Origin of the sequence: Rhodobacter flavimaris, assembly GCF_021378075.1 — a bacterium.
GTDB classification, from domain to species: domain Bacteria; phylum Pseudomonadota; class Alphaproteobacteria; order Rhodobacterales; family Rhodobacteraceae; genus Rhodobacter; species Rhodobacter flavimaris.
On the sequence record NZ_JAJUOS010000003.1, the window covers coordinates 56,541 to 110,802 of the forward strand.

General features: G+C 65.5%; 59 protein-coding genes (2 of these 59 only partly in view). 35 read left to right on the forward strand and 24 right to left on the reverse strand.

Annotation, left to right across the window (positions count from 1 at the left end):
* On the forward strand, nt 1-541 hold the 3' portion of the coding sequence (locus tag LZA78_RS04980) for a YeiH family protein (RefSeq protein ID WP_233675835.1). The gene continues 464 nt to the left of window position 1, outside the view; the window shows 541 of its 1,005 coding nt (coding positions 465-1,005); its start codon lies beyond the left edge, outside the window; it ends in the stop codon at nt 539-541.
* On the opposite strand, the gene LZA78_RS04985 is transcribed toward LZA78_RS04980, so the two are convergent.
* From LZA78_RS04985 to LZA78_RS04995, 3 genes are all read right to left on the reverse strand, one after another.
* Nucleotides 538-1,518: a GAF domain-containing protein gene (locus tag LZA78_RS04985; protein WP_233675836.1), complete on the reverse strand. Its 981-nt coding sequence runs from the start codon at nt 1,516-1,518 to the stop codon at nt 538-540. The two genes, LZA78_RS04980 and LZA78_RS04985, sit on opposite strands and share 4 nt — an antisense overlap.
* A gap of 97 nt (nt 1,519-1,615) precedes the next feature.
* The gene (locus LZA78_RS04990; protein WP_233675837.1) at nt 1,616-2,377 is read right to left on the reverse strand and encodes an RlmE family RNA methyltransferase; all 762 of its coding nucleotides are present in this window, start codon (nt 2,375-2,377) and stop codon (nt 1,616-1,618) included.
* Complete coding sequence (locus LZA78_RS04995; protein WP_233675838.1) at nt 2,374-3,492, reverse strand: Ppx/GppA phosphatase family protein; 1,119 nt, start codon at nt 3,490-3,492, stop codon at nt 2,374-2,376. Before LZA78_RS04995 ends, LZA78_RS04990 begins: the two co-directional genes overlap by 4 nt.
* Nucleotides 3,493-3,756: 264 nt before the next feature.
* Here LZA78_RS04995 and LZA78_RS05000 point away from each other — a divergent pair, with 264 nt between their 5' ends.
* The 11 genes from LZA78_RS05000 (at nt 3,757) to LZA78_RS05050 (ending at nt 13,226) form a co-directional block, all read left to right on the forward strand.
* Nucleotides 3,757-4,068 (forward strand): virulence factor, encoded by a 312-nt coding sequence (locus LZA78_RS05000; RefSeq protein WP_233675839.1) that lies wholly within the window; start codon nt 3,757-3,759, stop codon nt 4,066-4,068.
* 11 nt (nt 4,069-4,079) lie between these two features.
* Nucleotides 4,080-4,970, forward strand: a complete 891-nt coding sequence (locus LZA78_RS05005; RefSeq protein ID WP_233675840.1) for a methylenetetrahydrofolate reductase — start codon at nt 4,080-4,082, stop codon at nt 4,968-4,970.
* Nucleotides 4,971-4,972: 2 nt separating this feature from the next.
* Nucleotides 4,973-5,950: a methyltetrahydrofolate cobalamin methyltransferase gene (locus LZA78_RS05010; protein WP_233675841.1), complete on the forward strand. Its 978-nt coding sequence runs from the start codon at nt 4,973-4,975 to the stop codon at nt 5,948-5,950.
* 229 nt (nt 5,951-6,179) lie between these two features.
* Nucleotides 6,180-7,574, forward strand: coding sequence for a DUF2927 domain-containing protein (locus LZA78_RS05015; protein WP_233675842.1), 1,395 nt, complete (start codon nt 6,180-6,182; stop codon nt 7,572-7,574).
* A gap of 29 nt (nt 7,575-7,603) precedes the next feature.
* Complete coding sequence (locus LZA78_RS05020) at nt 7,604-7,768, forward strand: hypothetical protein (protein ID WP_233675843.1); 165 nt, start codon at nt 7,604-7,606, stop codon at nt 7,766-7,768.
* A 1-nt stretch (nt 7,769) separates the two neighbouring features.
* The gene (locus LZA78_RS05025; protein ID WP_233675844.1) at nt 7,770-8,951 is read left to right on the forward strand and encodes a vWA domain-containing protein; all 1,182 of its coding nucleotides are present in this window, start codon (nt 7,770-7,772) and stop codon (nt 8,949-8,951) included.
* Nucleotides 8,948-9,307: a hypothetical protein gene (locus LZA78_RS05030; protein ID WP_233675845.1), complete on the forward strand. Its 360-nt coding sequence runs from the start codon at nt 8,948-8,950 to the stop codon at nt 9,305-9,307. The genes LZA78_RS05025 and LZA78_RS05030 overlap by 4 nt, the downstream gene beginning before the upstream one ends.
* The gene (locus LZA78_RS05035; protein WP_233675846.1) at nt 9,304-9,891 is read left to right on the forward strand and encodes a DedA family protein; all 588 of its coding nucleotides are present in this window, start codon (nt 9,304-9,306) and stop codon (nt 9,889-9,891) included. The genes LZA78_RS05030 and LZA78_RS05035 overlap by 4 nt, the downstream gene beginning before the upstream one ends.
* Nucleotides 9,892-9,922: 31 nt before the next feature.
* Nucleotides 9,923-10,609, forward strand: a complete 687-nt coding sequence (locus tag LZA78_RS05040) for a M48 family metalloprotease (RefSeq protein WP_233675847.1) — start codon at nt 9,923-9,925, stop codon at nt 10,607-10,609.
* 41 nt (nt 10,610-10,650) lie between these two features.
* A complete protein-coding gene (locus tag LZA78_RS05045) occupies nt 10,651-11,853 on the forward strand; it encodes a hypothetical protein (protein ID WP_233675848.1) in 1,203 nt (400 codons plus the stop codon).
* Nucleotides 11,850-13,226: a cytochrome P450 gene (locus LZA78_RS05050; protein ID WP_233675849.1), complete on the forward strand. Its 1,377-nt coding sequence runs from the start codon at nt 11,850-11,852 to the stop codon at nt 13,224-13,226. The genes LZA78_RS05045 and LZA78_RS05050 overlap by 4 nt, the downstream gene beginning before the upstream one ends.
* On the opposite strand, the gene LZA78_RS05055 is transcribed toward LZA78_RS05050, so the two are convergent.
* The 4 genes from LZA78_RS05055 to LZA78_RS05070 form a co-directional block, all read right to left on the reverse strand.
* Nucleotides 13,214-14,683: a carboxypeptidase M32 gene (locus LZA78_RS05055; protein WP_233675850.1), complete on the reverse strand. Its 1,470-nt coding sequence runs from the start codon at nt 14,681-14,683 to the stop codon at nt 13,214-13,216. The two genes, LZA78_RS05050 and LZA78_RS05055, sit on opposite strands and share 13 nt — an antisense overlap.
* Nucleotides 14,680-15,822 carry a heme A synthase gene (ctaA, locus tag LZA78_RS05060; protein ID WP_233675851.1) on the reverse strand — a complete coding sequence of 381 codons (1,143 nt, stop codon included), beginning with the start codon at nt 15,820-15,822 and terminating at the stop codon, nt 14,680-14,682. Before ctaA ends, LZA78_RS05055 begins: the two co-directional genes overlap by 4 nt.
* A gap of 77 nt (nt 15,823-15,899) precedes the next feature.
* Entirely contained in the window at nt 15,900-16,610 is a 711-nt protein-coding gene (locus tag LZA78_RS05065; protein ID WP_233675852.1) for a hypothetical protein, read from the reverse strand.
* 38 nt (nt 16,611-16,648) lie between these two features.
* The gene (locus LZA78_RS05070; RefSeq protein WP_233675853.1) at nt 16,649-17,380 is read right to left on the reverse strand and encodes an RNA methyltransferase; all 732 of its coding nucleotides are present in this window, start codon (nt 17,378-17,380) and stop codon (nt 16,649-16,651) included.
* Nucleotides 17,381-17,500: 120 nt separating this feature from the next.
* Here LZA78_RS05070 and LZA78_RS05075 point away from each other — a divergent pair, with 120 nt between their 5' ends.
* Nucleotides 17,501-18,121, forward strand: coding sequence for a thiamine phosphate synthase (locus tag LZA78_RS05075; RefSeq protein ID WP_233675854.1), 621 nt, complete (start codon nt 17,501-17,503; stop codon nt 18,119-18,121).
* Nucleotides 18,121-18,807, forward strand: coding sequence for an AAA family ATPase (locus LZA78_RS05080; RefSeq protein ID WP_233675855.1), 687 nt, complete (start codon nt 18,121-18,123; stop codon nt 18,805-18,807). Before LZA78_RS05075 ends, LZA78_RS05080 begins: the two co-directional genes overlap by 1 nt.
* A 6-nt stretch (nt 18,808-18,813) precedes the next feature.
* Here LZA78_RS05080 and tgt read toward each other — a convergent pair whose 3' ends face one another.
* The 3 genes from tgt to LZA78_RS05095 all read right to left on the reverse strand — a co-directional run bounded on the left by tgt (nt 18,814) and on the right by LZA78_RS05095 (nt 21,968).
* Nucleotides 18,814-19,944: a tRNA guanosine(34) transglycosylase Tgt gene (tgt, locus tag LZA78_RS05085; protein ID WP_233675856.1), complete on the reverse strand. Its 1,131-nt coding sequence runs from the start codon at nt 19,942-19,944 to the stop codon at nt 18,814-18,816.
* A gap of 79 nt (nt 19,945-20,023) precedes the next feature.
* Nucleotides 20,024-20,476 carry a DNA polymerase III subunit chi gene (locus tag LZA78_RS05090; RefSeq protein WP_368861012.1) on the reverse strand — a complete coding sequence of 151 codons (453 nt, stop codon included), beginning with the start codon at nt 20,474-20,476 and terminating at the stop codon, nt 20,024-20,026.
* A gap of 4 nt (nt 20,477-20,480) precedes the next feature.
* Entirely contained in the window at nt 20,481-21,968 is a 1,488-nt protein-coding gene (locus LZA78_RS05095; RefSeq protein ID WP_233675858.1) for a leucyl aminopeptidase, read from the reverse strand.
* Nucleotides 21,969-22,126: 158 nt separating this feature from the next.
* Here LZA78_RS05095 and lptF point away from each other — a divergent pair, with 158 nt between their 5' ends.
* From lptF to rsmA, 6 genes are all read left to right on the forward strand, one after another.
* Complete coding sequence (gene lptF / locus LZA78_RS05100) at nt 22,127-23,266, forward strand: LPS export ABC transporter permease LptF (protein ID WP_233675859.1); 1,140 nt, start codon at nt 22,127-22,129, stop codon at nt 23,264-23,266.
* Complete coding sequence (gene lptG, locus LZA78_RS05105) at nt 23,263-24,369, forward strand: LPS export ABC transporter permease LptG (RefSeq protein WP_233675860.1); 1,107 nt, start codon at nt 23,263-23,265, stop codon at nt 24,367-24,369. The genes lptF and lptG overlap by 4 nt, the downstream gene beginning before the upstream one ends.
* The gene (locus LZA78_RS05110) at nt 24,369-26,573 is read left to right on the forward strand and encodes an LPS-assembly protein LptD (protein WP_233675861.1); all 2,205 of its coding nucleotides are present in this window, start codon (nt 24,369-24,371) and stop codon (nt 26,571-26,573) included. Before lptG ends, LZA78_RS05110 begins: the two co-directional genes overlap by 1 nt.
* 96 nt (nt 26,574-26,669) lie before the next feature.
* Nucleotides 26,670-27,857 (forward strand): peptidylprolyl isomerase, encoded by a 1,188-nt coding sequence (locus LZA78_RS05115; RefSeq protein WP_233675862.1) that lies wholly within the window; start codon nt 26,670-26,672, stop codon nt 27,855-27,857.
* Nucleotides 27,854-28,828, forward strand: a complete 975-nt coding sequence (gene pdxA / locus LZA78_RS05120) for a 4-hydroxythreonine-4-phosphate dehydrogenase PdxA (RefSeq protein WP_233675863.1) — start codon at nt 27,854-27,856, stop codon at nt 28,826-28,828. The genes LZA78_RS05115 and pdxA overlap by 4 nt, the downstream gene beginning before the upstream one ends.
* Before the next feature lie 111 nt (nt 28,829-28,939).
* On the forward strand, nt 28,940-29,788 hold the full coding sequence (rsmA, locus tag LZA78_RS05125) for a 16S rRNA (adenine(1518)-N(6)/adenine(1519)-N(6))-dimethyltransferase RsmA (RefSeq protein WP_233675864.1): 849 nt from the start codon (nt 28,940-28,942) through the stop codon (nt 29,786-29,788).
* Between the two features lie 37 nt (nt 29,789-29,825).
* Here the strand turns inward: rsmA and LZA78_RS05130 are convergent, their stop codons facing one another.
* The 3 genes from LZA78_RS05130 to prfA form a co-directional block, all read right to left on the reverse strand.
* Complete coding sequence (locus tag LZA78_RS05130; protein WP_233675865.1) at nt 29,826-30,419, reverse strand: DUF4167 domain-containing protein; 594 nt, start codon at nt 30,417-30,419, stop codon at nt 29,826-29,828.
* 286 nt (nt 30,420-30,705) lie between these two features.
* Nucleotides 30,706-31,563 (reverse strand): peptide chain release factor N(5)-glutamine methyltransferase, encoded by an 858-nt coding sequence (prmC, locus tag LZA78_RS05135; protein WP_233675866.1) that lies wholly within the window; start codon nt 31,561-31,563, stop codon nt 30,706-30,708.
* Nucleotides 31,560-32,615 carry a peptide chain release factor 1 gene (prfA, locus tag LZA78_RS05140; RefSeq protein ID WP_233675867.1) on the reverse strand — a complete coding sequence of 352 codons (1,056 nt, stop codon included), beginning with the start codon at nt 32,613-32,615 and terminating at the stop codon, nt 31,560-31,562. Before prfA ends, prmC begins: the two co-directional genes overlap by 4 nt.
* 116 nt (nt 32,616-32,731) lie before the next feature.
* Here prfA and LZA78_RS05145 point away from each other — a divergent pair, with 116 nt between their 5' ends.
* The 3 genes from LZA78_RS05145 (at nt 32,732) to tpiA (ending at nt 34,342) form a co-directional block, all read left to right on the forward strand.
* Entirely contained in the window at nt 32,732-33,097 is a 366-nt protein-coding gene (locus LZA78_RS05145) for an SUF system Fe-S cluster assembly protein (protein WP_233675868.1), read from the forward strand.
* Between the two features lie 73 nt (nt 33,098-33,170).
* Nucleotides 33,171-33,533, forward strand: coding sequence for a HesB/IscA family protein (locus LZA78_RS05150; protein WP_233675869.1), 363 nt, complete (start codon nt 33,171-33,173; stop codon nt 33,531-33,533).
* Nucleotides 33,534-33,598: 65 nt separating this feature from the next.
* Nucleotides 33,599-34,342, forward strand: a complete 744-nt coding sequence (gene tpiA, locus LZA78_RS05155; protein ID WP_233675870.1) for a triose-phosphate isomerase — start codon at nt 33,599-33,601, stop codon at nt 34,340-34,342.
* A 122-nt stretch (nt 34,343-34,464) separates the two neighbouring features.
* Here the strand turns inward: tpiA and LZA78_RS05160 are convergent, their stop codons facing one another.
* The 6 genes from LZA78_RS05160 to LZA78_RS05185 form a co-directional block, all read right to left on the reverse strand.
* On the reverse strand, nt 34,465-35,853 hold the full coding sequence (locus LZA78_RS05160; RefSeq protein WP_233675871.1) for a TRAP transporter large permease: 1,389 nt from the start codon (nt 35,851-35,853) through the stop codon (nt 34,465-34,467).
* 3 nt (nt 35,854-35,856) lie between these two features.
* On the reverse strand, nt 35,857-36,537 hold the full coding sequence (locus LZA78_RS05165) for a TRAP transporter small permease (protein ID WP_233675872.1): 681 nt from the start codon (nt 36,535-36,537) through the stop codon (nt 35,857-35,859).
* Nucleotides 36,538-36,612: 75 nt separating this feature from the next.
* Nucleotides 36,613-37,614 carry a TRAP transporter substrate-binding protein gene (locus LZA78_RS05170; protein ID WP_233675873.1) on the reverse strand — a complete coding sequence of 334 codons (1,002 nt, stop codon included), beginning with the start codon at nt 37,612-37,614 and terminating at the stop codon, nt 36,613-36,615.
* Between the two features lie 231 nt (nt 37,615-37,845).
* Nucleotides 37,846-39,075, reverse strand: a complete 1,230-nt coding sequence (locus LZA78_RS05175; RefSeq protein ID WP_233675874.1) for a sigma-54-dependent transcriptional regulator — start codon at nt 39,073-39,075, stop codon at nt 37,846-37,848.
* Nucleotides 39,072-40,850 carry a sensor histidine kinase gene (locus LZA78_RS05180; protein WP_233675875.1) on the reverse strand — a complete coding sequence of 593 codons (1,779 nt, stop codon included), beginning with the start codon at nt 40,848-40,850 and terminating at the stop codon, nt 39,072-39,074. Before LZA78_RS05180 ends, LZA78_RS05175 begins: the two co-directional genes overlap by 4 nt.
* Nucleotides 40,834-41,277, reverse strand: a complete 444-nt coding sequence (locus LZA78_RS05185) for a GNAT family N-acetyltransferase (RefSeq protein WP_233675876.1) — start codon at nt 41,275-41,277, stop codon at nt 40,834-40,836. The genes LZA78_RS05180 and LZA78_RS05185 overlap by 17 nt, the downstream gene beginning before the upstream one ends.
* 110 nt (nt 41,278-41,387) lie before the next feature.
* Between LZA78_RS05185 and LZA78_RS05190 the strand changes: the two genes are divergently transcribed.
* Nucleotides 41,388-42,569, forward strand: a complete 1,182-nt coding sequence (locus LZA78_RS05190) for a cytochrome P450 (protein ID WP_233675877.1) — start codon at nt 41,388-41,390, stop codon at nt 42,567-42,569.
* A 5-nt stretch (nt 42,570-42,574) separates the two neighbouring features.
* Here LZA78_RS05190 and LZA78_RS05195 read toward each other — a convergent pair whose 3' ends face one another.
* Nucleotides 42,575-43,036, reverse strand: a complete 462-nt coding sequence (locus LZA78_RS05195) for an Lrp/AsnC family transcriptional regulator (RefSeq protein ID WP_218629762.1) — start codon at nt 43,034-43,036, stop codon at nt 42,575-42,577.
* A gap of 141 nt (nt 43,037-43,177) precedes the next feature.
* Here LZA78_RS05195 and LZA78_RS05200 point away from each other — a divergent pair, with 141 nt between their 5' ends.
* From LZA78_RS05200 to LZA78_RS05220, 5 genes are all read left to right on the forward strand, one after another.
* Nucleotides 43,178-43,483 carry a DUF2849 domain-containing protein gene (locus LZA78_RS05200; protein WP_233675878.1) on the forward strand — a complete coding sequence of 102 codons (306 nt, stop codon included), beginning with the start codon at nt 43,178-43,180 and terminating at the stop codon, nt 43,481-43,483.
* A complete protein-coding gene (locus LZA78_RS05205) occupies nt 43,476-45,137 on the forward strand; it encodes a nitrite/sulfite reductase (RefSeq protein WP_233675879.1) in 1,662 nt (553 codons plus the stop codon). Before LZA78_RS05200 ends, LZA78_RS05205 begins: the two co-directional genes overlap by 8 nt.
* Nucleotides 45,112-45,876: a phosphoadenylyl-sulfate reductase gene (locus LZA78_RS05210; RefSeq protein ID WP_438811058.1), complete on the forward strand. Its 765-nt coding sequence runs from the start codon at nt 45,112-45,114 to the stop codon at nt 45,874-45,876. The genes LZA78_RS05205 and LZA78_RS05210 overlap by 26 nt, the downstream gene beginning before the upstream one ends.
* Nucleotides 45,873-46,244 (forward strand): DUF934 domain-containing protein, encoded by a 372-nt coding sequence (locus LZA78_RS05215; protein WP_233675881.1) that lies wholly within the window; start codon nt 45,873-45,875, stop codon nt 46,242-46,244. The genes LZA78_RS05210 and LZA78_RS05215 overlap by 4 nt, the downstream gene beginning before the upstream one ends.
* 173 nt (nt 46,245-46,417) lie before the next feature.
* Nucleotides 46,418-47,230 (forward strand): ferredoxin--NADP reductase, encoded by an 813-nt coding sequence (locus LZA78_RS05220; RefSeq protein WP_368861013.1) that lies wholly within the window; start codon nt 46,418-46,420, stop codon nt 47,228-47,230.
* Between the two features lie 74 nt (nt 47,231-47,304).
* Here LZA78_RS05220 and LZA78_RS05225 read toward each other — a convergent pair whose 3' ends face one another.
* Complete coding sequence (locus LZA78_RS05225; protein WP_233675882.1) at nt 47,305-47,841, reverse strand: hypothetical protein; 537 nt, start codon at nt 47,839-47,841, stop codon at nt 47,305-47,307.
* Between the two features lie 214 nt (nt 47,842-48,055).
* On the opposite strand from LZA78_RS05225, the gene infC reads away from it, so the two are divergent.
* The 4 genes from infC to LZA78_RS05245 all read left to right on the forward strand — a co-directional run bounded on the left by infC (nt 48,056) and on the right by LZA78_RS05245 (nt 51,802).
* On the forward strand, nt 48,056-48,595 hold the full coding sequence (gene infC, locus LZA78_RS05230) for a translation initiation factor IF-3 (RefSeq protein WP_368861016.1): 540 nt from the start codon (nt 48,056-48,058) through the stop codon (nt 48,593-48,595).
* Between the two features lie 142 nt (nt 48,596-48,737).
* A complete protein-coding gene (locus LZA78_RS05235; protein WP_233675883.1) occupies nt 48,738-49,340 on the forward strand; it encodes a L,D-transpeptidase in 603 nt (200 codons plus the stop codon).
* Between the two features lie 300 nt (nt 49,341-49,640).
* Nucleotides 49,641-50,711, forward strand: coding sequence for a glycosyltransferase family 2 protein (locus LZA78_RS05240; RefSeq protein WP_233675884.1), 1,071 nt, complete (start codon nt 49,641-49,643; stop codon nt 50,709-50,711).
* Between the two features lie 155 nt (nt 50,712-50,866).
* Nucleotides 50,867-51,802, forward strand: coding sequence for an alpha/beta hydrolase fold domain-containing protein (locus LZA78_RS05245; RefSeq protein ID WP_233675885.1), 936 nt, complete (start codon nt 50,867-50,869; stop codon nt 51,800-51,802).
* Nucleotides 51,803-51,810: 8 nt separating this feature from the next.
* Here the strand turns inward: LZA78_RS05245 and LZA78_RS05250 are convergent, their stop codons facing one another.
* The 3 genes from LZA78_RS05250 to LZA78_RS05260 all read right to left on the reverse strand — a co-directional run bounded on the left by LZA78_RS05250 (nt 51,811) and on the right by LZA78_RS05260 (nt 52,899).
* Nucleotides 51,811-52,128, reverse strand: coding sequence for a hypothetical protein (locus LZA78_RS05250; RefSeq protein WP_233675886.1), 318 nt, complete (start codon nt 52,126-52,128; stop codon nt 51,811-51,813).
* Nucleotides 52,129-52,251: 123 nt separating this feature from the next.
* Nucleotides 52,252-52,476, reverse strand: coding sequence for a hypothetical protein (locus LZA78_RS05255; protein WP_233675887.1), 225 nt, complete (start codon nt 52,474-52,476; stop codon nt 52,252-52,254).
* A 120-nt stretch (nt 52,477-52,596) separates the two neighbouring features.
* On the reverse strand, nt 52,597-52,899 hold the full coding sequence (locus LZA78_RS05260) for a hypothetical protein (RefSeq protein WP_233675888.1): 303 nt from the start codon (nt 52,897-52,899) through the stop codon (nt 52,597-52,599).
* Nucleotides 52,900-53,025: 126 nt separating this feature from the next.
* On the opposite strand from LZA78_RS05260, the gene pyrC reads away from it, so the two are divergent.
* Both pyrC and LZA78_RS05270 read left to right on the forward strand, forming a co-directional pair.
* Entirely contained in the window at nt 53,026-54,066 is a 1,041-nt protein-coding gene (gene pyrC, locus LZA78_RS05265; protein WP_233675889.1) for a dihydroorotase, read from the forward strand.
* A 77-nt stretch (nt 54,067-54,143) separates the two neighbouring features.
* Nucleotides 54,144-54,262: the beginning of an orotate phosphoribosyltransferase gene (locus LZA78_RS05270; protein ID WP_233675890.1), read on the forward strand. 562 nt of this gene lie beyond the right edge of the window; only the first 119 of its 681 coding nucleotides appear in the window; the start codon lies at nt 54,144-54,146; its stop codon lies beyond the right edge, outside the window.

Sequence of the window (54,262 nt, forward strand, 5' to 3'; positions counted from 1 at the left end):
GGACGTGGCCTATGCCATCGCCTGCGTTACGGTTTTCGGCACGCTCTCGATGTTGGGCTTCCCGCTGCTCGCAGGCGTGTTGCATCTGGCCGCCGAACCCTATGGCCTCTGGGCGGGCGCCAGCATCCATGAGGTCGCGCAGGCCGTCGGCGCCGCCTTCGCGCAGGGCGAGGTGGCAGGTCAGGCAGGCACAGTCGCCAAGCTGAGCCGTGTGATGCTGCTTGCGCCCCTGATCCTCGGCCTTGGCGCGCTCGCGCGCCGCTCGGGGCGCAGTGAGGCCACGGGGCGCGCGCCAAAGCCGTGGTTTGTTCTGGGTTTCATCGCAGCGGTCGCGCTGAACTCCGCCACGATCCTGCCCGCCGCATGGCTTGGCCCGATCGCCACTGCCTCGGCCTTCCTGCTGACCACCGCGCTGGCCGCGATGGGGCTGGAGACCGACATCGGCAAACTTCGCCTCAAGGGCCTGCGGCCGCTGGTGCTGGGTGCACTGGCGTGGGTCTTCGTCTCGGTCACGGGCCTCGGGCTGGTGCTGGCGCTCTAGACCTCAAGCCCAAGCGCCTTGGCCTTGCGATAGAAGGTCGCGCGACCAATCCCCAGATCGCGCGCCGCGGCCGAGACATTGCCGCCGTTGCGCGCCAAGGCCCGCGCCATCGCGGCCCGCTGCGCCTCATCCAAGCCGCTTAGCGTCTCGCGCCGACCAAGGTCGAAAAGGTCATTCGCCGGAAGTCGCCCGATCTGGCCATCCTCGATCCCCAGATGGCGGCGCGCGGCACGGGTTGCTCCGATCACGAGATCGTCGCGGTCCAGCGCCAGCAGCATCACCCCCTGCGGCGCGCTTTCACCCGCGCCGGTCGAGAGGATACGCGCACCATCGTAAGAGGCGCGGAACAGATCCGCCTCGATGCGCTGCGCGGCGTCCTGCACCGTCAGCGCGACAAGGCGGGCATAGCCCTCGGTCATGTCCGCGCGGGCGGAGCTTACGTCGATCACCCCCGCCAGTTCCCCCGAGGCGCCGAAAACCGGTGCGCCCATGCAGGTCAGGCTTGTGTTGGTCGAGCGGAAATGCTGATCGCGCCAGACGACGACGGGCCGCGCCTCGGCCACGCAGGTGCCTATGCCATTCGTGCCCTCGACCCCCTCTGACCAATCTGATCCGGGCGCGAGGTTCGACGCATGGAAATGCCCGCGGTCGCCGTCGCGCACCCGCTCATCCAGCACCAACCCATCGGCATCCGACAGCAGCACCGCACAGCCCGCATCGCAGGCCGCGCGCGCCAGTCGATCCAGCACCGGCGCGGCGATTTGCACCAGCAGCCCCGACTCCTCGCGCCGCGCGCGCATCTCGGGCGCCGAGAGTCGCTCCAGCGGGCGGTGCTGACCGGGGTCAAGCTTGTGATGGATCAACGAACGGCGCCAGCTTGCCGCAAAGCCCGCGCGCCCGAGGGCGGCGGATGAGGCAACGACCGAGCGCACGATATCGACGTGATTGCGTGCCGTATTCCGAGCAAGCGACGTCATGGCGAAAAGCCTCCCCTCTTTCCGACGCGTCCTGCATCAGAGGATAGGCGGTTTCAGCCACGGCACAACGCCGCAGGGTCGTAGATCGTATTAGACCTTAGTCGTAGTCCGCCACGGCGCCGGGGACGCCTTCCTCGTGGCGCTTGCCGCGAAAACCCTGAGCAACCACGAATTTCTCCGAGCTATCCTTACGCGACGCCGGCGGCTTGACGTTGGCGACCTTGTCGAAGTTCTTCTTGAGAACGGTCAGCAATTCCTGCTCGGCCCCGCCTGCCAGAACCTTGGCAACGAAGGTGCCGCCCTCTTCCAGCACGTCGAAGGCGAAATAGGCTGCCGCCTCGCAAAGCGAGATGATGCGCAGGTGATCGACCTGCTGGTTGCCCGAGGCCGCCGCCGCCATGTCCGACATCACCACATCGGCCTTGCCGCCAAGCCAAGCCTTGACCTTCTCATCGGCACCATCTTCGAGGAAATCGAGCTGGTGAATCTCGGCCCCGGCGATCGGAGTGACCTCTTGCAGGTCGACCCCCAGCACGGTGCCCACCTTCTTGCCCGACTTCTCGCCCAGGGCATTCACGCGCTTGACCGCGACCTGGCACCAACCGCCCGGGGCACAGCCAAGGTCCACCACCCGCGCGCCGGGCACGAGGAAGCGGTATTTCTCGTCCAGCTCAAGAATCTTGTAGGCAGCGCGGCCGCGATAGCCCTCTTTCTTGGCGCGCACCACATAGGGGTCGTTCAGCTGGCGCTCCAGCCAGAGCGTCGAGCTGAGCTTGCGCCCCTTGGCGGTCTTGACGCGCACGCGCAGGTCGCGCTGGCCACGGCCCGAGGTATTCTTCCCGGTGGGGGTCTTGGTCATTTGATCGGTCCCAGTTCTTCGAGCACGCCATCGGCGGCCATTTGTGCGTAAAGCAGCCCCTCGCGCAATCCGCGGTCGGCCACCGACATCCGGTTGGTCGGCCAGACCCGCATCAGGGCTTGCAAGATTGCCGCGCCCGACATGATCAGCGTATGCCGGTCACGCCCGATGCGCGGGTCGGCCCGGCGCCCCTCGGGGCCGAGCGAAAGGAAGCTGCGGATCACGGTGTCGATCTGGTCCGAGGTCATCGTCAGACCATCGACCCGCGTGCGGTCGTAGCGTTTCAGTCCGAGATGGCAGGCTGCCACCGTGGTGACGGTGCCCGAGGTGCCGATGATCTGGAAGCCCTCATGCGGGCTGCCAAGGCTGTAGGGCGAGAAATCGGCAAGCTTCTCCTCGAAGAACCAGCTCATCAGAGCAAAGCGTGCGGCGTCGTCCTCGACATCGCCGAACTGGTCCTTGAGCGTCGCCACGCCAAGCGGAACCGAGATCCAGTCCACCACGCGGGCGGCGGGTTCGGGGCCCTCGGGTTGGTTGAACCCGCCCGACAGGCGCATGATAGCCCGCGCACGGTCGACGGGCGGCACATGCGAGATGTCGATCCACACCAGCTCGGTCGAGCCGCCTCCGATATCCACGACCAGAAGCTGTTCGGTGCGCGGATTGACCAGCGAGGCGCAGGAGATCACAGCCAGCCGCGCTTCTTCTTCGGGCGGGATGATTTCCAGCGGCAGGCTGGTTTCGCGCCGCACGAAGCGGATGAAGTCGCGCGCGTTTCCGGCACGGCGGCACGCCTCGGTCGCGACAAGACGCATCCGCTTGACGCCATGCGCCTCGATCTTGCGACGACAGATCTGCAGGGCCTGAACGGTGCGCGCCATCGAACTGCGCGAAAGCCGACCAGAGGCCTCAAGCCCCTGACCCAGCTGAACAGCCTTGGAAAAGCTGTCGATGACCTGAAACTGATTGCCCTTCGGTCGGGCAATCAGCATCCGGCAACTGTTGGTGCCAAGATCGAGCGCAGCGTAAAGCTCGCCCTTCTCGGCGGTTTGGGTCGCGGTCGGCTCTACCGTTTTCGGGAACGCGCCCGCGGACCGGGGACGCCTGGGCGCCATAATTCACGCCCTCCGATTTCAAGTTACCCCCAAGGTAGCGGCTTGCTCGTCACGGTTCAAGGTGTCGTATCCGTGACAGTGGAGTTACGCGGCATGAGGCACCCTCATCTTTATGATGTGAATTTTTCCGATCCCCCGCGGTGGCAAGAATGTCGCGCTTTGGCTAAGCAAATGCAGCGAGGTCGCCAACCCCTCGTCAAATGTCGAAAACCGTCACCGGGCGCGTCGCTTCCGGGCGTATCTGTATGGAAAGAGGGAATCATCATGGCAGAGATCACCATCGTCTTCTGGCGCGACATCCCGGCGCAGATCATCGCCGGGAAAGGGCGGCGCGGGGTCAAGAAGCCCCTGCCCGAGCGCTTTGAGCAGGCGATCGACCGCTGCGCCATGAAGGTGGGGGCGAAGGACAGCGACGCCTATCTCGCCGAATGGCGCAAGGTTGCGGTCGGGCTCCGCGATGGCTCGGACGAAGAGGCCGCCGAGGCCGAACTCGCCCGGATTCTTTTGGACTATGACACCAAGCGCATCGTTGCGCTGATCGACAACAATGGCTGGGAACACTCCCCGCCCGCCTGACGGAGACAGGAATGGCGCTTTTGAACTTCCGCCGCGACACCGCGATCCCCACCAATGGGGTCGTGACCGCCTTCCTCGATGACTTCTCGATCGAGGTGATGCCGCGCACCGCCTCCAAGATCGACGACTTCCGGCCGCTCCTGCCCAAGGGCACGCGGGTCTATATCGCGCATATCGAAGGCACGCCGATCGAAGAGATGGTCGCCACCGCCAAGCGCCTGCGCGAGGAAGGCTTTGAGCCGATGCCGCATTTCCCGGCGCGCATCATCAAGGACGAGGCCACGCTGAACGACTGGGTCACCCGTTACAAGGGTGAGGCTGGCGTTCATCAGGCGCTGCTTCTGGGCGGCGGCGTCAAGCATCCGGCGGGCGACTTCGACAACTCGATGCAGCTGATCGAAAGCCGCGCCTTCAACGGCTTCTCGCGCCTGCACATCGCTGGCCACCCCGAGGGCAACCGTGACATCGACGCCGATGGCGGCGATCGCGTGGTGATGGAGGCTCTGCGCTGGAAGCAGGCCTATTCCGAGCGCACCGATGCCGACATGGCGATCGTCACCCAGTTCGCCTTCGAGGCCAAGCCGATCATCGCCTGGGCCGACCACCTGGCCGCCAACGGCATCCACATGCCGATCCATATCGGCGTCGCGGGCCCGGCCAAGCTGCAAACGCTGCTCAAATTCGCCATCGCCTGCGGCGTAGGCCCCTCGCTGCGCGTGCTGCAAAAGCGCGCCAAGGACGTGACCAAGCTGCTCATGCCCTTCGAGCCGACCGAGCTGGTGGCCGAACTTGCCGCCCACAAGGCCGCCAATCCGAACTTCGGCATTGAAGCCGTGCATTTCTTCCCCCTCGGGGGTATCACGAGCAACGCGACCTGGATCGCGGACCACACGAAAGGCTGATCATGACCCGCACCGTAATCGAGTCCAAAACCAAGACCGTCGTGATCGGCTTTGACGAGCCCTTCTGCGTCATCGGTGAGCGGATCAACCCCACCGGCCGCAAGAAGCTGGCCGCAGAGCTGGAAATGGGCGACTTCTCGACCGTCGAGAAGGACGCGCTGGAACAGGTTGCCTGCGGCGCGACGGTGCTCGACATCAACTCGGGCGCTGTGTTCTCGAACAAGATGGCCGAAGACCCGCGCTATGCCGACAACAACTTTGTCGAGCCGCCGCTGATGGCCGAACTGATCGCCCGGGTGCAGGCCATCACCGATGTGCCGCTGTGCATTGACAGCTCGGTCCCCGCCGCGCTGGCCGCCGGCCTTGAGGCCGCTGAGGGCCGTCCGCTGCTGAACTCGGTCACCGGCGAGGAAGAGCGTCTGGAGCTGGTTCTGCCGCTGGTCAAAAAATACAACGTGCCGGTCGTGGCGATCTCGAACGACGACACGGGCATTTCGGAAGACCCCGACGTTCGCTTTGCCGTCGCCAAGAAGATCGTCGAGCGCGCCGCCGATTTTGGCATTCCCGCGCATGACATCGTGGTTGACCCGCTGGTCATGCCGGTCGGCGCAATGGCCACGGCGGGCCGTCAGGTCTTCACGCTCGTGCAGCGCCTGCGCACCGAACTGGGCGTGAACACCACCTGCGGCGCGTCGAACATCTCGTTCGGCCTGCCCAACCGTCACGGCATCAACGCGGCCTTCCTGCCCATGGCCATCGGCGCGGGCATGACCTCGGCCATCATGAATCCGGTCCGCAGCCAGGAGATGGAGGCCATCCGCGCCGCCAACCTGCTGATGGATCACGACGCGAACGGCACCGACTGGATCAAGCTGGCCAAGGTTCTTGAAGCCATGAAAGAAGGCGCGACCTTCGGCGAGGCCTCGGCCGCAGCAGCTGCCGCCGGTGGCGGGCGCGGGCGCCGTCGCGCACGCGGCTGATCCCACGCTAATTGCGTAATGAAACAAGACGTCCCGGGTCGATCGCCCGGGGCGTCTTGCTTTTGTGCGCGCCGATCCGATGTGTCAGGCTTGACGATGGCAATGCGATGGTGGGAGGATCAGGGCAAGGACACACTCTGACGTCAGCAGTCGTGTTTTATCAGGGCGTTACGGGCCATAATTAAACTGAAACTCAGATCCGGGCGGGATTGAATCGCATGGCAGGCCAGTGATCCAGCGCAGCTTACAACGGCTTTCGCAGCTTGCAGCGATTGCGATCACGCTTGCCGCCTGTGTTCCGCAGGGCGATTTGCAACCCTCAACCCGCGCCCGCCCGCCGCACCATACCATGCCCGAGATCGGGGCGGATCTGATGGCCGCGCCCGCCGCGCCGCCCGCGGCCATGCCGTCGAACGCGCAGATTGCGCGCGACTTCCTTGATCTGACGTTCGCGCTCGAAACCGGCCGCGATCTACAATACTTCAGCCGTTTTGAGGGACCGGTGTCGATCACCCTCGCCCCCGGCGCTCCGTCCGGCGCGCGCGAAGAACTCGAACGTCTGGTCGCCCGCCTGCGCAGCGAGGCCGGGCTGAGCGTGACCACCGCCCCCGGTCAGGCGAACCGCATCACGGTTGCCTTCGTTTCGGAGCGCCAACTGCAATCGAGCGTCCCGAACGCCGCCTGTTTCGTTGCGCCCAATGTCGATGGCTGGGACGATTTCCGCCGCAACCGGCGCGGCGGCACCACCGACTGGACGCAGGTCACGACGCGCCGCCTCGCCAGCGTGTTCATTCCCACGAACGCGGCCCAACAAGAGATCCGCGACTGCCTGCATGAAGAGCTCAGCCAGGCCCTCGGCCCGCTGAACGACCTCTATCGGCTGCCCTATTCGGTGTGGAACGACGACAATTTCCACACCGTGCTCACGCGCTTCGACATGCTGATCCTGCGCGCCTACAACGCCCCCGAGTTGCGCCCCGGCATGACCGAAGGCGCCGTAGCGGCGCAGCTTCCCACGGTTCTGTCCCGCCTCAACCCTGGCGGCGGTCCAGTTTTTGAGACCTACTCAAGCCCCACGCCGCGCGCCTTTATCAGCGCCATCGAGGCCGCCTTGGGTGCGCAGTCGAACCCGTCACGGCGCCTTGGCGCGGCGCAGGAGGCGCTCTCGATCGCGCGGGCCGAGGGCTGGCACGACACGCGCGCGGCCTTCGCCTGGTTCGCGCTTGGGCGCCTCGCGATGCGCGACGATCCGCAGGGGGCGGTGCAGGCACTGTCGAACGCCCGCGCGATCTACACCAATATCCCCGGCACCGCGATTCACATCGCCCATGTCGATGTGCAGCTGGCCGCCGTGGCGCTTGGCACGGGGCGCACCGAGCAGGCGCTGACGCTGGCAGACCGCGCGCTTCCGGCCGCGCAGGCCGCGCAGAATGGCGCGCTGATCGCCACGATCCAGCTGATCCGGGCCGAGGCGCTTGCGCGGCTTGGGCAAGCCGAGGCCGCGCGACAAGCGCGGCTCGACTCGACCAACTGGGCGCGCTATGGCTTTGGCTCGGATGCCGCGGCTCGTGCCCGGGCGACCGAAATCGCGCTGCTGGCCAAGGCCGGAGCGCAGGTGAATTGAGCGGCGCTTGGCGCCCGCTAGGAGGCGGAATGATTGTTATCGCAGCGGTTCTGGTCGGCGCGATCTGGGGCTACCGCAAGGCGGCCCGCGCGGGCGGAAACGGGTTCGACAAGGCGCAATATGCTGCCGTCCACGCGATTGCGCTTGGCGCTCTGGGCGTGATCGTCACGATCCTGATCGACCGGGCAATCTGAGATGTTCCTGCCGTTCTTTGATACGCTCAGACGCGCGGGGGTGCCGGTCTCCCTGCGCGAATATCTCAGCTTTCTCGAAGGGTTGGCAGCCGGTCTTTGCACCTATGACGTCGATGAGTTCTACTATTTCGCCCGCGCCGCGCTGGTCAAGGACGAGCGTTACCTCGACCGCTTTGACCGCGCCTTTTCCGAGGCATTCCAGGGCCTTGAAGCCATAAGCTCAGATGATGTTCTGAATGCCGTCGATCTGCCCGAAGACTGGCTGCGCAAACTGGTCGAGCGCCACATGACCGAAGAGGAAAAGGCGCAGATCGAGGCGCTTGGCGGTTTCGACAAACTGATGGAGACGCTCAAGCAGCGCCTCGAAGAGCAGAAGGGCCGCCATCAGGGCGGCAACAAGTGGATCGGCACGGCCGGAACCTCGCCCTTCGGCGCCTATGGCTACAACCCAGAAGGCGTCCGCATCGGGCAGCACGAGTCACGTCACAAGCGCGCCGTAAAGGTCTGGGACAAAAGAGAGTTCCGCGATTTTGACGACAATATCGAGCTGGGCACCCGCAACATCAAGGTCGCGCTCAAGCGGCTGCGGCAATGGGCGCGCCACGGCGCGGCGGAAGAGCTTGACCTGCCCGGCACGATCCGCGCCTCGGCCGAGGCGGGTTACATCGACGTCAAAACCCGCCCCGAGCGGCACAACGCCGTCAAGGTGGTGCTGTTTCTCGATGTCGGCGGCTCGATGGATGCCCATGTAAAGCTGGTCGAAGAGCTGTTCTCGGCGACCAAGGCCGAGTTCAAGCACCTCGAATACTGGTATTTCCACAACTGCCTTTACGAGGGCGTGTGGAAATCCAACCGTCGCCGTTGGGACGAGGTCACGCCCACCTGGGACGTGCTGCATCGCTATGGCCCCGATTACAAATGCATCTTCGTGGGCGATGCCTCGATGAGCCCGTATGAGATCACCCACGCAGGCGGCGCCAACGAGCACTGGAACCAGGAGGCAGGACAGCTCTGGCTGACCCGCGCGCGCGAGCAATGGCCCGACAATGTCTGGCTCAACCCCGAGCCGGAGCGGCTGTGGAACTACACCCAGTCCATCGGTCTCATCCGCGAGATCTTCGAGAACCGCATGTATCCGCTGACCCTTGAGGGGATCACGCGGGCGATGAAGGTACTGGGATGAGCCGCCTGCGCCGCCTCTGGCACGAACAGCGCCTTGTGCTGATCGCCTTTGCGGTTGCGGTCGGGCTGACGCTGTTCTTCGGCGGCCGGATGGTGGCCCGCGCGATCTACTGGGCCGACCCCGAGCATCGCCAGCAGCACCCCGAGGCCTGGATGACACCGGGCTACATTGCACGCAGCTGGCATTTGCATGTCGAGGAGGTCGACGCCGCCCTCGGCATCAGCAATGGCCCCGAGCTTGTCGGCTCGGGCCCGCCCACGCTGGAGCGGATCGCCGAGGTGCTGAACGTCCCCGTTTCCGCGCTGATCAACAAGCTCGACGCGGCCCTGCCCCAACTGGCGGCTCCGGGTCGATGACGGGCACGGTCGTGACCGATTGGCTGATGGCACAGCTGCCGGTCTATGGGCCATGGCTGCTTGGCATCACGACCTTCCTCAGCTGCCTCGCGATCCCGGTCCCATCCTCGCTGATGATGATCACCTCGGGGGCCTTCGTAGCCTCGGGCGATTTGCAGCTAGCGAGCGTCGCGGGGGCGGCCTATGTGGGCGCGGTTGTCGGCGATCAGACCGGCTTCTGGGTCGGGCGCCGCGCGCGGCGGGTGCTGCCGAGCCCCGAGACCAAGCGCGGCAAGCTGGTGGCCAGCGCGCTGAACCAGCTTGAAAAGAAAGGCGCCGTTGCGGTTTTCTTCACGCGCTGGATGTTCTCGGCGCTTGGGCCTTGGGTCAATCTGGCGGCCGGGGCCTCGGGCTATGCCCATCCGCGCTTCAGCCTTGCGGGTGCCCTAGGCGAGGCTGTCTGGGTCTCGCTCTATGTCGGGCTTGGGATCGTGTTCGGTGCCAATCTGGATGCGGCGGCGGATCTGGCGGCGAACGCGCTTGGTTTCCTTGCGGCGGGTGCGCTGGCTGTGGCGCTTGGCTGGTGGCTCTGGCGGCATCGTTGACCGCGTCGCCCCCGCGCCCCATATTCTGTCCATGCTCCGCTTTCTTCCTTTCATCCTGCTGATCCTCTACGGCCTCGCGCTGTGGCACTTCTCGGCCTGGTCGCTCAAGCGCCAGCTGGATCAGAACTCGCGCCGCCTGCGCGACACGCGGTTGCAACCCGTGCTGGATCGGCTGGCCGAGGCGCTTGGCGTGCCCGAGCTGCCCGTCCACGTCTTTCAGGTCGCCCCCGTGAACGGGCTTGCCGCGCCCGACGGGCGGATCTTCCTGACCGAGGGCTTCATGGAGAAATACCGCGCGGGCGAGGTCACCCCCGAAGAGATCGGCTCGGTCGTGGCGCATGAGTTGGGCCACGTCGCCCGCGGCCATGCGCGGCGGCGGATGATCGACTTCTCCGGCCAGAACGCCCTGCGCATCCTGCTGATGACGCTGCTTGGCCGCTTGCTGCCGTTCATTGGCATCTGGATCGCCAATGTTCTGACGACAGCCTTGGCCGCGCGGCTCAGCCAGCGCGACGAGTTCGAGGCGGACGAGTTCGCCTCTGCCCTGCTGATCAAGGCCGGGATCGGGGTCGAGCCGCAGATCTCGCTGTTCGAAAAGCTCGATGCGCTGACCAAGAACCCCGGTGAGGGTATTCCCGCCTGGCTGCTGACCCATCCCAAGACCCCACTGCGCGTCGCGGCGATCAAGGCCAATGCGCAGCGGTGGGGTGCCGCGTAACGTCTTACCTTCGCCGCGCGCTTCCGCTACGGTCAGCCGTCATGAGTGAAACCGCCCCCAAACGCGTGCGCCGGCGCCGGGTGTTCTACATCCCCGGCTACGACCCCTTTCCCCCGCGCCGCTACCGCGAGCTATACCGCAGCGAAAGCGCCCGGCAGGCCGCGATCTCGGGCTATCAGATCGCGCTTTCCCCCGTGCGCGATGCCGGATCGCATGGCTGGCGGGTGTATTCGACGCAAGACGGCAGCAGGGTCGAGACCGAATTCGAGGTGCTGCTGTGGTCCGATATCGTGCAGGGCTCGATGGGCGCTTCGATCCCCGCCACATATGGGCAATTGCTGCGCACGGCCTGGATCTACACCGCCAGCGGCTCGCTGTTTCGTCTGATGCGGCTGCGCAAGGGGCCGATCATCGCGGCGCTTTATCCAGTGGCGGTGCTGCTGGTGCAGGCCATCGTCGCCGTGGTGCTTGGCTGGGGGGTGGCGGCGCTGACGCGCGGGCTGCTCGGTGAGATCCCCGCCGCGCTTATTGGCCTTGCAGCTGCGGCGCTCAGCCTGCGCTGGTTCCGTGCGATGGATCGCCGCATTTTCGCCTATTACCTGATGCATGACTTCGCCTTCTCGGCGCGCTGGCGCGGGGCTTACCCGCCCGAGCTTGAGGCCCGGATGGCGCGTTTCCGCGATACCATCGCCCGCGCCCTGTGCGAGGGTTGGGACGAGGTGCTGGTCGTCGGCCACAGCTCGGGCGCGCATCTGGCCGTGTCGATCCTGTCCGACCTTCTGCGCGACAAGGGCCACGCGTCGGGCCTGTCGCTGCTGACACTCGGGCAGGTCGTGCCGATGATTTCGTTCCTGCCCGATGCGCAGCGTCTGCGGCGCGATCTGGCGTTCCTGTCGGCGCGCGAGGATATCGCATGGGTCGATGTGACCGCGCCGGGCGATGGCTGTGCCTTTGCGTTGTGTGACCCGGTCAAGGTGTCGGGGGTCTCGCCCGCAGATCAGCGCTGGCCGCTGATCCTTTCGGCGGCCTTCACACAAACCCTCGCACCCGAGACCTGGGCCCGCCTGCGCTGGCGCTTTTTCCGGCTGCATTTCCAATATCTTTGCGCTTTTGAGCAGCCGCGCGACTATGACTATTTCCGCATCACCGCTGGCCCCGAAACCCTCGGGGATCGTTTCGCCGGGCGCGCGCCCTCAAAAAGCCGGATCGAGCATCCCGTCAACCGCCATACGTCGCTTGCATGACCCTGCCGCCCAAACCCGCCGCCCGCCCCGATCGCGTCTCGCTCTGGCGCTACCTGCGGCTGTTTCGGCAAGACATCCTCTCGGCACAGCCCGCGCGGCTTTACCGGGCCTGGATGGCCGAGTTCCGCACACCATTCTTCCGCTCCTACCTGTGCAACGACCCCGAGCTTGTCTCGCGCGTTCTCAAGGATCGCCCGCAGGACTTCCCCAAATCGAACCGGATCCGTGAGGGGCTGCGCCCACTTCTGGGCAACAGCGTCTTCCTGACCAATGGCGAGACATGGGCGCGCCAGCGCCGCATCATCGACCCGGCCTTCGAGGGCGGCAAGCTGCGCAATAGCTTCCCCGCAATGTGGCAAGCAGGCGCAGCCAGCGTCGCGCGACTGCACCTTAAAAATGGCGTGCATCCGATTGATATCGAAGAGGAAACTTCCCACGCCGCGGCGGATGTGATCTTTCGCACCCTGTTCTCGATCCCGATCGAGGATAAGACCGCCTCTGCGGTCTTTCACGGCTTCCGCGCGCATCAGCGCACCGCGCCGGTGCTGAACCTCGGGGCCTTTTTACCGCTGCCCCGCTGGTTTCCGCGCTTTCATGCGCGCAAGACCAAGGCCACCGCGCGGCACATCCGCCGCCTCATCACCCGCCTGACCGCCGAACGCGCGCGGCAGATCGCCAAAGGGAGTGCCCCCGCGGATCTGGCCACCAAGATCATGACCACGCCAGACACCGAAACCGGGCGCGGCTTCGACACCGATGAGATGGTCGATCAGGTCGCAATCTTCTTTCTGGCGGGGCATGAGACCTCGGCCTCGGCGCTGGCCTGGGCGCTTTATTTGCTGGCGCTTTATCCGGAATGGCAGGAGCGCGTCGCCGATGAGGCAATCGCCCTCGACACCGCGCCCGGCGACTTCGCCGTCCTTGGCGCGCTGCGCCTAAGCCGCGCGGTGTTTCGCGAGGCGCTGCGCCTGTATCCACCCGTACCGATGCTCGTGCGCGAGGTCACCTGCCCCGAGACCTTCCGCGAACGCCCCATCCGCCCCGGCGACCAGATCGTCATCAGCCCCTGGCACCTGCACCGCCATGAACGCATCTGGGACGCGCCCGACGCCTTCGACCCCGCCCGGTGGGAGTCTGAGAACGCCCGAACCGCCGCACGCTGCGCCTATCTGCCGTTTTCCACCGGCCCGCGCGTCTGCCCCGGCGCAGGCTTTGCCATGGCCGAGGGGCCGCTGCTGCTGTCGATGATCGCGCGCGATTTCGTGCTGGAGCCGGTCGCGGGCCGCACCCCCGTCCCCGTCGCGCAACTTACGGTGCGTGGCAAGGACGGGATCTGGCTGCGGTTGACGCCGCGCCGTGCTCAGAGGCCGTAGATCGCGCCGAACTTCTCTTCGAGGTAATCCAGCAGTGGCTCTTCGCTCGGGGCGAAGCCGCAGGCGTGCTCGATCGTCTCGCGCGGCGGGCGCAGGCCGCCGAAACATTGCAGGTTTGCGCGCAGCCAGTCCGTGGCGGGCTTGGCCGAGCCCTCGGCCAGCGCCGCGTCGATCCCCTGAACCGCGTCGCGCATCGCCTTGTTAAGGCAACCGGCATAGACATTGCCAAGGCTGTAGGTCGGGAAGTAGCCGAACAGCCCCACCGACCAATGCACATCCTGCAAGAACCCGTGCGAGGGCCGGTCCACCTTGACGCCGAAATCGGCCTCGAACCGGGCGTTCCAGGCCTCTTCGAGATCCACGACCTCAAGCTTGCCCGCGATCAGGTCGCGTTCCAGATCGAAGCGCATCATGATGTGCAGGTTGTAATGCAGCTCATCCGCCTCGGTGCGGATATAGCCCGGATTGACCCGGTTAACGCAGGCGTAGAACGCGTCGGGGCTGTCGATGCCGAAATCACCAAAGGCATCGACCATACGGGTGTGCAGCCAGCCCGTAAACGCGGCCGAGCGACCCAACTGGTTCTCGTATATCCGGCTCTGGCTTTCGTGGACGCCCATCGACACCCCCCGCCCGAGCGGCGAGAACAGGTGCTGCTGGTCGATGCCCTGCTCGTAGCAGGCATGGCCGGTTTCGTGGATGGTCGAGTAGATGCAGTTGAACGGATCGCTCTCAACCACGCGGGTGGTGATGCGCACATCGTTGCCCGAGCCGGACGAGAACGGATGCACCGCCATATCCAGCCGCCCGCGCGTCCAGTCATAACCAAACGCCGCCGCCGCGATCCGCGCGATGCGCAGCTGCGTGGCCTCGGGGAAGACATGGTCAAGCTTGGCCACCTTGCGATCGGCGCCGAGCACCTTCTCGCGCAGGGCCACCAGACGCGGGCGCATCCGGTCGAACATCGCGCCAAGCTCGCGATAGGTCACGCCCGGCTCGTAATCATCGACCAGCGCGTCATAAAGATCGCCTTCGGAGAGGCAGGCCGCCTGCTCGCGCTTGAGCCGCACGACCTCTTCGAGCGTCGGCAGGAAGGCCGAGGGGTCTTCGGCGGCGCGGGCCTCGGCCCAGATTCCCTGGCTAAGCGAAGTCAGCCGCGCAAGTTCGCTGGCCAGCCGCGCGGGGATGCGCGTCTCGCGGTTGTAGCTGCGCGCAACAAGATCGATGAAGCGCGCCTCTTCGGGGGTTTTCGCCTCGGCGCGGGTCAGCCAGACCTCGATCCGCGGATTGGTGCGGCGCGCGTGCAGAACCGACTCAAGCGCGGCCATCTCATCTGCGCGCTGCTCGGCCGCGCCTCGCGGCATCATGGCTTCCTGATCCCAACCAAGCCGCTCAGCGATATGCGACAGCGCCTCGGTCTCGCGTTGATAGGCGATGAGTTCCTGAAAAGCTGTCATTTCGATCCCCGGATTGATTGCACGACGGGCGTGCGGGCAAGGTGTTGGGCGCGGATGGTCAGCACCCACAGGACGACCGCGCCGAATTGATGCGCCAGCCCCAGCCCCATCGGTGCTGCATGCATCACCGTGACGATGCCAAGGGCAACTTGCAACAAAAGCATCGCGCCGACCCAGGCGAAGGCGGTTTGCGTGACAGCATGAGCCGAGCGGCGCCCACGAAAGGCCACGAACAGCCCGAAGGCCAGCAGCAGATAGCCCACCATACGGTGAATGAACTGAACAAGCGCCGGATTCTCAAATAAATTCGTCCAGAGCGGCGTGTAGGCGAAAGCCTCTGACGGGAAGAACTCGCCCCCCATCAGAGGCCAGTCGATATAGCCCCGCCCGGCGTCGATCCCGGCGGTCAGCGCCCCTAGAAGGATCTGCACAAAGGCAAGATGCCGCACCCCGGTGGCAAGGCCGGCCAGTGCGGGCTCGCCCAAGCGGCGCGCTTGCATCAGGTCGGACTCGTTGCGCGCAAGCGTGAAGGCATAAGAGGCGATCAGCCCGAGGATGGCGAAGGCAAGCCCCAGATGGATCGCGAGGCGATAGGACGCGACCGAGGTCATCTTGCCCTCAAGCCCCGAGGCCACCATCCACCAGCCGATCGCACCTTGCAGCCCGCCCAGAAGCCCAAGCCCCAGCAGGCGCGGCGCCCACCCTTTGGGGATGCGTTTGGTCACCCAGAAGCCAATAAAGCCCACCGCCCAGACCAGACCGATCACGCGGCCAAGCTGACGATGGCCCCATTCCCACCAGTAGATGCCCTTGAACTCGGGCAGAGTCATATTCGGGTTTTGCAGGGCAAATTGCGGAATTTGCTGATATTTCTCGAATTCCGCCTGCCAGTCAGCCTCGGACATGGGCGGCAGCGCGCCGGTCACGGGCTTCCATTCGGTAATCGACAGCCCGGCATCCGACAGCCGCGTGGCCCCGCCAACGCCGATCATCACCACCACCAGCGCGAACAGCACGAAGAGCCACAGCCGGATCGCCGCGCGCGCGCCCTTGGGTCGCTGGTCGATCATGCCGCCGCGTGGCGCGGGCGCGGCACCGGCCTGCCCCACCTCTTCGAAAATGCTGCGCTTCTGGCTCATCCGTGCCTCCCTCTGGCTCAGGCCGAACCTAGGCCGCTGCTGGGGCAGGAGCAAGAGGGCGCGGGCACCCCGCAGCATCAGGGAAGCCGCCGCCCCTCTGCCAGTTCGGTGTGAATCTGCGCCAGCCCGCCGTTTGCCTCTGCCCAAAGCAGAACGGCGCAGGCGGCCTGCGCGTAAAGCGTCGGGTCGCGGGCGGCCTGGCGCGCCCAGGAATGCGGGGTTTTCGGCAGCTCGGCGGGCGGCGGCACAAGGCAGCGACCCGGCCCGAAACCGGGGCGCAAATATTGCGGATCGTTCGAGATCAGGACCGAGAGCCCCTCGTCAAACCAGGTCGCCATGCGCCCGGTGATCTGCGCGAACATGCCAAGGCGCGCATGGGTCTCGGTATGGGCGAATTCATGGGTCAGCACGACCGGCGACAGCCCCTGCGGCGCGATCCGCACGACCGAGCGGCCCCCGAGCGAATAGGTCACCGCCGCCGCGCCGCGCCCGCCAAGGCGTCGGTCGCAAGCGTCGCTCATGCAGGCCAGAACGATCAGCCGGGCCTGCGGCGGGCCGTAGAAATCGGCAACTCGCCCGCGCGCGGCCCGTATCTGCGCCGCCAGCGCGGCGCGCGCGTGTGCGGGCATCTCGGCCTCTACCCAAAGCCCTGCCTCGGCGCGCTCAAGCCCCGCGCAGGGTGGGCAAGCCGCGCCACGCAGGACCGGGAAGAACCATGCAAGCGCCAGCAGCCCAAGGGCCGCGCCGCTCAGCAGGGCAATCAGGATTGTTCTTATGCGCCGCATCATCCGCCCACTCTGGGCAGGACGTGCGGGGCGGGCAAGGCTTAGCGGCGCTGGCGGGTGATTTGCCGCAGCATCCCGTGCAGCGTCTGCACATCGGCACGGGTAAAGGGCATCCGCGACCACAGGTTGCGCAGGTTGAGCTTCATGTTCGGCGCCTTCTCGGGCGGGAAGAAGAAGCCAACCTCTTCAAGGCGTTCCTCGAAGTGATCGCCAAGCTTCTCAACCTCGATCCGGCTGGCGACATCGGCGCCGGCAAGGCCGGGATCGACCGGAACGGCCCCGACCTCTTGTCGCATGAACTCATAGCCCGTCAGCAGCACCGCCTGCGCGAGGTTGAGCGAGGGGAACGCCGGGTTGACCGGAACGGTGATGATCGCATTGGCGCGGCTGACATCGTCATTCTCAAGCCCGGTCCGCTCGGGTCCGAACAGCACCCCTACCTTCTGCCCGGCGGCGATACGCTTGCGCGCTTCCTCCATCGCGGTTTCGGGGGTGTAGATCGGCTTTGTCAGCTCTCGCCCGCGCGCGGTTGTGGCAAAGACGAAGTCGCAATCGCTGATCGCGTCGGGAACGCTCGGGAAGATGCCCGCATATTCCAGCACCTCGCCCGCCGCGCCCGATGCCATGGCCACCGCCTTGGGGTTCGGCCAGCCATCGCGCGGCGCCACCAGCCGCATCCGCGTCAGGCCGAAGTTCAGCATCGCGCGCGCGGCGGCACCGATATTCTCGCCCATCTGGGGCCGAACGAGGATGAAAACGGGGGTTTCTGTCATGGCTGGTCCTTTCCCCGCCCCCATACGCGTGCACGGCCCCTCTGGCAAGGTCGGCGCCCATGCGCTATGACGCATCCAACCATTGCCCGGCTGTCCGGGCCCCGAACGCAAGGATGCCCGATGCCCGATCAGGACCGCCCGCAGCTTTACCTCGTCACGCCCCCGAGCTTCGATCTGGACGTGTTCCCCAACCTGCTAAGCGGGGTTCTGGGTGCGCATGAGGTGGCCTGTATCCGCCTGGCCCTGGCCACGCGCGACGAGGATGCGGTGATGCGCGCGGCGGATGCCGTGCGTCTGGTAGCGCATGAGCATGACGTGGCGCTGGTGATCGAGAACCACATTCAGCTGGTCGAGCGCCACGGCCTTGACGGCGTTCATCTGACGGATGGCGCGCGCTCGGTCCGCGCGGCGCGCAAGGCGCTTGGTCAGGACGCCATTGTGGGCGCCTTTTGCGGCACCTCGCGCCATGACGGGATGAACGCGGGCGAAGCCGGCGCCGATTACGTCAGCTTTGGCCCCGTGGGCGAGAGCGGCCTTGGCAGCGGCGAGCGCGCCGGGCACGATCTTTTCGCCTGGTGGTCCGAGATGATCGAGGTGCCGGTCGTCGCCGAGGGTGCGCTGACGCTCGACCTCGTGTGCAAGCTTGCGCCCGTCACCGACTTCTTCGGTGTTGGCGAAGAGATCTGGTCGCAGGACGATCCGGCTGCCGCGCTTGGCAGCCTGATCGCGGCGATGGGCTGATGGCCGAGTTCTGGCTGGGCGATTCCAACGGCCCCATGGGCGATGTGGGCGCCTTCATGGACAGCGAACTGCGCGTGGACCGCGCCGATTTGGCCGCGCATATCCGCCAGTTGGACGGCGCCCGAAACCTGATCGCGATCGTGGGCGCTCCGGGGTCGGGCAAATCGCATCTGGCCGAGGAACTGGCCGCGCAACTGAACGCGCATACGCCGGGCTCTGCCTCCGTAGTCGGCATGGACGGCTTTCACCGCAGCAATGCCGAACTCGACGAGCTTGGCCTGCTGGCCCGCAAGGGCGCGCCCGAGACCTTCGATGTGGCCGGGCTGAACGACCTTCTGACGACCTTGCGTGCGGCCCGCGCCGATGTGACGGTGCCGACCTTCGACCGCGAGGTTGACGAGCCCGACCCGCACGGCGCCATTGTTCCCGCCGCGACGCGTTATGTGTTGATCGAGGGCAACTACCTGCTTTTGACGCGGCCTGAATGGCGCGGCCTCTTCCCGCTTTACGACCTGTCGATCCGCCTTGAGGTTCCCGAGGACGAGCTGCGCGCCCGCCTTGCCCGGCGCTGGCAGGATCTGCCGGCCGAGGAGGCTCGCCGCAAGATCGAGGAGAACGATCTGCCGAACGGCCGCTTGATCCGCAGGGAAAACCGCGCGGCCGATTTCGTGGTCTTTGGCGCCTGAGAAGGCTTAGAGCGGCTCGATATCGCCCTCCGCGCGCTGCGCGTGGAACTCGGCCACGAAAGCGGACAGTCGCTGCCCCGCGATGGCGTCGCGCAAACCCTGCATAAGCTCTTGATAGTAATGCAGGTTGTGCCAGGTCAGCAGCATCCCCGAGATCATCTCGCTCGCCTTGAACACATGGTGCAGATAGGCGCGCGAGTAATTCCGGCACGCCGGGCAGGTGCAATGCTCGTCCAGCGGGCGCGGGTCGTCCATGTGGCGCGCGTTCTTGATGTTGACCTGCCCGCGGCGGGTCCAGGCCTGCCCCGTGCGCCCCGAGCGCGAGGGCAGCACGCAATCCATCATGTCGATGCCGCGCTCGACCGCGCCGACGATATCGTCGGGCTTGCCCACGCCCATCAGGTAGCGCGGCTTGTCCTCGGGCAGGAAACCGGGCGCATAATCGAGCACGCCGAACATCGCCTCTTGCCCCTCACCGACCGCAAGGCCGCCGACGGCATAGCCCTCAAAGCCGATCTTCTTCAGCGCCTCGGCGCTTTCCTCGCGCAGATCGCGCGTGACTCCGCCCTGCATGATGCCGAACAGCGCGTGGCCCGGCCGGTCGCCGAAGGCATCGCGCGACCGCTGCGCCCAACGCATCGACAGGCGCATGGATTTCGCAACTTCCTCATCGGTCGCGGGCAGCGCCGGGCATTCATCGAAGGCCATCACGATATCCGAGCCGAGCAGCTTCTGAATTTCCATCGAGCGTTCGGGCGTCAGCATGTGCTTCGAGCCGTCGATATGCGAGGCGAAGCGCACCCCCTCTTCGGTCAGCTTGCGCAGGCTGGCGAGGCTCATGACCTGGAAACCGCCCGAGTCGGTCAGGATCGGCTTTTGCCAGTTCATGAACTTGTGCAGCCCGCCGAGGCGGTCGATCCGCTCGGCTGTGGGGCGCAGCATCAGGTGGTAGGTATTGCCCAGAAGGATATCGGCGCCGGTCGCGGCCACGCTTTCGGGCATCATCGCCTTGACGGTCGCGGCGGTGCCCACCGGCATGAAGGCGGGCGTGCGAACCTCGCCGCGCGGGGTGCGGATCACCCCGGTGCGGGCCTTGCCGTCAGTGGCGTGAAGCGTGAAGCCGAATTTCTGGGTCATGAGGGCGCTCCCCTGGATCAGGGCGGGCATGTAGCGCGTATGGGGGCGGATGGGAAGAACCGATTGGCGGGCGCGCCGGTCACTTCTCGGCCTTCTTCTCCCACCGGCCGCCTTCCTCGCTCCAGTATTGCGCGCTGGCCCCGGCGCCGGTCAGGTCGCGCCATTGCGCGCGGGCGCGCTCCAGCGCCGGCTGATCGCGACCGTCGAACAGGATCCAGACGCGTTCCTTTTGCGCAATCTCGTCCAGGCTGACCTCGGCGCCATCAAGCGCCATGATCGCCTGCATCCCCTCGGGCTTGGGCGCGGTCGTCAGCAGGACGGGTTGCAGATCGTCATGCGGCCCGCCCGCCAAACCGTGGGGTAGGAAGGCCTCGTCGCTTCCCAGCCAGAGCCTCTGGTCATACCAGTCCATCCGCGCCCGATCCGTGCCGCGCAACTCCACCCGCCACCCCTGCCCCAAGGCGCGCTGGAGAAGGCTTGCGACGACCTCCTCCACCGGGGATTGGGTGACATGATAGAACAGCGCGGGCACGCGATCAGGCCTCGAACTTGTCGCGGATCAGACGGTCGAGCGTCATCACACCCCAGCCGCTGGCGCCCTTGGGAGCAAGCGTCGTTTCGCCGGGCGGCAAGGCCACGCCCGCAATGTCGATATGGCACCAGGGCGTTTCCGATTTGACGAACTTGTTCAGGAACGCCGCCGCGGTGATAGCCCCCGCCCAACGCCCGCCGGTGTTCTTGATATCGGCAAGACGCGACTTGATCAGGCTGTCATAGGCGGGTTGCAGCGGCATGTGCCAGGCGCCCTCGCCCTCGGCCCGCGCGGCCTGTACGACATCCTGCGCAAAGCCGTCGTCATTGGCGAATACGCCCGCGTTTTCGTGCCCGAGTGCCACGATGATCGCCCCAGTCAGGGTCGCAAGGTCGATCACCGCGCGCGGGCGGAACCTCTGCTGCGCATACCAGAGTACGTCGGCCAGCACGAGACGCCCTTCGGCGTCGGTGTTGATCACCTCAATCGTATCACCCTTCATCGACTTGACGATATCGCCGGGGCGCTGTGCCTTGCCGTCGGGCATGTTCTCGACCAGCCCGACAAGGCCCACGACATTCACCGGCGCATTGCGCAGCGCAAGCGTGCGCATGACGCCCGCCACAACGGCCGCGCCGCCCATGTCCATGGTCATCTCTTCCATCCCCGCGGCGGGCTTGATCGAGATGCCGCCGGTGTCGAAGCACACCCCCTTACCCACGAGCGCGAGCGGCGGTTCTTCCTCGGCGTCGCCATTGGCGGGTTTCGAAAGCCCGTTCCACTGCATCACCACGACCTTCGAGGGGCTTTCCGAGCCCTGCCCCACGCCCAGAAGCGCGCGCATCCCAAGATCCTTCAGCTCGTCTTCCTCAAGGATCTGCACGTCCAGACCCAACTCGTGCATCGCCGCCAGACGTGCGGCGAAATCGTCGGTGGTCAAGATGTTGGCGGGCTCATTCACCAGATCGCGGGTGAAGAACACGCCCTCGGCCAAGGCGGCATGGGGGGCGGCCTTGGCGGCTACCTCCTCGGGGTGGGCTACCATCACCGACACGGTGCCGAAGGGTTTCTTCTCTTCGCTGAGGTAGTCGAAACGATAGGCCCGCAGCGCGAGACCAAAGGCGATCTCGGCGGCCGACGGGTGGTTTTCAGCAATCACCAGCGCGCCTTTTTCGTCCAGCGCCTTGCCCACGGTAGCACCCGCCTTGCGCGCATCGACCAGCGAGGCCTTGCGCGGCAGCGAGATCAGCACCAGCGCCTCGGCCGCCAGCCCGCCGGGCCAGCCGATGACCATGCCATCGCCGGGTTTGAGCTTGCCCCAGGCGGGCGAGCCCACCGCCCGCGCCACCGCCCCGCGCGTCAGCCGATCGAGCCGCCGCGCTGCCGCCGTCAGCTTGCCCTCGGGGGTGATCAGCACCGCGATGCGCCCCTCGCGCGCGGCAAGATCATCAAGCTCGGTTTCGACGAAGCGGATGGCGACGGGATGGGTCATGGCGGTCCTCGGGGTTCTTGCGGCCGGATTGCACCGGCGGGTTTCCGCGCCGAGCCTAAGGCGCACGCGCGAAAATGAAAAGCGCCCCGCTCCGGGGCCTTTCGCGCGCCGCCCCGACACGCTAGAGAGAGTGAAACATCCTTGGGGGATGAGCGAGTTTGACGCGTCTTGACCGATATCTGCTTTCTCAGCTGATGGCACTATTCGGCTTTTTCGCGCTGGTGCTGGTGTCGGTTTACTGGGTCAACCAGGCGGTCCGGCTCTTCGACCGGCTCATTTCCGATGGCCAGACCGCATGGGTAGTGCTGGAGTTCACCGCCCTGACCCTGCCCAATGTGGTGCGCGTGGTGCTGCCGGTCGCGGCTTTCGCGGCCGGGGTCTATGCGGTCAATCGCGCCAGCCAGGACAGCGAACTGGTGGTGATGCAGGCCACCGGCGCCTCGCCCTGGCGCCTTGCGTGGCCGGTCGCCGTCTTCGGGCTGATCGTAGCCCTTATGATGACGCTCCTGGTGCATTTCCTGGTGCCTGCATCGCGCGCGCAGATGGCCGACCGCCAGCAACAGGTGACCGAGAACGTCACCGCGCGTTTCCTGGTCGAGGGATCGTTCCAGCACCCGGCGACCGGCGTGACGATCTACATCCGCCAGATCTCGGAACTGGGCGAGTTGCTGGACATCTTCCTGTCTGACGCCCGCGCTGGCAGCACCCGCACCACCTATACGGCCGAACGGGCGCTGATCGTGCCCTCTGACAGCGGCCCCAAGCTGGTGATGTTCGACGGCATGGCGCAGACGCTACGGCTGTCCGACCAAAGCCTCGCGACGATGCGCTTTGCCGATTTCACCTATGATATCGGGGCGTTGATGTCGGTCAGCGCGCGCTCTAAGCGCAGCATCGACGAGATCATGACCGTCCCGATCCTGCGCGCGCCGGATGAGGTGATAGCGCAGACTAGGCAGGAGCCAGCCGCGCTGACGCGCATCGTGCACCAGCGCCTCGCGCAACCGCTGCTGGCCCCGGCGGCGACACTGCTCGGGTTCTCGGTGCTGCTGCTTGGCGGCTATTCCCGGTTTGGCCTCTGGCGCCAGATCGGCGGCGCGATCTTCGGGCTGATCGTTCTTCAGTTCCTGACCAACGCGGTCGACAGCGCCACCAAATCGGCGCCCGAGGCATGGTGGCTGCACTATGTGCCCGCAGGGACGGCGCTTAGCGTGACGGCGCTGTTGCTCTGGTGGTCCGGGCGGCCTCGTCGCCGCCCGCGCTCGGCCACGCTGCCGGCGGAGGGTGTCTCCGCATGACGCTGGCTTTCTACCTCGCCCGCCGCTTCCTGCGCGCCCTGCTGATGGTGATGGGCGCATTCTGGGGTATCCTGTTCCTGATCGAGATGGTCGAGAAGATCCGCAGCTTCAGCGCCGATCAGGTCGGCCTGAAAGAGGCGGCGCTGCTGTCGGCGCTCAGCGTTCCGGCCTCGGTCTATACGATCCTGCCGCTGATCATGATCCTGGCTGCGGTGGTGCTGTTTCTTGGCCTCGCGCGCTCGTCCGAGTTGGTGGTGATACGCGCCTCGGGCCTCTCGGCAATGCGGATGCTGGCGACCCCTGTGATCGTCGCGCTGCTGTTCGGCGCGCTGATGGTTGCGGTAGGTAACCCAATCGTCTCGGCCACCACCAAGCGCTACGAGGAAATGGCGAACCGCTACCGCCAGACCGGGGCCGACACGGTCTCGATCGGGCGCGAGGGCGTGTGGATGCGCCAGGGCACCGAGGAGATCCCCGGCGGCCAGGCCGTGATCCGCGCCACGCGGGCCAATCTCGACGCGACCGAGCTTTATGACGTCACCTTCATGATCGTAGCCCCCGATCGTGGCCCGATCCGCCGCATCGACGCCACAAGCGCCTTGCTGACCCCGGGCGCATGGAAGCTGACGCAGGCCAAGGACTGGCCGATCGGCGCCTCGACCAACCCCGAGCGTGACGCCAAGCGCGCCGACAGCCTGAACATCGCCACCGACCTGACCGCCGCGCGCATCCGCGACAGCTTCGGCACCCCCTCGGCCGTGCCGATCTGGGATCTGCCGAAATTCATCGCCTCGCTCGAAAACGCCGGATTTTCCGCGCGCCGCCATCAGGTCTGGTTCAACATGGAGCTGGCACAGCCGCTGATTCTGGCGGCGATGGTTCTGATCGGAGCGGGGTTCACCATGCGGCATGTCCGTTTCGGGCGCAGCGGAGCGATGGTTCTACTGGCGCTTTCGGCGGGGCTTGCACTGTTCTTCCTGCGCAATATCGCGCAGGTTCTGGGCGATAACGGCCAGATCCCGGTGATCCTTGCGGCATGGGCGCCCCCGGCCATCGCGCTCATGCTCTCCACCGCGCTCATTCTTCACCTGGAGGACGGCTGATGGGCTTTTTCCGCAGCGCCCCGGTCACGCTACTTGCCGCGCTTACGCTTTGCACCGCGCTTGGCGGCGCCTATGTGCCGCGCGCACTCGCGCAGACTTCGACCGCCGCGCCCGCCGTTGATGAGGCCGCGACGCTGCTGGCCGACCGCATACTGCTGACAGCAAGCGACCAGCTGATCGCCGAAGGCGCGGTCGAGATCTACTACCGCTCGAACAGGCTCAGCGCCTCTCGCCTGATCTACGACAAGACGACCGACCGGCTGACCATCGAAGGCCCGATCCGCCTGATCGAGCCCGGCGAGGCTGGCAATGTGCTTCTGGCCGATCAGGCCGAGCTGTCGCGCGATCTGCAAAACGGCATCATGGTGGGCGCGCGCATGGTCATGGCGCGCGAGCTGCAACTGGCCGCCGCGCGGATAGAGCGCAAGGACGGCCGGATCACTACCTTCAGCCAGGTCGTCGCCTCGTCTTGCGAGATTTGCGCCACCGACCCGACGCCGCTTTGGGAAATCCGGGCGCGCAAGATCACCCATGACGCCGACGCCCGGCAACTTGTGTTCGACGGCGCGCAATTCCGCGTCATGGGGGCGCCGGTCTTCTACTTCCCGCATATGCGGATGCCCGATCCCACGGTCGAGCGCATGTCGGGATTTCTGATGTCCAGCATCCGCACGACCTCGAACCTCGGCACGGGGATCAAGGTTCCCTATTTCTTCACGCTCGGCGACAGCGCCGACCTGACGCTCGAGCCCTACCTGTCCACCTCCGAGACGGTGACCCTGGGGATGCGGTATCGCCGGGCCTTCGACAAAGGCACGCTTGAGGTCAACGGGGCCTACTCGCGCGACGATATCCTGAAGGACGAGGACCGCGGCTACCTGTTCATGGACGCCCGCTTCGCGCTGCCCGCCGATTTCAATCTGGGTCTCCAGCTGCGACTGACCAGCGACGATGCCTATCTGGTCGATTACGACATCACCGACGACGACCGCCTCTGGTCGGGCATCACGCTGGACCGCGTGCGCCGGGACGAGCTGATCTGGGCGCGTTTTGGCAATACCCATTCGCTACGCGAAGGGGAAAGCAACGCGACCGAGCCGATGCTGGCGGGCGATGCCCAATGGGTTCAGGTGTTCCGCCCCGGCCTGATCGGCGGCGAGGCCACGCTGGAATGGCAGCTCAGCGCGCTGCGGCGCGCCGCCGATACCGAGCTGGACGGCGCCGATCTCGATTTGATCTCGGACGGTCGCGACCGGGTGCGCGCGTCGCTGGTCGCGGATTGGCGCCGCAACTGGTTGCTGAACGGCGGCATTCTGGCGACGACCGAGACAGAGCTTGCCTTCGACGCGGCCGTGGTCAACCAGGACCCGAGCTACGAGACAACCATCCTGCGCGCCCTGCCCTCGCTTGGCGTCGAGCTGCGCTGGCCCTGGGTCAAGACCTCGGGCGCCGCCGCCCATGTCATCGAACCCGTGGCGCAACTGATCTGGAGCCGCGACTCGCTTGAGGAACTGCCAAACGAGGACAGCTGGCTGACGGAGTTCGACGAGGGCAACCTGTTCGCCTTCTCGCGCTTTCCGGGCGGCGACATGCGCGAGCGCGGGCTGCGCGCCAACCTTGGCCTGAGCTGGACGCGCAACGACGCCGCGGGATGGTCGCTTGGGGTGACTGCGGGCCGGGTCGTTCATGCCGAGGATCTCGAGCAGTTTTCCACGGGGTCGGGGCTGTCGGGCACACGCTCGGACTGGCTTGTGGCCGCGCATCTGACCGGGGCGAACGGGCTGATGCTGTCGAACCGCGCGCTATTCGACGACGATCTGAATTTCTCGCGCGATGAGCTGCGGCTGGCCTATGCCGGTGAACGCTACCAGATCGGCGCCGGCTATCTGTGGATGGAAGAGAACCCCGATGAAGGCCGCGACGACGCGATCTCGGAGCTTCAGCTGGAAAGCGGCTGGGGCTTGGGTGGCGGCTGGTCGGGAACCTTCGACGCGCGCTACGATTTCACCGCCGACCGGGCCAGCCGGGCGTCACTTGGGCTGCAATATGCCACCGAATGCGTGACGGTCGATCTTTCCCTCTCGCGCAGATTCACTTCCTCCTCTAGTGTGAAGCCCGAAACCGGGATCGGGCTGTCGGTGCAGCTTGCGGGTTTCGGCGCGAACGCGGCCTCGGGGGCCGAGCGCCGGGTCTGCACGCGCTGATCGCCCTCACAGCCCGATGAACGAAACAGGCAGACGACGGATCGAACGATGAAGCGAATTCTTCCTATCCTTGCCATGGTTTGCGGCTCTGTGTTGATGCAAGAGCCCGGTCGCGGCGCGGCACTTGCCCAGTCGGCTTCGCCCTTCGCGCCCGTGATCATGGTCAACGACCTCGGCATCACCGCCTTCGAGATCGAGCAGCGCGTAAAGTTCCTTGAACTGCTGCGCCAGACCGGCGACCTGCAGGCCGAGGCGGAAAAGGCGCTAATCGAGGACCGGCTGCGCGAAAGCGCCGCCAAGCGCGCGGGGATCACCCTCTCGGCCGAGGCGCTTTCCTCCGGCATGTCCGAATTCGCCGGGCGCGCGAACCTGACCACCGAGCAGTTTGTGCAGGAACTTTCCCAAGTTGGCATCGAGGAGCAGACGTTCCGCGACTTCGTCAGCGCGGGACTGCTGTGGCGCGATGCGATCCGCGCAAAATACGCCAACCGCATCCGGATCACCGCCGCCGATATCGACCATGCCATGCTGCTTGAAAGCGAGCGCGGCCAGACTGCGCGGGTGCTGATTTCGGAAATCATCATTCCCACCCCGCCCGGTCAGGAGGCCGAAGCGATGGCTGCGGCCCGGCGCGCCTCGGCCGCCTCGGGCGACGCGGCCTTCAGCGCGCTTGCACGCGAGTTCTCGGCAACGGAATCGGCGCCGCGGGGTGGGCATCTTGACTGGATGGAAGTTTCCAACATGCCCCCGGCCCTGCGCCCGGTCATCATGGGTCTCAAACCCGGCCAGGCCAGCGCGCCGATGCAAATCCCCAACGCCGTGGCGGTCTTCATGCTGCGCTCGATTGACGAAGGCGGCAAAGCCCCCGCCACCGCTCAGACGCTGGAATACACCCGCTTCATCGTCGGCCCCGCGACGGCGGCTCAAACCGCCAGCGACGCCGGTTCCATCGCGGCACGGGTTGATCGCTGCGACGATTTCTACGGCATCGCCAAGGACTTGCCCGCAGAACGGCTGATCCGCGAGACGCTCCCTCAGGGCGCGATCCCGCAAGATATCGCCATCGCCCTCGCCAGCATGGACATTGGCGAGACCCGCGCGCTTCAGCGTGGCGCGAATACCGAGCTGGTCACGCTGTGCAAACGCGAAAAGACGCTAGCCGAGGGCGAAACTGCCCCCACCCGCGACGAGATCGGGCAGCGCCTGACCAACCAGCGCCTGAACGCCTATTCGGATAGCGATATCGCCGATCTGCTCGCGAATGCGGTGATCGTCCGCCCATGAGCGACAGGCCCGTTATCCTGAGCTGCGGCGACCCCTCGGGCATCGGGCCTGAAATCGCGGCGAAGGCTTGGGAGGCCCTAGGTGCCAGCCTGCCGTTCGTCTGGATCGGCGATCCAGCACATCTGCCGCGCGGAACCTCTGTGCGCGAGATATCCGAGCCGTCCGAAGCGATGACCCATGCTGGCAGCGCCCTGCCCGTGTTGCCGCACCCGTTCGAGGCGGCCGCACTTCCGGGAAAACCCGATCCTGCTAATGCCAAGGGCGTCATCGACGTGATCGCGCGGGGCGTCGATCTGGTGATGCGTGGCGAGGGACTCGCGCTGACCACCGCGCCCATTCACAAGAAGGCATTGAAAGACGGCGCTGGATTTGCCTTTCCCGGCCATACCGAATACCTCGCGCATCTCGCCGGAGGTGCCAAGGTGGTGATGATGCTGGCTGCGCCCGCGCTGCGCGTCGTGCCGGCAACCATCCATATCGCCCTATCCGAGGTTCCGCGCGCCTTCACTCCGGCGGTTCTACGCGAGACCGTGCGGATTACTGCCGAGGGGTTGCGGCTCGATTTCGGGATCGACAATCCGCGCATCGCCATCGCCGGGCTGAACCCGCACGCGGGCGAAGGCGGGGTGATGGGCCGCGAAGAACTCGAATGGATGCAGGACGAGATCGAGGCCTTGCGCGACGAGGGCTTTGCACTCTCCGGTCCGCTGCCGGCTGACACGATGTTTCACGCCGCCGCGCGGTCGCGCTACGACGCAGCGATTTGCGCCTATCACGATCAGGCGCTGATCCCGATCAAGACCCTGGCCTTCGACGAGGGGGTGAACGTCACGCTTGGCCTGCCTTTCGTGCGCACCTCGCCCGATCACGGCACCGCCTACGATATCGCCGGAAACGGGCGCGCCAATCCCTCAAGCCTGATCGCCGCGCTGAAACTGGCGGCGCAGATGGGGGCCGCGCGCGCGGGCTGAGCTTGCTCGTGCGGCGCGAATGCCCTATCCCCGGCGCAATGGTGAGGCCGGGGGCTGTCTGCCCCCGGACCCCCGAGGATATTTGGACCACATTGAATGCAGGAGGCACAGATGGCGGCGATCGACGGGCTTCCTCCGCTGCGCGAGGTCATTCGCGATCACGAGTTGGTAGCGAAGAAGAGCCTTGGGCAGAACTTTCTGCTGGACCTGAACCTGACGGCGAAGATCGCGCGCTCGGCCGGGGATCTGACCGGGCATGATGTGCTGGAGGTCGGGCCCGGGCCGGGTGGTTTGACGCGCGGGTTGCTGGCGGAAGGGGCGCGCAAGGTTCTCGCGGTCGAGAAAGATGCGCGCTGTCTGCCTGCGCTGGCCGAGATCGCCGCGCATTATCCGGGGCGGCTCGAAGTCATCAACGGCGATGCGCTTGAGGTCGATGTGCGTGCGCATCTGACCCCGCCGATCCGGATTGCAGCCAACCTGCCCTATAATGTCGGGACCGAGTTGCTGGTGCGCTGGCTTACGCCAAAGGAATGGCCGCCGTTCTGGGAAAGCCTGACGCTCATGTTCCAGAAAGAGGTGGCGGAGCGGATCGTGGCCAAGCCCAGTTCGAACCATTACGGGCGGCTGGCGATCCTGGCGCAGTGGCGCTGCGAGGCGAAGATCGTGATGATCCTGCCGCCCGAAGCCTTCACGCCTGCGCCCAAGGTGCATTCCGCCGTCGTGCATCTGCGCGCCCTGCCCGAGCCGCGCTTTCCGGCCGACCCGAAGGTGCTGGAGCAGGTGGTTGCGGCGGGTTTCAACCAGCGCCGCAAGATGCTGCGCGCCTCGCTGAAGGGTATCCATCCGCAAATCGAGAGCTTGCTGGAAGAGGCAGGCATCGCACCGACCGAGCGCGCCGAGCGGGTGAGCCTTGAGCAATTCTGCCATCTCGCGCGGCTTGTCGCGGCGGCGCGCGGCTGAAATGCAAACCGCGCCGGTTAGGGCGCGGTTCGGGAATTCATTCTTCGATCGGGGCTTCGCTTGGCGCTTCAGGCGTCGTTGCGTCCTCGCCTTTCGGTTCGCGCGGCTTGCGCGGGGCGCGGCGGTTGCGCGGCTTGGCCGGCTTGCCCTCAGTGGCCTGAGGGGCTGCGGAACTTACGGCCTCGGCGCGCATTTCGGGCGTCTCGACGAGGGTCGAGGCGTCGTCCGGCTGCTCCGGCGCCTCGGGGGCGGCGGGCTGCTGTTCGGGCTGCTGTTCGGGCTGCTCGTCACGGGGCTGGTCCTCGCCGCGGTTCTCGCCGCGCTCACGCTGGCCATGGCCGTTTTGCTGGTTCTGACGCTGACGCTCTTCCTGCTCGCGCGCCATTTCGCGCTGCGCCTCACCCAGCATGCGGGTGTAATGCTCGGCGTGCTGGAGGAAGTTCTGCTCGGCCACGCGGTCGTTCGACAGCTGCGCATCGCGGGCAAGCATCAGATACTTGTCGATGATCTGCTGCGGCGTGCCGCGCACCTTGCCCTCGGGGCCCGAGCTGTCAAACACCCGGTTGATGATATTGCCGATCGAGCGTTGGCGGTTCGACTTATTGCGCGAACGGGATTTCGAAGATCTCATGAGCTTTCGTTCGTTTTGCCCCTTGGGGCTGCTGAGGTCTGGGCTGCGATCCGGAAAGCGGATACTGGCCGTTCCTTGCGGGCTGGTCCTTCGGTAACCGGGCAAGAGCCCGCCTGAGACCAAGTGACCCGCAGTGTGAAGCTGAGCCGTGCGGTGGATCGACATCCGCCCTGCACAGATTTGACTAATCATGGGATGGCAGGACTCGCAAGCAAAAATCTGCGCCAAGGCCGCGAATTGGCGGGTTTTTACCGCCGGAATGCGCGTTTTGGCCACAACCGGGCTGTCAGGCGCAGCCGCAGCCCCCGTCCTCAAGCGGTTTGCGCGCCATCACCACGCGATCGCGGCCATCGAGATCCTGGCGCACCTCGATCCGCTCAAGCCCCTGCGCGGCCAGAAGATCGCTGACCTGTTTTGCCTGTGTCGGGCCGATTTCCAGCAATATCCGCCCGCCCGGCATCAGGCGCGGCGCGGCACCACGCGCAATGGCACGGTAGGCGTCCAGCCCGTCCCCGCCGGGGGTCAGTGCGCCCAAGGGTTCCCAGTCGCGCACATCGACCGACAGGCCCGCCATCTCGTCTTGCGCGATATAGGGCGGGTTCGAGACGATCAGATCAAAGACCCCGATCAGTGCCGCGAACCAGTCCGAGGCCACGAATCGCGCGCGTTTCTCGACACCAAGCCGGGTGGCGTTGCCCTGCGCGACGGCAAGTGCTGCGGGTGAGACATCGGTGCCGGTGCCAACGGCGAAGGGCATCCCCTTCAGACAGGAGATCAGGATGCAGCCGGTCCCCGTGCCAAGGTCGAGCAATTTGGCGAAAGGCTCTTCAAGGGCCGCAGCCACCAGAATCTCGGTCTCGGGGCGCGGGTCGAGTGTGTCGCGCGTGACGCGGAACTCCTGACCCCAGAAAAGCCGTCGCCCGGTGATCTGCGCGACGGGCTGGCGCGCCTCGCGTGCGGTGATGGCGCGGTCGAAGGCCGCTTGCTCGGCCTCGGTCAGATCGTCCTGAAGGCGCAGTGTCAGCCGATCTGGCGCCTCGTCCAGCGCATAGGCCATCAGGCGGCGTGCATCGAGCGCGGCGCCCTCGATCCCTGCTGCGGTCAGGCGCCGGGTGCCAAGAACAAGGGCGGCCTGCGCTTTCACGCCTCCATCTCCGCCAGCTTCTCGGCCTGATCATGCGCGGTCAGCGCGTCGATCACCTCGTCGAGGTCGCCATTCATGATCTGGGCCAGCGCATAAAGCGTCAGGTTGATGCGGTGATCGGTCATCCGGCCCTGCGGGAAGTTGTAGGTGCGAATCCGCTCGGACCGGTCGCCCGAGCCCACCTGCGCCTTGCGATCGGCTGCACGCTCATTCGCCAGGCGTTCACGTTCGGCCTCATAAAGCCGGGCGCGCAGGACGGCCATGGCATTGGCGCGGTTCTGGTGCTGGGACTTCTCGGACGAAGTCACGACGATGCCGGTCGGAATATGCGTGATGCGCACCGCCGAGTCGGTCGTGTTGACGTGCTGGCCACCCGCGCCCGAGCTGCGCATCGTGTCGATCCGGATGTCCGAGGCGGGAATGTCGATATCGACCTCGGCGGCCTCGGGCAGCACTGCGACCGTCGCGGCCGAGGTATGGATACGCCCGCCGGCCTCGGTTTCAGGCACGCGCTGCACGCGGTGGACGCCGGATTCGTATTTCAGGCGGGCAAAGACGCCCTCGCCCTCGATCCGCGCGACGGCCTCCTTGACGCCGCCAAGTTCGGTCTCGGTGAAATCCATCAGCTCGAACCGCCAGCCGTGGCTTTCGGCGTAGCGCTGATACATCCGCAGCAGATCGCCTGCGAACAGTGCGGCCTCCTCGCCGCCGGTGCCGGGGCGGATTTCCAGGATCGCGGGGCGCGCGTCGGCGGCATCCTTGGGCAGAAGGGCCAGACGCAGGGCCTGCTCCATTTCAGGGATACGGGCGCGCAGGCGCGGCAGTTCTTCCTCGGCCAGGTCCTTCATCTCGGGGTCGCGCAGCCAGCCCTCCGCCTCGCGCACGTCGTCAAGCGCCTGCCGGTAGGCGGCGATTTCCTCGACCACGGGGCGCAGTTCGGAATATTCGCGCGACAGGGCCGCGATTTCGGCGGGCGCGGCGGATGAGTTCAGCTTGGCCTCGAGATACTCGAAGCGTTGCGTGATCTGGGCGAGTTTGTCGAACGGAACCATGCCAGCGGTTTGGCGCGGAAGCACGCTGCGGTCAAGCCTGCGGCAAACGCTGCCTTTACCTTGGCCGCGCCTTTCCCTATATAAATTCTCGACTATCGCGAGAACCGGACCAATCCATGACGACCGACGCTCAGCCCCCGCTGGAGGGTACGCCCCTGATCAAGCCCTCGACGACCGAGCACCCGCTGCATGACAGCGTGGTTGAGGCCTGTCGCACGGTCTTCGACCCCGAGATCCCGGTGAACATCTATGACCTCGGGTTGATTTACACGATCGAGATTTCGGCTGAGAACGATGTGAAGATCGTCATGACGCTCACGGCGCCCGGCTGCCCGGTGGCGGGCGAGATGCCGACCTGGGTGCAGGATGCGGTTGAATGCGTCGATGGCATCAAGTCGGTCGATGTCGAGATGACCTTCGATCCGCAATGGGGCATGGACATGATGTCCGACGAAGCGCGGCTCGAACTCGGCTTCATGTAAGCGCATCCGGGCGCGCACCTTGCCGCGCCCAACCCCGGCCCCTATCTTTGGCGCTGGACCTCAGGAGACCGCCATGTTCGCCATTCCCGGCAAACCGCCCGTAACCATCACCTCGGCCGCCGTGCAGCAGATCGCGCGGCTGATGGAGCGCGAGCACGCCGCGGGCTTCCGCATCGGCGTCAAGAAGGGTGGTTGCGCGGGCATGGAATACACCATGGAAGTCGCACAAGAGGCCGGCCCCATGGATCTCGTGGTCGAGGAAGGCCCGGCCCGCGTTTTGATCGCGCCCATGGCGCAGATGTTCCTTCTTGGAACCGAGATCGACTACGAGGTCGGTCTGCTCGAATCCGGCTTCAAGTTCCGCAATCCGAATGTGGTCGAGGCCTGCGGCTGCGGGGAATCCATCAAGTTCAAGGACATGCCCGAGGAGGGCTGATCCAATTGCCCTTTGCGCCTGCCTGCGCCCTGCCCTAATGTGTCGCAAACTCTTGGGAGGGGAACATGCGCAAGAAACTCGCGGCGGGCAACTGGAAGATGAACGGGCTGGCGGCAAGCCTGTCCGAGGTCGAGGCGCTGATCGCGGCGCATCCCAACCCGGCTTGTGACGTTCTGCTCTGTCCCCCGGCGACGCTCGTTTCGGCGATGGCCGCCGTCGCAGCGGGGCGCGTTGCGGTTGGTGGGCAGGATTGCCACATGGAACTGACCGGCGCGCATACTGGCGACATCTCGGCGCAGATGCTGGCCGATGCGGGTGCAAGCCATGTGATCGTGGGCCATTCCGAGCGCCGCGCCGATCATGGCGAAAGCGACGCGATGATCCGCGCTAAGGCCGAGGCCGCGCGCGCCCAGAGTCTGGTGGCTGTGATCTGCATTGGCGAAACCGAGGCCGAGCGCGACGCCGGCACCACGCTTGAAGTGATCGGGCGGCAGTTGTTCGGCTCGACCCCAGACGGAGCGACCGGGGTCAATACCGTTATCGCCTATGAACCCGTCTGGGCTATCGGAACTGGTCGCACGCCGACGCTGGAGCAGATCGCCGAGGTGCATGATTTCATGCGTTCGGAGCTGAACGGCCGCTTCGGGTCGGAAGGGGCGCAGATCCGGTTGCTGTATGGCGGTTCGGTCAAGCCCTCGAACGCGGCCGAGATCTTTGCAACTTCGAATGTCGATGGGGCTCTGGTGGGCGGAGCCTCGCTGAAGGCCGCTGATTTTGGGGCGATCATCGGCGCGCTGGAACGCGCCTGAGGGATAGGGGGCGCTGCCCCCTCGGCCCTGCGGGCCTCACCCCCGAGGTATTTGGACAAGGAGAAAGGGCCCCGGCGCGAAACCGGGGCCCTTTCCTTTTCTTTGAAGCTCGTTGCTGAGCCTTACTTCACGATCACTTCTGGCCCCATGACGGCAGTCGGCAGGACCGTGCTGAGCCAGGGAACATAGGTGATCAGGATCAGGAAGACGAAGAGCACCGCAAGGAAGGGCAGCGCCGCCTTCACGACCCGCATGATCGGCATCCCGGCCACGCCCGAGGTCACGAAGAGGTTGAGGCCCACGGGTGGGGTAATCATCCCGATCTCCATGTTCACGACCATGATGATGCCGAGGTGAATCGGGTCCACGCCCAGTTCGATCGCGATCGGGAAGACAAGCGGCGCCACGATCAGGATCAGGCCCGAGGGCTCCATGAACTGCCCGCCGATCAGCAGGATCACGTTCACGATCACGAGGAACATGATTTTGCCCAGACCCGCGCCCAGAAGCGCCTCGGTGATCTTTTGCGGGATCTGCTCGTCGGTCAGGACGTGCTTGAGGATCAGGGCGTTGGCGATGATGAACATCAGGGTGATGGTCAGCTTGCCGGCCTCGAACAGGGTCGCTTTCGTGGCCGGGTGGAAGAAGGCGGTGATGATCGCCTGCGGTTTCTTCCACAGCGGCAGTTTCTGTTCGCCCTCGTCGAGCGGCCCCATGTCGCGGTAGATGAAGTTCGCGACGAAGAAGGCGTAGACTGCGGCGACGGCAGCGGCCTCGGTGGGCGTGAAGATACCCGCGGTGATGCCCGGGACACCGTAGAGGCCCACCATGATGATTACGATCAGCATCAGGCCCCAGAACGCGTCCCTGAACGAGTCGAAGACCTCGCCCCAGCCCTGCCACTCGCCCTTGGGCAGGTTCTTGCGGATCGCGATGATCAGGATCGTCGCCATCAGCATGAAGCCCGCAAGAAGGCCTGGGATAACGCCCGCAAGGAACATGCGCCCGACCGAAACGTCGGTGGCCGAGGCATAGACCACCATCACGATCGAGGGCGGGATCAGGATGCCGAGCGTGCCGGCGTTACAGATGACGCCCGCTGCGAAGTCCTTGGAGTAGCCTACCTGGCGCATTGCCGCGATGACGATCGAGCCGATGGCGACCACGGTTGCGGGCGACGAGCCCGACAGCGCCGCGAAAAGCATACAAGCGAAGACGCCCGCGATGGCCAGACCGCCCGGCAGGTGCCCCACGCAGGCGATGGCAAAGCGGATAATCCGTTTCGCCACGCCCCCGGTGGACATGAAGCTGGAGGCCAGAATGAAGAACGGAATGGCCAGCAGCGTCGCGTGCCCTTCCATCGACTGGTAGAGCGTCTGCGCAACAGAGGCCAGAGAGGTGTCTGAATACCACAGAAGGAACAGGATCGAGCTGAGGCCGAGCGAAATGGCGATCGGAACGCCGATCAGCATGAAGCCGATCACCATGGTGAAGAGAATGACGATATCCATGGATCAGTCCTCGGCGTTCATGTGGCGCACTTCGGCGACGGCTTCTTCGGCTTCGTGGCTAACAATCAGCGCATCACGGCGGCCGCGCAGGATGTCCCAAGTCGCCTGGGCGATGCGGAAGAACAGCATCGCGGTGCCGAAGGGCAGGATGAAATAGGGAATGAAGCGCGGCAGCTTGTTGTAGGCCTCGCCCTCGTTCATAGGACCTTCGATGAAGCGCAGCCAGTCCGGCATCGGGATGGTCTCGGTCTCATACCATGCTTGATCGCGCGTCTTGATGAAGCCCTCAGGGAACCAGCGCCCGCCGGTCTGCTCGAACCCGCCGAAGGGGGCCCAATAGTCCCAGGCACCCTTCAGAAGAAGGAACGCATAGATCAGGCACAGAACCGCCGAGACGATCGCCAGAATGCGGCGCATCCCCGGCCCAACCATACCCAGAACCGCATCGACACCTAGATGGGCAGTCACCTTGATGGCGTAGGACATGCCAAGCAGCACGAGCCACGCGAACAGGATCAACGTCGCTTCCAGCCCCCAGATCATCGAGTGGGCGAAAACGTAGCGCAGAACCACGTTCACGAAGGTAATCAGCGTCATCACCCCAAGCGTCACCGCGATAGCGGTTTCCTCAGCGTGATGGACAGCCCAGCCAATGGCTGTTTTCGGCGCATATTTCGCGCTCATGGTCAGTCCCTCTACATGGTTGAAATGATGCGCGCGCAGATATGGGCTTCCGCGCGCGCATACTGGATCAGGCGATCAGTTTTGAGCGTTGATCGCTTGTGCCGCGTCGATGTTTTCCTGACCGATACCGTCCACGAACTGCGCCCAGACCGGCTTCATCGCGGTGACCCAGGCTTCCCGCTGCTCAGCGGTCAGCTCGTTGATCTTGCCGCCATGTTCGAGGATCGACGCACGGGCCTGCAGCTCTACGTCGCTTACGGCGGCGTTCCGCTCGACGGTGACTTCGTGCATGATGGTTGCCAGTTGCTCGGCGACTGCCGGATCGAGGCTGTCCCACCAGTCGGTCGAAACGACGACCATGTAGTCAAGCACGCCGTGGTTGGTCTCGGTGATCGAATCCTGAACCTCGTAATACTTCTGACCGTAGGAGTTTGACCAGGTGTTCTCCTGACCGTCCACAACGCCGGTCTGCAGCGCGCCGTAAACTTCCGAGAAGGCCATCGGCTGCGGCGAGGCGCCAAGCGCCTGCATCTGCGCGACGAGCACGTCGGAGGGCTGGACGCGGAACTTCAGGCCCTTGGCGTCTTCCGGCATGATCAGCGGCTTCTTGGCCGAGAACTGCTTCATCCCCGAATGCCAGAACTCCAGCCCCTTCAGGCCGCGGCGTTCCATCGACGATTTCATCGCCTGCCCGGTTTCCGAGTTCTGGAAAGCATTGACGGCGGCCATGTTCTTGAACATGAACGGCAGGTCAAAAATGTTGAAGACCTTGGTGAACGCTTCGAACTTCGACAGCGAGGGCGCGGCCATCTGCACGTCGCCTTGCAGCATCGCCTCAAGCACCTGATCGTCATCGTAAAGGGTCGAGTTCGGATAGACCTCGACGCAGACCTTGCCGTTCATCTCGGCGTTAACGCGCTCGGCGAAGAGGCTGGCCGCGATCCCCTTGGGATGCTTGTCGGCATTGGTCACATGCGCGAACTTGACGACCATCTCACCTTCGTCGCACTGCGCCATCGCGGCACCAGCAGAAGTTACAAGGGCAAGAGCCGTCATAGCGGCGGTAAAGCGTTTCATGGATGTCCTCCCGGTATCCGCGCCCCCCTCGGGCGCCCAGAACAAGCCAACCGCTTAATGCATACCCGATCAACAGTTTCGTTATAGCTCCGTGATGTCCTATTTTAATTGTTTAATTACAATTGGTTCCGAAATTTCTGAACAGCCATAGAAGATTCACGTGTGCGAAAATCCGCACAGCTGTTAGCGCCGTTCGGGCGAAATGTCGCACGCTGAAAAGGGACTCGGCCCTCACGCGTCGCGAAAATCCTCGGGGCGCAGGGCGTGGCGCGCAAGCTTGTCGTAGAAGGTCTTGCGCGGCAGCTTGAGCTGCGCTGCGGCCTCGGTCGCGTTGCCCCCTGCGCGTTGCAGCGCCTCGGCCAGAAGCGATCGCTCCACCCGCGCCATGCGCTCGGCCAGGCCAAGGCTTTCCTCTTCCGGCTCGCCGCCCATGCCGGTGGCGAAACGCAGCGCCTCTGACATCAGCGCCCGCGCATTGCCCGGCCATTCGCGTGCCATAAGGCGCGCGGCCACATCGGGCGTGATCTCGGGCATCGGCAGGTTCGACTGCTCGCAGGCCAACTGGACATAGTGACGAAACAGGATCGGGATGTCCTCGGGGCGCTCCGAGAGCGAGGGGATGCGCAGCTTGACCCCTTCGAGCTTCCAGTAGAGGTCCGGGTGGAACCGGCCCGCACGGGCCTCGGCGGCCAGATCGCGGTAGGTGCCCGCGATCAGACGGGTCGAGGGGCGCGCCTCGAGCAATTCGATCAGCGCGAATTGCGCGGGTTGCGGCAGGTCGGCGACCTCGTCGAGATAGAGCGTCCCGCCATCGGCGCGCACGAAACCCTGCTCAAGCCCCTCGGGCGTCAGCCCCGCCGCGGGCAGCTTGACGAAGGCGCGCGGCGCGGCGGCAGACAGCAGGTGGATCACCTCGGCCACCTTGGAATTGCCCGCACCGGGTGCACCGGTGATCAGCACCTCGGCACCCGAGCGCGCGGCCGCGCGCGCGGACTCGCGCAGGGCTTCGGCCACGGGTGAGGCGCCGACAAGCAGCCGCGTCGCGGCATCGCCGCGCTTGGCCTCACGGCGCAGGGCGCGGTTCTCCATCACCCAGGCGCGGGTTTGCAGCGCCTTCTCAACAACGGCAAGCAATTCCTTAGGGCCGCAGGGTTTTTCGAGAAAATCGAACGCCCCGCCCGCCATTCCGCGCACAGCCATGGGCACGTCGCCCTCGCCGGTCAGCAGGATCACCGGCAGCTCCGGATCGCGCTTTTGTACCAGTTCAAGAAGCGCGAAACCATCCTTGCCCGGCATCCGGATATCCGACACGACCACGCCGGCGAAATCCAGTCCAACATGATCCTTGGCCTCGATATAGCTGGAGGCCAGGATGGGCGAGTATCCGGCCAGATCGAGCGTCTGCCCCAGCGCCTCGCGCACCGCGCGATCGTCGTCAACCAAGAGCACCTTGCGGATCAAACCTCGCCTCCGTTTCCGGGCTGGGGTGCCGCGCGCAGCGCGACGGTGAAGATGGCGCCGCCCTCGGGGGCGTTACCGCCGCTCAGGGTGCCGCCGAAGCCCTGCACCAGTCCATAGGAAATCGACAGGCCAAGGCCCATGCCCTCGGCGCTGCCGACCTCCTTGGTCGAGTAGAACGGGTCGAAAATCCGGTCGGGCTCGGCGATACCGGGGCCAGTGTCTTGCAAGGTCAGCACGGTGCGCGCGCCCTCGGGGTGGATGCGAATGGTGATGCGCTTGCGCTCTTGCCCCTCCATCGCGTCGATCGCGTTCGAGAGCAGATTGACCACGACCTGCGCCAGTCGCACCTCGCCGCCCATCACAATCGCCGGGGCCTCTGGGCGCTGCCAGTCGATCGTTACATGTTCCTGCGCGATGCGCGCCTCCAGCAGTTCCAGCGCCTGCTCGACGACCGAGGCAAGGCCCACGCGGCTGGCGGGTTCGGTCTCGGCGCGGGCAAAGGCGCGCAGGTTCTTGATGATGCGCCCCATGCGCCGCGCCATTTCCGAGATCCGCCCGAGGGTCTGCCCCGCCTCTTCCGTCCGGCCGCGTTCCAGCAGCAACTCGGCGTTATCAGCGAAAGAGCGGATCGCCATCAGCGGCTGGTTCAGCTCGTGGCTGATGCCAGCCGACATCTGCCCAAGCGCCGACATCTTGCCCGCCTGGACCAGCTCGGCCTGCGTGCGGCGCAGCTGTTCGTTGGTTTCACGCAGTTCGGTGGTACGCTCGGTCACGCGGAGCTCAAGCTCGGCATTGGCGCGGGCCTCGGCGGCAAGCTGATCGGCCAGGGTGCGGCGGCGCTCCCACAAGGCCAGGATGACCGCGCCAAACCCCAAAAGCGCCAGCGCCACCGAAACCGCCTGCGCGCGGGCGATGCGCATGATCGGGCCCGCATCCGCCAGCGCGTGGCCGGTCATCCCGATTGTCGGCAGGGGAAGCGTGACCGGCAGACCGATCTCGGGCAGATAGGCCCCGCCGCGCACCAGCCCCGAACCCAGATTGGCCGGGCGAATTCGTCCGGGGTGCAGATCGGTCCCCTCGGGATAGACCCGGCTGTCGGGACGTGCGCCTGCGACGGTCTCGAAGACCATCTCGGAGCGGTTGGCAACGAAGACAACGCCGTCCTCATCGACGAACCAGACCGGCACCGGATCGCCGCGCCCTGGCGCCTCGACCTTCTCGGCATCAAAACTGAGCACGATGGCCCCTAGAACCGGACCTCCCGGTGAAAAGACCGGCGCGGCATAGCGGAAGGTTCTTTCCCCCGTTTCCCGGTCGATCAGATGGAACGACCCCGTCGCCCCCTGAGCTGCGCGCTCCAGATCCGGGGCGGGCTCCAGCATTCCCTGCCGCTCGGTCGAGCTGGCCAGAACACGGCCCGCGCCATCCACAAGCATCAACTCCTGCGCGCCGGCCAGATCCGAAATCTGGCGCAGCACGCCAGACACCGCAGACGGATCCGCCCCTTCGCCGCTTTGCGCCAGCGCTACGACAAAGGGGTGGTCGGCGGTCATCACCGCCGCCTCGCGAAAGCTGAGCATCGACGACACCAACCGGTCCGAGGCCAGCCGCAGATCGGCCCGGCCTCGCTCGGCCAGCTGCGCAAGCCCGGTCTGTAGGGCCGATTGCCAGACAACAACCGCCACCCAGAGGATCGCGCCAAGCGCCAGCACCAGCACGAAAAGGCGCTGGACGATCGGCTCGGACGTGCGCCCGTTATCAGGGGCTGACGGCATAAAGAATGAACCCGCTGGCTGGGGCGTAGGTGTCGTAAAGCTTGCGCGCGGCCTCGTTCGACTCGGCGGTCAGCCATCGCACCGAACTGTAACCGCGCCCCCGCGCGAAGGCGCGCACATGGTCGATCAAAGCACGCCCCACGCCCTGCCCGCGTGCCTCGGGCACGGTAAAGAGGTCAGACAGGTAAACGACCTGTGCACCCGAAAGCGAGCGATGCATCAGCGAATATTGCACCAGCCCAAGCGCCGTGCCATCCGCCCCCCAGGAGATATCGGCCCAGTAGTCTTCGTCGGCGTCGTTGATCCAGGCCCAGACCTTATCGATCGCGGGGGCTGGATCGGTCCGGTAGAACTCGGCATAGCCGCGAAACAGGGCCTCCCATGCGGTGCGATCGCCGGGGGCGACGGGGCGGATTGTGATGCTCATCGGTGAACTCCTTTAGGCCAGTAGCACAGCAATCGGCAGCATAAATCAAGCCGGGGCTTGCAAGCACCTGAACTCTCGGTCTTTTCTGGGCGTGACGGAGGACTGACCCGATGCGCTGCCTTTCCCAATCGCCGACCGAAGCAGGCTTCGTGCAGGACCCCTACCCGTTTTACGACGCGGTGCGGGCCGAGGGCGCCTTTGTCCTGTGGGAAGACTACGGCATCCCCGTCACCGCGCGCGCGACCGTTGTCGGTGCGGCGCTGCGCGACCGGCGCCTTGGCCGCGAGGCGCCGCCCGAGTTCGCCCCCGCGATCCCGCCGCATCTGGCCCCGTTCTACGCGGTCGAGGAACATTCGATGCTGGAACTGGAGGCGCCGCGCCACACCCGCCTGCGGCGGCTGGTGCTACGCGCCTTCACCACGGCCCGGATTACCGCCCTCGCCCCGGAAATTGCCGCGCTGACAAACGAACTTATCCTCCGCCTGCCCCCGGACGGCTGCGACCTGCTGGAGCATTTCGCCAAGCCCCTGCCCGTGATCATCATCGCGCGGCTTCTGGGTGTGCCCGAAGACCGCGCGCCGGACCTGCTGCGCTGGTCGAACGCCATGGTCGGCATGTATCAGGCGGGCCGCACCCGCGCGACCGAGGACGCCGCCGTCCGCGCCACCGAGGAATTCGTGGCTTTCCTGCGCGACTATATCGCCCTGCGCCGCTCGCGCCCCACCGATGATCTCATCTCGCATCTGATCGCGGTGGAAGAGGCGGGCGAGCATCTGAGCACCGACGAGATGATCACCACCTGCATCCTGCTGCTCAATGCCGGGCACGAGGCGACGGTGCACACGATTGGCAACGGGATCAAGGCCTTGCTCGAAGGTGGCTTCGGCGGCTACTGGCTGACGAAAAGCCGCGTCGAGGGCACGGTCGAGGAAATCCTGCGCCACGACCCGCCGCTGCACCTGTTCACGCGGTGGGTCTATGAAGACCTCACTCTGGCGGGAACCGAATTCAAGCGCGGCGATCGTGTGGGGCTGCTGCTGGCAGGCGCCAATCGCGACCCCGGCCCCTGGGAGGAGCCCGCGCGCTTCAACCCGGCCCGCCCGGCGCAGACGCATTTCTCTTTCGGGGCGGGGGCGCATTTCTGCATCGGCGCACCGCTTGCGCGGCTCGAACTGGCTGCCAGCTTGCCGATCCTGTTCCAGCGCCTACCCGAGCTGCGCCTGGCCGAAGCCCCGCGCTACGCGAACCTCTATCACTTCCACGGGTTGGAGCGGCTGCTGGTCCGCTACTGAGCGCCTTACAGTGGCAGCAGAGTGGTCGACTTGATCTCTTCCATCGACAAAAGCGCGGTGACGTTGTGGATTTTCACCTCTGAAATCAGCGCCTGATAGAACTGATCGTAGGCGCGGGCGTTCTTGACCCGGACCTTAAGGATATAGTCGATGTCGCCAGCCAGCCGGTGCGCCTCGAGCACCTCGGGGCGGGCGCGCAGCGTGGCAAGGAATTTCTGCTGCCATTCGGCCTCATGCTCTGACGTGCGGATCAGCACGAAGAAACAGGCCTCAAGCCCAAGCGATTCCGCGTCCAGAAGCACCGTCTGCCGACCGATGACGCCAAGGTCTTTCATCTTGCGGATTCGGTTCCAGACCGGGGTCTTGGACGAGCCCACCTTGCGCGCGATCTCGTCCAGCGACTGGCTGGCGTCCTCTTGCAGGTGGGAGAGGATTTTTCGATCCATGTCATCAAGACGGACAGCCATCCGCATTTACTCCTCTTGGCGGGAAAATCGCTCCAAAGCTCGGGCAGGATAGAACAACGATCCTTATTCGCAAGGGTGTATGGCGAAAACAGGGGAAAATTTCCTATATTACAGCACAGAAATCACCTGCCGGAGGCCGCCATGAGCCGCAAGTTCACGCCCAAAGTCGTTACCGCGAATGATCTGCGCGAGGGCTGCGTGATTTACATGACCGAAACCGGCTCCTGGTCGATGTATCACCACGAGGCCGAGCTGATCGAGGACGAGGCGATTGCCGAGCTGCGCCTGCTCAAGGCGCTTGGACAGGGCGACCGCATCGTCGGCGCCTACCTCGCCGATGCAAAGGCCGGTCCCAAAGGTCCCGAACCGATCCACTTCCGCGAGGTGTTCCGCACCCGTGGCCCGTCCAACTACGCCCATGGCAAGCAGGAGGCGGCAAATGTATAACTATTCCGACTTCGACGAGGCTTTTGTCCGCACCCGTGCCGCGCAGTTCCGCGCGCAGGTCGAGCGCCGCCTGGACGGCTCGCTGACGGAAGACGAGTTCCGCCCGCTGCGCCTGATGAACGGCGTCTATCTTCAGCTGCACGCCTACATGCTGCGCGTGGCCATCCCCTATGGCACGCTGCGCGCTGACCAGATGCGCCAGTTGGCCCATATCGCCGAGACCTATGACAAGGGCTACGGTCACTTCACCACGCGCCAGAACATCCAGTTCAACTGGCCGAAGCTGACCGACCTGCCCGACATCATCGACGCGCTGGCCGATGTGCAGATGCACGCGATCCAGACCTCGGGCAACACGATCCGCAACGTGACCACCGACGCCTTCGCCGGTGCCGCCGCCGATGAGGTCGCCGACCCGCGCCCGGTGGCCGAGCTGATCCGCCAGTGGTCCACCGACCATGCCGAGTTCCAGTTCCTGCCGCGCAAGTTCAAGATCGCGATCACCGGCTCGGCCGAGGATCGCGCGGTGATCCGCGCCCATGACGTGGGCCTTGAACTGGTCAAGCGCGGTGACGAGATCGGCTTCAAGGTGCTGGTCGGTGGCGGTCTTGGCCGCACGCCCATGCTGGCCCCGGTGATCCGCGAGTTCCTGCCCAAGGCGGACCTGCTGCCCTACCTTGAGGCCATCGTCTCGACCTACAACCTGATGGGCCGCCGCGACAACAAGTACAAGGCGCGCATCAAGATCACCGTGTTCGAGAACGGCCTCGACACCTTCCGCGCCGCGGTCGAGGAAGAATTCGCCCGCATCCGCCCCGAGTTCTCGGGCGTGGACCAGGAAGTTCTGGCCGGGATCGAGGCGCAATTCGCCCCGCCCGCCTTCAAGAACACCCCCGTCGAGTTCTACGAAAAGAGCCTCGCGGTCGATCCGCTGTTCAAGGCCTGGGCAACGCAGAACCTGGCCGCGCATAAAGTCGAGAACCACGCCATCGTCACCGTCTCGATCAAGGAGCATGGCGCGACGCCGGGCGACGCCTCGGCCGATCAGATGCGCCTGCTGGCCGATCTGGCCGACCGCTACGGCTATGGCGAGCTGCGCATCAGCCATGAGCAGAACGTCGTGCTGCCTCATGTCGCCAAGGCCGACCTGCCCGCGATCCATGCAGAACTGCTGCGCGCCGGTCTTGCCACCGCAAACGTCGGGCTGCTCTCGGACATCATCGCCTGCCCCGGCATGGATTACTGCGCGCTGGCAACGGCCCGCTCGATCCCGGTCGCGCAGGAGATCGCCACGCATTTCAAGGCGCTTGGTCTTGAGGAAGAGATCGGCGGGATCAAGATCAAGATCTCGGGCTGCATCAACGCCTGCGGCCACCACCATGTGGGCCATATCGGCATCCTCGGGCTCGACCGCGCTGGCGTTGAAAACTACCAGATCACGCTCGGCGGCGACGCCGGTCCGCTGGCCGCCATCGGCGAGCGCGCGGGCCCCGGCTTTGCCTATGACGAGGTCGTCCCGGCGATTGAGCGCATCCTGCGCGCCTATCTGGCGATCCGCGCGGGCCGCGAGGAAACCTTTATCGAGACCTTCCGCCGCCTCGGCCCCGCGCCGTTCAAGGAAGCCCTGTATGGCGAGGCCCGCGATGCTGCCTGATATCGAACTGCGGGTTGCCGCGCTGAATGACCGCTATCGCCACCACGCGGCGGTCTCGGTCATGGAGAAGGCCCTAAAAGACGCCGATACGGGCGAGGTTGCGCTGGTTTCGTCCTTCGGGGCGGAATCGGTCGTGCTCTTGCACATGGTCTCGGTAATCGCGCCGGGCACGCCGGTCCTGTTCATCGACACGCTGATGCTGTTCCAGGAAACGCTGGACTATCAGCGCGACGTGGCCGCCAGGCTGGGCCTGACCGATGTGCGCAACATCACCGCAAGCGAGGCTGCGCTGAAGCTGGATGACCCGGACGGGACACTGCACCAGTTCAACACTGATGCCTGCTGCAACCTGCGCAAGACCGTGCCGCTGGAAACCGCGCTCTCGGGCTTTGACGCCTGGATCACGGGCCGCAAGCGGTATCAGGGCGATACCCGCTCGACCATCGACTTCTTCGAGGTGGAAACCCCCACCCGCATGAAGATCAACCCGCTGGCGCATTGGGGTCGCGAGGATCTGGAGGAATACATCGTCCAGAACCGCCTGCCCCGTCACCCGCTGGTCGCCAAGGGCTACCCGTCGATCGGCTGCGCCCCCTGCACCAGCCCCGTGAAACCCGGCGAGGACCCCCGTGCGGGCCGCTGGCGCGGCCAGACCAAGACCGAATGCGGCATCCACTTCATCGGCGGCAAGCCGGTGCGCGTGAAGACCGACATCGAGACCGAGGAGAAAGTGGCATGAGCGTGATCGTGCGTGACGACGGCTTTCATGCCGAGGACTGGGCAGGCGCGGTGGTCGAGCTTGCGCCCGACACCGATGCAGGCCAGTTGGCGGCACTGACGGCGGGTGCGGAAATGGTGCGCGTGGCTTTCCCGGCCTTCTCGGACGGTCGCGGCTTCACCCTCGGGCGGCGTCTGCGCGCGCTTGGCTTCACCGGGCGCCTGCGCGCCGCGGGCCATGTCATCGCGGATCAATACGCGATGGCGCGCCGCTCGGGTTTCGACGAGGTCGAGATCTCGGACGAGCTGGCCGCGCGCCAGCCCGAGGCGCAGTGGAAAGCCCGCGCCGACTGGCAGGCGCATGAATATCGTGCCCGCCTGCGCGGCTGATTGTCGCTTTTCAGCCTGAACGAGCCGGCTTAGAAGCCAATCCGAAGCCGACTTGAGCCAAATCAAGGAATCTGCGCTCGGCGAAGAGGTATTTGCGGTGCATATTTACGCCGCCCCTTCGCAGGGCCCGCATCGCCCCGCCTCTCCGGGGCCTTTGACAAAACGAGATCGACGTGACCCAGACCGCCACCATCCCTGCCCCCAAGCACCTGCCCGACGCGCAGACCGTGACCGAGGTCAAGCACTGGACCGACCGGCTGTTTTCGTTCCGCGTGACCCGCCCGCAAACCCTGCGTTTCCGCTCGGGCGAGTTCGTGATGATCGGCCTCCTGGACGACCGCGGCAAGCCGCTGCTGCGCGCCTATTCGATCGCCTCGCCCGCCTGGGACGAAGAGCTTGAGTTCTACTCGATCAAGGTGCCGGACGGCCCGCTGACCTCGCGCCTTCAGCATATCGAGGTGGGCGACGAGATCATCCTGCGTCCCAAGCCCGTCGGCACGCTGGTGATCGACGCGCTGCTGCCCGGCAAGCGCGTGTGGTTCCTGGCCACTGGCACCGGCATTGCGCCCTTCGCCTCACTCATGCGCGAACCCGAGACCTACGAGAAATTCGAAGAAGTCATCATGATGCACACCTGCCGCACGGTCGAGGAACTCGAATACGGCCGCAAGCTGGTGGAGGATCTGGTGAACGATCCGCTGATCGGCGAGATGGTAGAGGGCAAGCTGAAATACTACCCCACCACGACGCGCGAAGAATTCCACCAAATGGGCCGGATCACCGACAATCTCAGCTCGGGCAAGGTGTTCGAGGATCTGGGCATCGCGCCGATGGACGCCGAGCACGACCGCGCCATGGTCTGCGGCTCGCTTGCGTTCAACAAGGACGTAATGGCGGTTCTGGAAAGCTTCGGCCTGCGTGAGGGCGCCAACTCGGAGCCGCGCGAATACGTGGTCGAGAAGGCCTTCGTCGGCGACGGCATCTAAGACCTGCCAACGTGCATATGAAAAAGGCCGCGATCGCTCGCGGCCTTTTGTCGTTTCGGCAGCGCGGCCCGGGCTCAGAGTCCAAGCGCCGCGTTGACCTGCTCAATCGCACCCGAGACCAGGTCCGGGTTGGCGCGCGCACCCTCGACCACGGTCTTGAGCGCGGCCTTGCTTTCCTCGGCCAGCGCCGAGGTGTCGATCATCTCGATCACTTTGTCGGCGTCGAAGGATTCGACTGTCAGCGCCTTGGCGGAGTCCATCGTCTCGCCCGCGCCTTCGACGGCTGCGGTTGCGGCGTCGGACGCGCCGGCTGCGGCGCTGTTGGCAGCCTCGGTCGCTGCAGCGGCGGCCTCTGTCGCGGCCTGATTGACGGCCTCGGCCGCAGCGTCTGCGGCGGCGTTCACGGCTTCACCAGCAGCCTGTGCGGCCTGGGTGGCGGCGGCGGCAGCATCGGCGGCCGCTTGCGCAGCGGTGTCGGCAGCGCTCGGCTCGGAGGCGGGCGCTTCAGTGGTGGCGGTTGCCTCGGGCTGCATTTCGGGCGAGCGGGTGAAATACCACGCCCCTGCCGCAACGGCAGCAATGGCAACGACCAGACCAAGAACCTTGTTCATGCTTTTTCTCCCAATGTCGGGCACGGATCGTGCTCGTGGCCACCATATGGGGCTGATCCGCCCCGGGTGAAAGGTGCACAACACCCAGCTTTTCCCCCTAATCGGCAAGAATGCCGCCCGATGCGCCACCGCGCCCGGCGATTCCGGTTGAAAGCCGCACAACCCGGAACTATTTTGCGCGCCAATCAAAGATGGCCACAGAAGGAACACAGCCATAGCCCGCAGACCGCACAACGCCCCGCCGCAACGCGACACCGGCCCCCGCGTCAACGACCGTATTCGTGCCCCCGAGATTCGTCTGATCGGCGCGGACGGCGAGAACGTCGGCGTGGTGACTCCCGCGCGCGCGATGATGATGGCCGAAGAGGCCGGGCTGGACCTCGTGGAGATCTCGCCGACGGCCGTGCCGCCGGTCTGCAAGATCATGGACTATGGCAAGTTCAAATACGAACAGCAGAAGCGCGAGGCCGAGGCCCGCAAGAAGCAACACATCATCGAGATCAAGGAAGTCAAATTCCGCCCCGGCACCGATACGCATGACTACGAAGTCAAGATGCGCTCGGTGATGAAATTCCTTGAAGGCGGCGACAAGGTGAAGATCACGCTCCGTTTCCGCGGCCGTGAAATGGCGCACCAGCAGCTTGGTCTGGAACTGCTCAACCGCGTCAAGGACGACGTGGGCGATGCCGGCAAGATCGAATCGATGCCCAAGCTCGAAGGCCGCCAGATGATCATGATGATCGCGCCAAAGTAATCGGCCGGCCGTCGCGAGTAGAAAACCCTCCCCCTGCGGGAGGGTTTTTTCTTGCGCGCTCGCCCAAGCGTGAGCAGCCGTGATTTGATCCCGCGGCATCGGGATGGGACTCTGCCCCGAACAGAAAACAGGAGCAGACCCGATGACCACAAGACCCGCACCGATGCTAAGCCGACGCGCCGCGATATTTGCGGGCGGCGCCGCCCTGCTCAGCCCCGCCCTTGCGCGCGCGGCGACGCAAGACACGCCCATGGCCCAGCAACCCGCCATCGTGGCCCCGGCTGAGCGGCGCAACATTTCGGCCTTTCGCCTAGTTGACTGGCGCGATCACTTCGACCGGCTCGACCGCGTCACGCTGATCGCCGACACCCGCTCGCGCGCGCTGCATTACTGGGCCAAGGAAGGCGCGGATTACCGCCTCTACCCGACCTCGGTCCCGATGAGCGAGGAGCTGACCAAGCGCGGCTATACCGAGATCGTGCGCAAGCGTGTCGGCCCCGACTGGACGCCCACGCCCTCGATGCTCGAACGCGACCCGAGCCTGCACTACATGCCGCCGGGGCCCGACAACCCGCTTGGCACCCATGCGCTCTATCTGGACTGGCCCGCCTATATCATCCACGGCACCCATGACACCCGCAAGATCGGCCGAAAAAGCTCATCCGGGTGCATCGGTCTTTTCAATGAACAGATCGAGGAGCTTTACGCCCTCTGCCCGGCTGGAACGCAGGTCAAGATCATCTGATCTGCCCCCGCGAATTCCGGTTTCGCACCCCCGAAAAATTAAAGCGCTGCGGGAGGGAGGCCCGCAGCGCATTCTCGGGACGGGACGAGGGAGAACGTCCTGGGTCCGCTTATCAGGTTCGTGCGGCTAGGCCGCAGTTCAGGGAGATCAGGAACCTGATAGCCTTCTGATACGGCTGGCTTTGTCCATTCTCTTTGACTTAGGTCAATTGCCCCGCGGCGGCGCCTGCGACATTTTGGCAAGCGCCGGATCGCGCCGCTGCGCATTTGCGAATCCACGCCAAGGGTGCAAGGGTGCGCAATGCGATTTCTGGCGATCCTGACCGTGAAGAACGAGGCGGCCTTCCTTCTGGAATGGCTGGCCCACCACCGCGCCGCGGGGTTCACCGATTTCCTTGTGTTTTCCAACGATTGCGATGATGGAACGGATGCCATGCTGGACCGTGTGGCGCAGATGGGATGGCTGAGCCATGCGCCCAATCCCGGCCCTTGGCGCGAGGGGCCGCAATGGGCCGCGCTGAAGGCCGCCGACAAGCACCCGCTGCGCCAATCGGCCGACTGGATCGCGGTTCTCGACATCGACGAATTCGTCAACATCCACACGGGCGACGGCACTCTGACGGCGCTGACCGGCGCCCTGCCCGAGGCCACCGCAATCGCGCTGACTTGGCGGCTTTTCGGCAATGCGGGCGTGATCGATTACGAAGACCGCCCGATCCGCGAACAGTTCCGGCTGGCGGCCCCGTCGGACATGGTCTGGCCTTGGCGGTCGGGCCTCTTCAAGACACTCTTTCGCAATGATGGCAGCTACGGAAAACTGGGCGTCCACCGCCCCCGCCAACCCGACCCCAAGCGTCTGGCTGCAAGCCGCTGGTTCGACGGATCGGGGCGCGAGTTGCCTGCCAGCTATCGGCGCGAGCGCCTCTTCACGCCGCTTGGCCGGAGCAACCACGAACTGGTCCAGCTGAACCACTACGCGCTTGGCGCAATGCAGAGCTACATCCTAAAATGCGCACGTGGCCGCGCCAACCGCGAAGGCACGGCCTTCGACATGGGCTACTGGGTCGAGCGCAATTTCTGCTCCGAGACCGACGAGTCGATCCTGCGCCATGATTCGCGCATGGCCCCGATCCTGCGCGAATTGATGGCCGATCCGGTCCTGGGTGCCCTTCACGCGCAGGCCGTGGCCTGGCGCAAGGCGCGGATCGAGGAATTGTTACTGAGCGAGGATTACCGCGCGCTGTTCGGAAGGCTGCTGATCACCCCCCCATCGCAGCCGCTTTCGGGACATTTGGCGCGCAGGATGGTCACCCTGGGCCTGCGCGGCGTGCGACATGAGCGGAGCCGGGAAACAATGCGCGACGGCGCCTGACATTGCCGGGGGCGCCCGCACAATGCCCTTGCTCACAAGGATTTTCTACGTCTGGCACCGCCGCGTGATAGTGTTAGATTAAGAAAGGCGCGCCATCCTTTGCAAAACTGCCAAGGGAGGCGCGCAGGATGACGGTATTGGACATGCATTCACCCATGCGCGATTTGACAGATGGCGAGTGGCTGCAACGGATCGAAGAGCTCGGCGAAGAGGCCGGGTATTACGAGCCGTTGGGCAAGCGTCATCACGCGATGCTGTCCGATGAAGGCCCGGTCCTGCTGGTGACGTTCGAGACCCGCACCTCGATCCGCAACGGCGCGCCCGATGAGCTGCCCTTGGGTTACCGCATCGCCCATGCGCAGGGCTGGTCGAGCCTGACGCTGATCTCGGACGAGGAAAGCTGGTTTCGCGACCGGTCTGTCTACGCCTATGTGGACCGGCTGGTGGATGAGGCGTTCTTCGAAGATTTCGACCGCGTCGTGTTCTACGGCGAGGGCTCGGGCGGTTATGCCGCCGCCGCTTTTGCGGTTGCGGCCCCCGGCGCGACGGTGATCGCGATCCAGCCGCAGGCGACGCTCTCGCCCCGCCTGACGGGCTGGGACACGCGCTTTCCCCGGATGCGGCGCACCAGTTTCACCGACCGCTACGGCTTTGCCCCCGACATGATCGACGGCGCCGGCGCGGCCTATATCCTGTTTGACCCGCATGAGACGCTCGACGCCATGCACGCGGCGATGTTCGCGCGCCCGCATGTCACGCTGCTGCCCTGCCGCAATCTTGGCGGCCATATCGGCTGGATGCTGCACGAGATGGATATCCTGAACCAGATCCTGACGCTGGCCTGCCGGGGGGAGTTCGACGCGCAGGCCTTCTGGCGGCTCTACCGCGCGCGCCGTGACATGCCGCGTTACCTGCGCAGGCTGATTGCACGGCTCGAGGCAGAGGAGCGTTCCTACCTTGAGGCCTTGGTGTGCCGACACGCGCTCGAGCGTTTCGAGGGGCTGCGTATCCGCGCGCGCCTGACAAGCCTTGAAGACGGCCTGCGCGCGAAAGGTGTCGATCTACCCGGCCTCAGGCGCATTCACGCCTGATCGACGCCTCAGGCGTTCGACCCGCGCGAGTCATCCTCTTCCGCGGCCTCTTCGTCGTGATGGCGCGAGACATGAGTATGCACGTGTAGCCCGGCATGTCCGGACTCGGGGGCAAATAGCGGTGCGGGCGTGAAGGGAGCGGCCTCGGTTGCGCTCAGCACCAGCCCTAAGGCGTTCAGGGCCTGCGTCAGCGGCTCGCCTGCGCGCACGATCAGACGGTCGGCCTCGATCTGGCAGGGCGCGCGGAACTGCCCCACGCAAAGCGCGGCAAGCACCAGGTCACCGCGCACTTCGATCAGGGTCGTGTCGTGGGTTCTGTGGGGCATGATAGTTCCTCGGGTCTGCGAAGTGGCGGAATGCACCCCGAGTATCTAACCCCTGTCCCGTCACCGCAAGCGTCAAGCGCAAGCGCGGCAATCCGTCATAGCGATTGCCGCGCCGAGGGCTTGTCAGACGTAGAACTTGTCCTGGAAGACGTGATGCGCAATCCGGTCACGCGCGATGCCGCGGGCAGCCAGTTCGCTATCGCTCAGCGCTTCAAGGCGGCGGATTTCGTCCAGACGGGCGTTGCGCTCCATATAGGCCACCAGCGCATCGCCGAGAGCGGCAAGAACCGGAGTCACGGCGCGCAGAAAACCTGCCGGACGTGCGTTTGCATTGATCGTGTAAGCCATGGAAACCTCCTGATTTCGGTTCAGGTTTGTTTCCTCCCATGGCTTCTATCTATGTCAGCTTTACTGACATAGCCAGCACTCTTGGCGCATACCGCCCTTGCGGCAGGATCAACGCGGGGCTTAGCAGCGGTAGGCCTGGGCGCGCACGAGATAGACATCGCTGCCCGGCTCAACTTGCTCGAACACGACCGTGTTGGCGCCGTCCTGGCGGGCCATCTCCATGACCTTGTTGCGCGCGTAGCGCAGCCCCTGCTCGGCCAGCACGGGACCATAGACGCCGGGCTCCATCGAGATATTCGACACCAGCTTGCAGGCGGCGACCTCGTTGGCGCGGGCGGTGCGCACCTCGGGCACGCCACGAAAGCCGGGATCGTTACAGGCCGCCAGCACCAGCACCGCGGCGATTGGCATAAGGGGTTTCATCAACTGCTCTCCTCAGGGGGTTTTCGCAATGCTGCCGCGCCTGCACGTCGCCTGCAACGGGCAAGGCCTCACATCGGCGCGATCATGCCACTGGATTTGGCCCCGCAGCCGGTGTAGGGCAGGCAAATGACCCAGATCACGCTGCCCCGCCCCGACGATTGGCATCTGCATCTGCGCGATGGCGCGATGCTGCAAGGTGTCCTGCCCGAAACCACGCGCCATTTCGCGCGCGCGATCATCATGCCGAACCTGGTGCCGCCGGTCGTGACGGGCGCACAGGCCGCTGCCTATCGCGGGCGCATTCTGGCGGCCCTGCCCGAGGGTGCGCGGTTCGACCCGCTGATGACGCTGTATCTGACCGAGGACACCGATCCGGCAGATGTGGCGGCGGCCCATGCCTCGGGGCTGGTGAAGGCGGTCAAGCTTTATCCGGCGGGGGCCACGACCAACTCGAACTCGGGCGTGCGCGATTTCGACAAGGTGCGCGGCGTGCTGGAAAAGATGGCCGAGATCGGCCTGCCGCTGTGCGTGCATGGCGAGGTCACGACTGCCTCGGTCGATATCTTCGACCGCGAGGCCGTCTTCATCGAGACCGTGCTTGACCCGATCCGCCGCGCCACCCCCGGCCTGCGCGTGGTGATGGAGCACATCACGACCCGCGACGGCGTGGAATACGCGCGCTCGCAAGGCGACGATCTGGGCGCGACGATCACCACGCATCACCTGATCATCAACCGCAACCACATCCTCGTGGGCGGGATCAAGCCGCATTACTACTGCCTGCCCGTCGCCAAGCGCGAAGAGCACCGTCTGGCCCTGCGCGAAGCCGCCACCAGCGGCGAGGCGCGGTTCTTCCTGGGCACCGACTCGGCGCCCCATGCCGATCACCTTAAGGAAAACGCCTGCGGCTGCGCGGGGTGCTTCACCGCGACGAACACCATGCAACTGCTCGCGCATGTCTTCGAGGAAGAGGGAAAGCAGGACAATCTGGCGGCCTTCGCTTCACACAACGGCCCGCGCTTCTACGGCCTGCCGGTCAACACCGCGCAGATGACGCTGGTCAAGACCGACGAATCCGCGCTTTGGCCCGAGAAGATTATCACTGGCGCCGGCCCCGTCACCGTTTTCAACCCGGGCTTCCCGGTCTACTGGCATGTGAAAAACTAAGCTTGTCGCCGACCCGCGGCCGCGTGCGATCGAACGTCGGGCCAGCGGGTGGGTGAGAGCAAGAAAGGACGCGAGACATGATCCCCTCCAGCTTCCCCTCGAAAGAAGAAATCGCCCGCCTGACCGCGCGGATGCTTCTGGAAATCAAGGCCGTGCATTTCAATGCCGACGAGCCCTTCACGCTCGCCTCGGGCCT

Coding starts and splice junctions, on each gene's coding strand:
- LZA78_RS04985 (WP_233675836.1), bottom strand. CDS start 1,518: ATGACGTCGCTTGCTCGGAATACGGCACGCAATCACGTCGATATCGTG.
- LZA78_RS04990 (WP_233675837.1), bottom strand. CDS start 2,377: ATGACCAAGACCCCCACCGGGAAGAATACCTCGGGCCGTGGCCAGCGC.
- LZA78_RS04995 (WP_233675838.1), bottom strand. CDS start 3,492: ATGGCGCCCAGGCGTCCCCGGTCCGCGGGCGCGTTCCCGAAAACGGTA.
- LZA78_RS05000 (WP_233675839.1), top strand. CDS start 3,757: ATGGCAGAGATCACCATCGTCTTCTGGCGCGACATCCCGGCGCAGATC.
- LZA78_RS05005 (WP_233675840.1), top strand. CDS start 4,080: ATGGCGCTTTTGAACTTCCGCCGCGACACCGCGATCCCCACCAATGGG.
- LZA78_RS05010 (WP_233675841.1), top strand. CDS start 4,973: ATGACCCGCACCGTAATCGAGTCCAAAACCAAGACCGTCGTGATCGGC.
- LZA78_RS05020 (WP_233675843.1), top strand. CDS start 7,604: ATGATTGTTATCGCAGCGGTTCTGGTCGGCGCGATCTGGGGCTACCGC.
- LZA78_RS05025 (WP_233675844.1), top strand. CDS start 7,770: ATGTTCCTGCCGTTCTTTGATACGCTCAGACGCGCGGGGGTGCCGGTC.
- LZA78_RS05030 (WP_233675845.1), top strand. CDS start 8,948: ATGAGCCGCCTGCGCCGCCTCTGGCACGAACAGCGCCTTGTGCTGATC.
- LZA78_RS05035 (WP_233675846.1), top strand. CDS start 9,304: ATGACGGGCACGGTCGTGACCGATTGGCTGATGGCACAGCTGCCGGTC.
- LZA78_RS05040 (WP_233675847.1), top strand. CDS start 9,923: ATGCTCCGCTTTCTTCCTTTCATCCTGCTGATCCTCTACGGCCTCGCG.
- LZA78_RS05045 (WP_233675848.1), top strand. CDS start 10,651: ATGAGTGAAACCGCCCCCAAACGCGTGCGCCGGCGCCGGGTGTTCTAC.
- LZA78_RS05050 (WP_233675849.1), top strand. CDS start 11,850: ATGACCCTGCCGCCCAAACCCGCCGCCCGCCCCGATCGCGTCTCGCTC.
- LZA78_RS05055 (WP_233675850.1), bottom strand. CDS start 14,683: ATGACAGCTTTTCAGGAACTCATCGCCTATCAACGCGAGACCGAGGCG.
- ctaA (WP_233675851.1), bottom strand. CDS start 15,822: ATGAGCCAGAAGCGCAGCATTTTCGAAGAGGTGGGGCAGGCCGGTGCC.
- LZA78_RS05065 (WP_233675852.1), bottom strand. CDS start 16,610: ATGATGCGGCGCATAAGAACAATCCTGATTGCCCTGCTGAGCGGCGCG.
- LZA78_RS05070 (WP_233675853.1), bottom strand. CDS start 17,380: ATGACAGAAACCCCCGTTTTCATCCTCGTTCGGCCCCAGATGGGCGAG.
- LZA78_RS05075 (WP_233675854.1), top strand. CDS start 17,501: ATGCCCGATCAGGACCGCCCGCAGCTTTACCTCGTCACGCCCCCGAGC.
- LZA78_RS05080 (WP_233675855.1), top strand. CDS start 18,121: ATGGCCGAGTTCTGGCTGGGCGATTCCAACGGCCCCATGGGCGATGTG.
- tgt (WP_233675856.1), bottom strand. CDS start 19,944: ATGACCCAGAAATTCGGCTTCACGCTTCACGCCACTGACGGCAAGGCC.
- LZA78_RS05095 (WP_233675858.1), bottom strand. CDS start 21,968: ATGACCCATCCCGTCGCCATCCGCTTCGTCGAAACCGAGCTTGATGAT.
- lptG (WP_233675860.1), top strand. CDS start 23,263: ATGACGCTGGCTTTCTACCTCGCCCGCCGCTTCCTGCGCGCCCTGCTG.
- LZA78_RS05110 (WP_233675861.1), top strand. CDS start 24,369: ATGGGCTTTTTCCGCAGCGCCCCGGTCACGCTACTTGCCGCGCTTACG.
- LZA78_RS05115 (WP_233675862.1), top strand. CDS start 26,670: ATGCAAGAGCCCGGTCGCGGCGCGGCACTTGCCCAGTCGGCTTCGCCC.
- pdxA (WP_233675863.1), top strand. CDS start 27,854: ATGAGCGACAGGCCCGTTATCCTGAGCTGCGGCGACCCCTCGGGCATC.
- rsmA (WP_233675864.1), top strand. CDS start 28,940: ATGGCGGCGATCGACGGGCTTCCTCCGCTGCGCGAGGTCATTCGCGAT.
- LZA78_RS05130 (WP_233675865.1), bottom strand. CDS start 30,419: ATGAGATCTTCGAAATCCCGTTCGCGCAATAAGTCGAACCGCCAACGC.
- prfA (WP_233675867.1), bottom strand. CDS start 32,615: ATGGTTCCGTTCGACAAACTCGCCCAGATCACGCAACGCTTCGAGTAT.
- LZA78_RS05145 (WP_233675868.1), top strand. CDS start 32,732: ATGACGACCGACGCTCAGCCCCCGCTGGAGGGTACGCCCCTGATCAAG.
- LZA78_RS05150 (WP_233675869.1), top strand. CDS start 33,171: ATGTTCGCCATTCCCGGCAAACCGCCCGTAACCATCACCTCGGCCGCC.
- tpiA (WP_233675870.1), top strand. CDS start 33,599: ATGCGCAAGAAACTCGCGGCGGGCAACTGGAAGATGAACGGGCTGGCG.
- LZA78_RS05160 (WP_233675871.1), bottom strand. CDS start 35,853: ATGGATATCGTCATTCTCTTCACCATGGTGATCGGCTTCATGCTGATC.
- LZA78_RS05165 (WP_233675872.1), bottom strand. CDS start 36,537: ATGAGCGCGAAATATGCGCCGAAAACAGCCATTGGCTGGGCTGTCCAT.
- LZA78_RS05170 (WP_233675873.1), bottom strand. CDS start 37,614: ATGAAACGCTTTACCGCCGCTATGACGGCTCTTGCCCTTGTAACTTCT.
- LZA78_RS05180 (WP_233675875.1), bottom strand. CDS start 40,850: ATGCCGTCAGCCCCTGATAACGGGCGCACGTCCGAGCCGATCGTCCAG.
- LZA78_RS05185 (WP_233675876.1), bottom strand. CDS start 41,277: ATGAGCATCACAATCCGCCCCGTCGCCCCCGGCGATCGCACCGCATGG.
- LZA78_RS05190 (WP_233675877.1), top strand. CDS start 41,388: ATGCGCTGCCTTTCCCAATCGCCGACCGAAGCAGGCTTCGTGCAGGAC.
- LZA78_RS05195 (WP_218629762.1), bottom strand. CDS start 43,036: ATGGCTGTCCGTCTTGATGACATGGATCGAAAAATCCTCTCCCACCTG.
- LZA78_RS05200 (WP_233675878.1), top strand. CDS start 43,178: ATGAGCCGCAAGTTCACGCCCAAAGTCGTTACCGCGAATGATCTGCGC.
- LZA78_RS05205 (WP_233675879.1), top strand. CDS start 43,476: ATGTATAACTATTCCGACTTCGACGAGGCTTTTGTCCGCACCCGTGCC.
- LZA78_RS05210 (WP_438811058.1), top strand. CDS start 45,112: ATGGCGAGGCCCGCGATGCTGCCTGATATCGAACTGCGGGTTGCCGCG.
- LZA78_RS05215 (WP_233675881.1), top strand. CDS start 45,873: ATGAGCGTGATCGTGCGTGACGACGGCTTTCATGCCGAGGACTGGGCA.
- LZA78_RS05225 (WP_233675882.1), bottom strand. CDS start 47,841: ATGAACAAGGTTCTTGGTCTGGTCGTTGCCATTGCTGCCGTTGCGGCA.
- LZA78_RS05235 (WP_233675883.1), top strand. CDS start 48,738: ATGACCACAAGACCCGCACCGATGCTAAGCCGACGCGCCGCGATATTT.
- LZA78_RS05240 (WP_233675884.1), top strand. CDS start 49,641: ATGCGATTTCTGGCGATCCTGACCGTGAAGAACGAGGCGGCCTTCCTT.
- LZA78_RS05245 (WP_233675885.1), top strand. CDS start 50,867: ATGCGCGATTTGACAGATGGCGAGTGGCTGCAACGGATCGAAGAGCTC.
- LZA78_RS05250 (WP_233675886.1), bottom strand. CDS start 52,128: ATGCCCCACAGAACCCACGACACGACCCTGATCGAAGTGCGCGGTGAC.
- LZA78_RS05255 (WP_233675887.1), bottom strand. CDS start 52,476: ATGGCTTACACGATCAATGCAAACGCACGTCCGGCAGGTTTTCTGCGC.
- LZA78_RS05260 (WP_233675888.1), bottom strand. CDS start 52,899: ATGAAACCCCTTATGCCAATCGCCGCGGTGCTGGTGCTGGCGGCCTGT.
- pyrC (WP_233675889.1), top strand. CDS start 53,026: ATGACCCAGATCACGCTGCCCCGCCCCGACGATTGGCATCTGCATCTG.